51 protein-coding genes (2 of these 51 running past the window's edge) are annotated in these 57,671 nt (G+C 46.9%); 29 read left to right on the forward strand and 22 right to left on the reverse strand.

Annotated features, from left to right (window positions below):
• Positions 1-1,689: the 3' portion of a carboxy terminal-processing peptidase gene (locus AB6805_RS26070; RefSeq protein WP_370912390.1), read on the forward strand. Its footprint begins 432 nt before the window's first position; the window shows 1,689 of its 2,121 coding nt (coding positions 433-2,121); its start codon lies beyond the left edge, outside the window; it ends in the stop codon at positions 1,687-1,689.
• A gap of 334 nt (positions 1,690-2,023) precedes the next feature.
• Here AB6805_RS26070 and AB6805_RS26075 read toward each other — a convergent pair whose 3' ends face one another.
• The gene (locus tag AB6805_RS26075; RefSeq protein WP_370912391.1) at positions 2,024-3,643 is read right to left on the reverse strand and encodes a S41 family peptidase; all 1,620 of its coding nucleotides are present in this window, start codon (positions 3,641-3,643) and stop codon (positions 2,024-2,026) included.
• Between the two features lie 216 nt (positions 3,644-3,859).
• Between AB6805_RS26075 and AB6805_RS26080 the strand changes: the two genes are divergently transcribed.
• The 8 genes from AB6805_RS26080 to AB6805_RS26115 all read left to right on the forward strand — a co-directional run bounded on the left by AB6805_RS26080 (position 3,860) and on the right by AB6805_RS26115 (position 13,821).
• Positions 3,860-4,708: a BadF/BadG/BcrA/BcrD ATPase family protein gene (locus AB6805_RS26080; RefSeq protein ID WP_370912392.1), complete on the forward strand. Its 849-nt coding sequence runs from the start codon at positions 3,860-3,862 to the stop codon at positions 4,706-4,708.
• A gap of 19 nt (positions 4,709-4,727) precedes the next feature.
• Positions 4,728-5,546, forward strand: coding sequence for an N-acetylmuramic acid 6-phosphate etherase (gene murQ / locus AB6805_RS26085; protein ID WP_370912393.1), 819 nt, complete (start codon positions 4,728-4,730; stop codon positions 5,544-5,546).
• A gap of 31 nt (positions 5,547-5,577) precedes the next feature.
• A complete protein-coding gene (locus AB6805_RS26090; protein ID WP_370912394.1) occupies positions 5,578-6,141 on the forward strand; it encodes a hypothetical protein in 564 nt (187 codons plus the stop codon).
• Between the two features lie 187 nt (positions 6,142-6,328).
• Positions 6,329-7,012, forward strand: a complete 684-nt coding sequence (locus AB6805_RS26095; RefSeq protein ID WP_370912395.1) for a succinate dehydrogenase cytochrome b subunit — start codon at positions 6,329-6,331, stop codon at positions 7,010-7,012.
• A 19-nt stretch (positions 7,013-7,031) separates the two neighbouring features.
• Entirely contained in the window at positions 7,032-9,005 is a 1,974-nt protein-coding gene (locus AB6805_RS26100; RefSeq protein ID WP_370912396.1) for a fumarate reductase/succinate dehydrogenase flavoprotein subunit, read from the forward strand.
• Positions 9,006-9,068: 63 nt separating this feature from the next.
• Positions 9,069-9,833, forward strand: a complete 765-nt coding sequence (locus tag AB6805_RS26105) for a succinate dehydrogenase/fumarate reductase iron-sulfur subunit (RefSeq protein ID WP_370912397.1) — start codon at positions 9,069-9,071, stop codon at positions 9,831-9,833.
• A gap of 415 nt (positions 9,834-10,248) precedes the next feature.
• On the forward strand, positions 10,249-11,634 hold the full coding sequence (locus AB6805_RS26110) for a Gfo/Idh/MocA family protein (RefSeq protein ID WP_370912398.1): 1,386 nt from the start codon (positions 10,249-10,251) through the stop codon (positions 11,632-11,634).
• Between the two features lie 138 nt (positions 11,635-11,772).
• Positions 11,773-13,821, forward strand: a complete 2,049-nt coding sequence (locus tag AB6805_RS26115) for a S9 family peptidase (protein ID WP_370912399.1) — start codon at positions 11,773-11,775, stop codon at positions 13,819-13,821.
• 55 nt (positions 13,822-13,876) lie between these two features.
• Here AB6805_RS26115 and murI read toward each other — a convergent pair whose 3' ends face one another.
• Together murI and AB6805_RS26125 are read right to left on the reverse strand one after the other, a co-directional pair.
• Positions 13,877-14,695, reverse strand: coding sequence for a glutamate racemase (murI, locus tag AB6805_RS26120; RefSeq protein WP_370912400.1), 819 nt, complete (start codon positions 14,693-14,695; stop codon positions 13,877-13,879).
• Between the two features lie 2 nt (positions 14,696-14,697).
• Positions 14,698-15,360 (reverse strand): carbonic anhydrase, encoded by a 663-nt coding sequence (locus tag AB6805_RS26125; protein WP_370912401.1) that lies wholly within the window; start codon positions 15,358-15,360, stop codon positions 14,698-14,700.
• A 171-nt stretch (positions 15,361-15,531) separates the two neighbouring features.
• On the opposite strand from AB6805_RS26125, the gene AB6805_RS26130 reads away from it, so the two are divergent.
• Positions 15,532-17,175, forward strand: a complete 1,644-nt coding sequence (locus tag AB6805_RS26130; protein WP_370912402.1) for an ABC-F family ATP-binding cassette domain-containing protein — start codon at positions 15,532-15,534, stop codon at positions 17,173-17,175.
• Positions 17,176-17,250: 75 nt separating this feature from the next.
• On the opposite strand, the gene AB6805_RS26135 is transcribed toward AB6805_RS26130, so the two are convergent.
• Positions 17,251-17,646 carry a response regulator gene (locus tag AB6805_RS26135; protein WP_370912403.1) on the reverse strand — a complete coding sequence of 132 codons (396 nt, stop codon included), beginning with the start codon at positions 17,644-17,646 and terminating at the stop codon, positions 17,251-17,253.
• 355 nt (positions 17,647-18,001) lie between these two features.
• Complete coding sequence (locus AB6805_RS26140) at positions 18,002-18,964, reverse strand: hypothetical protein (protein WP_370912404.1); 963 nt, start codon at positions 18,962-18,964, stop codon at positions 18,002-18,004.
• A 138-nt stretch (positions 18,965-19,102) separates the two neighbouring features.
• Between AB6805_RS26140 and AB6805_RS26145 the strand changes: the two genes are divergently transcribed.
• The 3 genes from AB6805_RS26145 to AB6805_RS26155 are packed head-to-tail and all read left to right on the forward strand — an operon-like array spanning position 19,103 to position 21,097.
• Entirely contained in the window at positions 19,103-19,795 is a 693-nt protein-coding gene (locus AB6805_RS26145; protein WP_370912405.1) for a ribonuclease H-like domain-containing protein, read from the forward strand.
• A 17-nt stretch (positions 19,796-19,812) separates the two neighbouring features.
• Positions 19,813-20,808 carry a DNA polymerase III subunit delta gene (holA, locus tag AB6805_RS26150; protein WP_370912406.1) on the forward strand — a complete coding sequence of 332 codons (996 nt, stop codon included), beginning with the start codon at positions 19,813-19,815 and terminating at the stop codon, positions 20,806-20,808.
• Between the two features lie 19 nt (positions 20,809-20,827).
• Positions 20,828-21,097, forward strand: a complete 270-nt coding sequence (locus AB6805_RS26155) for a hypothetical protein (protein ID WP_370912407.1) — start codon at positions 20,828-20,830, stop codon at positions 21,095-21,097.
• Here the strand turns inward: AB6805_RS26155 and AB6805_RS26160 are convergent.
• The gene (locus tag AB6805_RS26160) at positions 21,094-22,032 is read right to left on the reverse strand and encodes a bifunctional riboflavin kinase/FAD synthetase (RefSeq protein WP_370912408.1); all 939 of its coding nucleotides are present in this window, start codon (positions 22,030-22,032) and stop codon (positions 21,094-21,096) included. The two genes, AB6805_RS26155 and AB6805_RS26160, sit on opposite strands and share 4 nt — an antisense overlap.
• A 137-nt stretch (positions 22,033-22,169) precedes the next feature.
• Between AB6805_RS26160 and AB6805_RS26165 the strand changes: the two genes are divergently transcribed.
• Positions 22,170-23,345: an AIR synthase related protein gene (locus AB6805_RS26165; RefSeq protein ID WP_370912409.1), complete on the forward strand. Its 1,176-nt coding sequence runs from the start codon at positions 22,170-22,172 to the stop codon at positions 23,343-23,345.
• 217 nt (positions 23,346-23,562) lie between these two features.
• Here the strand turns inward: AB6805_RS26165 and AB6805_RS26170 are convergent, their stop codons facing one another.
• Positions 23,563-25,230: a TonB family protein gene (locus AB6805_RS26170; protein ID WP_370912410.1), complete on the reverse strand. Its 1,668-nt coding sequence runs from the start codon at positions 25,228-25,230 to the stop codon at positions 23,563-23,565.
• A 2-nt stretch (positions 25,231-25,232) separates the two neighbouring features.
• A complete protein-coding gene (locus AB6805_RS26175) occupies positions 25,233-25,598 on the reverse strand; it encodes a BlaI/MecI/CopY family transcriptional regulator (RefSeq protein WP_079470433.1) in 366 nt (121 codons plus the stop codon).
• Between the two features lie 153 nt (positions 25,599-25,751).
• On the opposite strand from AB6805_RS26175, the gene AB6805_RS26180 reads away from it, so the two are divergent.
• From AB6805_RS26180 to AB6805_RS26190, 3 genes are all read left to right on the forward strand, one after another.
• Positions 25,752-26,447, forward strand: a complete 696-nt coding sequence (locus AB6805_RS26180; protein ID WP_370912411.1) for a cell division ATP-binding protein FtsE — start codon at positions 25,752-25,754, stop codon at positions 26,445-26,447.
• A 149-nt stretch (positions 26,448-26,596) separates the two neighbouring features.
• Positions 26,597-26,869 carry a 30S ribosomal protein S15 gene (rpsO, locus tag AB6805_RS26185; RefSeq protein ID WP_079470431.1) on the forward strand — a complete coding sequence of 91 codons (273 nt, stop codon included), beginning with the start codon at positions 26,597-26,599 and terminating at the stop codon, positions 26,867-26,869.
• Between the two features lie 124 nt (positions 26,870-26,993).
• Positions 26,994-29,354, forward strand: coding sequence for a polyribonucleotide nucleotidyltransferase (locus AB6805_RS26190; RefSeq protein WP_370912412.1), 2,361 nt, complete (start codon positions 26,994-26,996; stop codon positions 29,352-29,354).
• Positions 29,355-29,444: 90 nt separating this feature from the next.
• Here AB6805_RS26190 and AB6805_RS26195 read toward each other — a convergent pair whose 3' ends face one another.
• Positions 29,445-30,014, reverse strand: coding sequence for a hypothetical protein (locus AB6805_RS26195; RefSeq protein ID WP_370912413.1), 570 nt, complete (start codon positions 30,012-30,014; stop codon positions 29,445-29,447).
• Between the two features lie 121 nt (positions 30,015-30,135).
• On the opposite strand from AB6805_RS26195, the gene prmA reads away from it, so the two are divergent.
• The 3 genes from prmA to AB6805_RS26210 all read left to right on the forward strand — a co-directional run bounded on the left by prmA (position 30,136) and on the right by AB6805_RS26210 (position 32,630).
• Positions 30,136-30,963: a 50S ribosomal protein L11 methyltransferase gene (prmA, locus tag AB6805_RS26200; protein WP_370912414.1), complete on the forward strand. Its 828-nt coding sequence runs from the start codon at positions 30,136-30,138 to the stop codon at positions 30,961-30,963.
• A 115-nt stretch (positions 30,964-31,078) separates the two neighbouring features.
• A complete protein-coding gene (gene plsY / locus AB6805_RS26205; RefSeq protein ID WP_370912415.1) occupies positions 31,079-31,720 on the forward strand; it encodes a glycerol-3-phosphate 1-O-acyltransferase PlsY in 642 nt (213 codons plus the stop codon).
• Positions 31,721-31,826: 106 nt separating this feature from the next.
• Positions 31,827-32,630 (forward strand): M48 family metallopeptidase, encoded by an 804-nt coding sequence (locus AB6805_RS26210; RefSeq protein WP_370912416.1) that lies wholly within the window; start codon positions 31,827-31,829, stop codon positions 32,628-32,630.
• A 63-nt stretch (positions 32,631-32,693) separates the two neighbouring features.
• Here AB6805_RS26210 and AB6805_RS26215 read toward each other — a convergent pair whose 3' ends face one another.
• The gene (locus AB6805_RS26215; RefSeq protein WP_370912417.1) at positions 32,694-33,638 is read right to left on the reverse strand and encodes a LysR substrate-binding domain-containing protein; all 945 of its coding nucleotides are present in this window, start codon (positions 33,636-33,638) and stop codon (positions 32,694-32,696) included.
• Positions 33,639-33,763: 125 nt separating this feature from the next.
• Positions 33,764-35,092, reverse strand: a complete 1,329-nt coding sequence (locus AB6805_RS26220; protein WP_370912418.1) for a hypothetical protein — start codon at positions 35,090-35,092, stop codon at positions 33,764-33,766.
• A 187-nt stretch (positions 35,093-35,279) separates the two neighbouring features.
• On the opposite strand from AB6805_RS26220, the gene AB6805_RS26225 reads away from it, so the two are divergent.
• The 3 genes from AB6805_RS26225 to AB6805_RS26235 are packed head-to-tail and all read left to right on the forward strand — an operon-like array spanning position 35,280 to position 37,664.
• Positions 35,280-36,017 carry a glycosyltransferase family 2 protein gene (locus AB6805_RS26225; protein ID WP_370912419.1) on the forward strand — a complete coding sequence of 246 codons (738 nt, stop codon included), beginning with the start codon at positions 35,280-35,282 and terminating at the stop codon, positions 36,015-36,017.
• Positions 36,018-36,031: 14 nt separating this feature from the next.
• Entirely contained in the window at positions 36,032-36,829 is a 798-nt protein-coding gene (locus tag AB6805_RS26230) for an O-methyltransferase (protein WP_370912420.1), read from the forward strand.
• A 37-nt stretch (positions 36,830-36,866) separates the two neighbouring features.
• Complete coding sequence (locus AB6805_RS26235) at positions 36,867-37,664, forward strand: alpha/beta hydrolase-fold protein (RefSeq protein ID WP_370912421.1); 798 nt, start codon at positions 36,867-36,869, stop codon at positions 37,662-37,664.
• 51 nt (positions 37,665-37,715) lie between these two features.
• Here the strand turns inward: AB6805_RS26235 and AB6805_RS26240 are convergent, their stop codons facing one another.
• From AB6805_RS26240 to hemA, 11 genes are all read right to left on the reverse strand, one after another.
• On the reverse strand, positions 37,716-39,146 hold the full coding sequence (locus AB6805_RS26240) for a TolC family protein (protein WP_370912422.1): 1,431 nt from the start codon (positions 39,144-39,146) through the stop codon (positions 37,716-37,718).
• Positions 39,139-42,279, reverse strand: coding sequence for an efflux RND transporter permease subunit (locus tag AB6805_RS26245; RefSeq protein ID WP_370912423.1), 3,141 nt, complete (start codon positions 42,277-42,279; stop codon positions 39,139-39,141). Before AB6805_RS26245 ends, AB6805_RS26240 begins: the two co-directional genes overlap by 8 nt.
• A 32-nt stretch (positions 42,280-42,311) precedes the next feature.
• Positions 42,312-43,430, reverse strand: a complete 1,119-nt coding sequence (locus tag AB6805_RS26250; RefSeq protein WP_370912424.1) for an efflux RND transporter periplasmic adaptor subunit — start codon at positions 43,428-43,430, stop codon at positions 42,312-42,314.
• A 138-nt stretch (positions 43,431-43,568) separates the two neighbouring features.
• A complete protein-coding gene (locus AB6805_RS26255; protein ID WP_370912425.1) occupies positions 43,569-43,991 on the reverse strand; it encodes a hypothetical protein in 423 nt (140 codons plus the stop codon).
• 154 nt (positions 43,992-44,145) lie between these two features.
• Complete coding sequence (gene hemL / locus AB6805_RS26260) at positions 44,146-45,432, reverse strand: glutamate-1-semialdehyde 2,1-aminomutase (protein WP_370912426.1); 1,287 nt, start codon at positions 45,430-45,432, stop codon at positions 44,146-44,148.
• 37 nt (positions 45,433-45,469) lie between these two features.
• Complete coding sequence (hemB, locus tag AB6805_RS26265; protein WP_370912427.1) at positions 45,470-46,441, reverse strand: porphobilinogen synthase; 972 nt, start codon at positions 46,439-46,441, stop codon at positions 45,470-45,472.
• A gap of 45 nt (positions 46,442-46,486) precedes the next feature.
• A complete protein-coding gene (hemF, locus tag AB6805_RS26270; RefSeq protein WP_370912428.1) occupies positions 46,487-47,398 on the reverse strand; it encodes an oxygen-dependent coproporphyrinogen oxidase in 912 nt (303 codons plus the stop codon).
• A gap of 6 nt (positions 47,399-47,404) precedes the next feature.
• Complete coding sequence (hemE, locus tag AB6805_RS26275) at positions 47,405-48,433, reverse strand: uroporphyrinogen decarboxylase (RefSeq protein WP_079470414.1); 1,029 nt, start codon at positions 48,431-48,433, stop codon at positions 47,405-47,407.
• Positions 48,430-49,209 (reverse strand): uroporphyrinogen-III synthase, encoded by a 780-nt coding sequence (locus tag AB6805_RS26280; protein WP_370912429.1) that lies wholly within the window; start codon positions 49,207-49,209, stop codon positions 48,430-48,432. Before AB6805_RS26280 ends, hemE begins: the two co-directional genes overlap by 4 nt.
• Entirely contained in the window at positions 49,199-50,119 is a 921-nt protein-coding gene (gene hemC, locus AB6805_RS26285; RefSeq protein WP_370912430.1) for a hydroxymethylbilane synthase, read from the reverse strand. The genes AB6805_RS26280 and hemC overlap by 11 nt, the downstream gene beginning before the upstream one ends.
• A 4-nt stretch (positions 50,120-50,123) precedes the next feature.
• On the reverse strand, positions 50,124-51,377 hold the full coding sequence (hemA, locus tag AB6805_RS26290) for a glutamyl-tRNA reductase (protein ID WP_370912431.1): 1,254 nt from the start codon (positions 51,375-51,377) through the stop codon (positions 50,124-50,126).
• A 228-nt stretch (positions 51,378-51,605) separates the two neighbouring features.
• Here hemA and hemH point away from each other — a divergent pair, with 228 nt between their 5' ends.
• The 6 genes from hemH to AB6805_RS26320 all read left to right on the forward strand — a co-directional run.
• Positions 51,606-52,649: a ferrochelatase gene (gene hemH, locus AB6805_RS26295; protein ID WP_370912432.1), complete on the forward strand. Its 1,044-nt coding sequence runs from the start codon at positions 51,606-51,608 to the stop codon at positions 52,647-52,649.
• Positions 52,650-52,658: 9 nt separating this feature from the next.
• Positions 52,659-54,005, forward strand: coding sequence for a protoporphyrinogen oxidase (gene hemG, locus AB6805_RS26300; RefSeq protein WP_370912433.1), 1,347 nt, complete (start codon positions 52,659-52,661; stop codon positions 54,003-54,005).
• Between the two features lie 60 nt (positions 54,006-54,065).
• On the forward strand, positions 54,066-55,196 hold the full coding sequence (locus AB6805_RS26305) for a Re/Si-specific NAD(P)(+) transhydrogenase subunit alpha (RefSeq protein WP_370912434.1): 1,131 nt from the start codon (positions 54,066-54,068) through the stop codon (positions 55,194-55,196).
• Between the two features lie 30 nt (positions 55,197-55,226).
• Entirely contained in the window at positions 55,227-55,538 is a 312-nt protein-coding gene (locus AB6805_RS26310; protein ID WP_079470407.1) for an NAD(P) transhydrogenase subunit alpha, read from the forward strand.
• Positions 55,539-55,562: 24 nt separating this feature from the next.
• Positions 55,563-57,029, forward strand: coding sequence for an NAD(P)(+) transhydrogenase (Re/Si-specific) subunit beta (locus AB6805_RS26315; protein WP_370912435.1), 1,467 nt, complete (start codon positions 55,563-55,565; stop codon positions 57,027-57,029).
• Positions 57,030-57,367: 338 nt separating this feature from the next.
• Positions 57,368-57,671, forward strand: partial view of an RNA methyltransferase gene (locus AB6805_RS26320; RefSeq protein WP_370912436.1) — the beginning only. It continues 1,100 nt past the right edge of the window; the window shows 304 of its 1,404 coding nt (coding positions 1-304); its start codon is at positions 57,368-57,370; its stop codon lies off the right edge, out of view.

The following is a 57,671-nucleotide window of genomic DNA, read 5'->3' on the forward strand; positions in this document are numbered from 1 at the left end:
AAAGTGGATTTTCCCGCAGACGAAAATGCCCGTAAAGAAGCCTGGCGCAAAGTATTGAAATACCGTACGCTGGAAAAACTGACGGACCTCCAGGAAATGAGGGAGAAAGATAAAGGAAAGGACAGTATTAAAACCAAAACCGATGTGGAACTGGAAGCAGAAGCCCGCATAAAGGTAAAACAACTGTACGACCGCTATTTTGAACGTCTGAAAAACAGGCAGAACGATAATGATCGCTTTAATCTCTACGTAAATGCGATTACCACTACCATGGATCCGCATACCGACTACTTCCCGCCGGATGAAAAACGCGCGTTCGAAGAACAGATGGCCGGTAAATTCTTTGGTATCGGCGCACAGCTGAAAGAAGAAGGCGACAAAATCCGCGTAATCAGCATCGTTACCGGAAGCCCAAGCTGGAAACAGGGACAACTGAAAGCCAACGATGTAATCCAGAAAGTAGCACAGGGAAATACCGAACCAGTGGATATTACCGGTTACCCCGTAGAAGATGCGGTGAAACTGATCCGTGGTAAAAAAGGTACCCCCGTTAAACTGACCGTAAGAAGCGTAGATGGCACCACTAAAGAAATAACCATCATCCGTGATGAAATTGTTACCGAAGAAACATTCGCGAAATCAGCAATCATCAACGGACAACATAAAATAGGCTATATCTACCTGCCGGAATTCTACGCCGACTTTAACGACCGTAACGGCGCCCGCAGCGCGGAAGACGTTGCCAAAGAAGTCGCTAAACTGAAAGCAGAAAATGTAGAAGGTATCATCCTCGATCTCCGCTTCAACGGCGGCGGTTCTCTCCAGGATGTGGTGCAAATGGCCGGCCTGTTTATTCCGGAAGGCCCCGTGGTACAGGTACGTTCCCGTGGTGGCGACGCTGTAGTGCTGCGCGACCGCGATAAGAATGTACAATACGAAGGACCACTGGCCATCATGGTGAATGAATACAGCGCCTCCGCCTCCGAAATTATGGCCGCAGCCATGCAGGATTACAAACGCGCCGTTATCATCGGCAGCACCCAAACATTCGGTAAAGGTACCGTACAGCGCCTCTTCAACCTGGATGATTTCTACCCTGTTAAAGACGGTGGCAGCCTCGGCGCCCTGAAACTTACCCAGCAGAAATTCTACCGTGCCGATGGCGGCTCTACCCAGCTGAAAGGTGTGGCTTCCGATATTGTACTGCCGGATCCATACTACGAAATAGCTGAACGCAAAGATTCTGATGCACTGGCATGGGACGAAATCCCCCGCGCAAGCTTCACCGCATGGTATAACCCGGTAAATGCAGAATCACTGAAAAAGAACAGCGAAAAAAGAATGGCCACCAGCCCAGCCTTTAAACTGCTCAATGAAAACCTGAACACTTTAAAGAAGCTGGAAAAACAGGAAACCTATTCCCTGAACCTGCAGACTTACAAAACAGAACAAAAAACAAACACCGCTGCACTCAAGAAATATGACGCAGTAAACGATAAAGTAAAAGAACTCAATATCGTCAACATCAAATCCGACATGGAGAAATTTGGCAGCGACTCTTCCAAGATAGCCCGTAACAAGGACTGGATCAGGATCAGAACCAAAGACATCTATCTCGATGAAGCGGTGAATGTAATGAACGACCTGATCGTTCAGTCATTGCCTAAGATGCAGCGTAAGAACCAGTAGATCCCTTCATCGCCTTCGGCGATTTTAAATTGTCTTGGGCACTGATTACGCTGATTATACTGATTGGCTTGATTTTTATTCTTTTGATTTTAGTAAGATTTTTTTATAAATAACTAACTAAGGGAGATAGAGGTGAATACTCACTTTTATCTCCCTTAATCTTTAGAATCAAATTTGATTTTCAGATTTTTTATAAATAACTAAGGGAGATAAAAGTGAGTATTCACTTCTATCTCCCTTAATCTTTAAAAATCAAATATGATCAAATCCGAATAATCAGTATAATCAGCGTAATCAGTGCCCAAGACAATTTAAAATCGCCGAAGGCGATCCGTCACTCCGCCGACGCGCCTTTTTCCTTGCCCACTACTTCGAGGGCTTTCTTTACCATAGGGTCTTCGGCGTTAATGGCTTCGTAGAAACCTTCTGTTCTGTACAGCTGGCGGGCCAGCATGGCTTTGAGCCTTGTACGGATTTCTGTTTCGTCACGGGCAGTAAGATGATCCAGGCCAGGTACGCTGTCTTTTTGGGCGTACGCTTTAAAGTCGCTGATCAGTTCCGGTGTGGTCTGGAAGTTTTTGGTGAAAGCTTCTGCATTCTTATAGGACTTGAAGGTTTCCCGGTGCGTGGTATAATATTGATACGCAAAATTGCTAAACGTATTGCGGGTATAAATGGCTGTTAAAGTAGGCGTAAAGCGGGAGGTATCAAACGGAATGAAAATATCCGGCGTAATACCGCCACCGCCGTAAACCGGGCGGCCCGCTGCTGTTTTATAAAGTACAGTATCTATAATTTTGATACTGTCTTTGTTTACCATTTCGCCATGGTGGTAACGTTCAATGATGTCGTCATCATAATCATCATGTCCTTTTCCGTAGGGTTTCTGAATACTTCTGCCAGAAGGGATGTAGTAGCGGGCTACGGTAAGACGCAAAGCGCCTCCGTTGTCCAGGTCATATTGTTCCTGTACCAGGCCTTTACCAAAGGTGCGGCGGCCAATAACGGTGCCACGGTCCCAGTCCTGTATGGCGCCGGCAAGAATTTCGCTGGCGGATGCAGAGCCTTCATCAGTAAGTACCGCGAGGGCGCCTCTTTCAAAAAGACCCGGTCGTTTCGTTTTATAATCCGTACGCGGGAAATCTTTTCCCTTCGTATATACAATCAGTTTCTGGTCGTCGATGAGTTCATCGGCTATGCGGGTAGCTGCATCCAGGTAGCCGCCGGGGTTCTGCCTGAGGTCAATGACCAGTTTCTCCATGCCTTGTTTTTCCAGCTGACGGATAGCTTTCATAAACTCATCGTAGGTGGTAGCGGAGAATTTACTGATCTTGATATAACCTACACCGGGAGCTGCCATGTAGCTGGCGTCTACACTATACAAAGGAATAACGCCTCTTTTGATGGGAATGGTAATCTTTTTATCCTGTCTCAATACAATGGTATTCACAGTAGAACCTGCGGGGCCTCTCAGCAGTTTGCGGATCTTTTCAGGAGTAATGCTGTTGCCGGCTACGAGGCTGTCGTTCACTTTCAGGATCTTATCGCCGGTTTGCACACCCGCAGTTTCAGACGGTCCGCCGCTCAGCACACTCACCACGTTCACTGTATCTGCCGTGATATTGAATTCTACCCCGATCCCTTCAAAGTTACCTTCCATATCTTCATTCACCCGTTGCAGTTCGGAAGGAGGTATATATATGGAGTGAGGGTCCAGGTGGGTTAATAATCCTTCTATCGCTTCCTGCTGTAAATCGTCTGTATTGAGTGAATCTACATATTTCGCTTTGATCAGGTCCATTACTTCCTGCAACGGGCCCCTGTTGGGTTTGGTAAAAAATACAGTCGCCCCTCCGTTGTTCGATCCAGGCATTTTATGTCCGAGGAACATTCCCAGGGCTAATACAACTGCAAAGAGAAGAGGTAAAAAAACATTCAACTTCCTGTTAGACATAATCAGATTATTATCCCGCTAATTTATATGACCAATCTTTATATCCATGTAGCAAAAGCACCTGGCGGAAAGCAATCTGCTGCATACATGTATCATCATCACCTAAACTTAAAGGGGCCATTTGTTTTTATGAACCCCTTTTGTTTAAATTGTGACAAAAATAGCATAAATCGGGTGCAAACTTTTAGGATTCTTAAATTTCATAAATAACCGGATATGGGTGCTGGAATAAAGTTAATAGCAGACAGCGGATCTACGAAGACGGAATGGGGCTTGCTGGGCGCGGCGGAACCGCTGGTATTGAAAACGCAGGGTGTGAGCCCGTATTTTCAATCTGCGGAGCAGATCAAGGCCATCTTCGAAACGGAACTGGTTCCCCAGTTACCTGCCGGCCAACCGGTAACGGACGTATACTTTTATGGAACAGGCCTGTCGCAACCCAAGAACCTGCAACTGGTATCCGATGCAATAAAGGCAGTATGGCCGGCGGCTGCATTTGATGTGCAGCACGACCTCATGGGCGCAGCCCGCGCACTTTGCGGCACGCAGGGAGGGGTAGTAAGCATTTTGGGTACCGGCTCCAATTCCTGTTACTATGATGGTAAGGAAGTGGTGAAAAATAATCCGGGCCTGGGCTTTATCCTGGGTGATGAAGGCAGTGGCGCCTACCTCGGGCGTAAGGTGCTGCAGTATTACCTCTATCATAGTTTTGATGACGACCTGCACGCCCGCTTTGAATATAAGTACCATACCAATAAAGATGAGATCCTGGAAAGCGTATACCGGAAGCCGTTAGCCAACCGCTACCTGGCAGGGTTTACAGAGTTCCTGTCGGAAAACCGCGAGCATTATATGATCCAGAACATCCTGGAAGACGGGCTGAACGACTTCTTCTTTAATCATATTTATAAATACCGGGAAAGCTGGACCACGGCACTGCATTTTACCGGTGGTGTTGCCTGGCACTTCCGCGACATCATCAGCGAATTGTGTGAACTGTATGAATTGCCTATGGGCAAAGTGCTGCGCACGCCCATGGAAGGCTTGCTGGAATATCATCGTTAATCATTTTTAAGCATTCAATATGTCATTTGTAAAAGTAACGGAACAGGCCTCACACTATCGTCACCTTGAAAAGATGAGCGTGCAGGAACTGCTGACCAATATGAACAAAGAGGATCAGACCGTTCCGTTAGCCGTGGAAAAAGCCATCCCGCAAATAGAAAAACTGGTAACAGCCGTAGCCGATAAAATGCTGGCAGGTGGCCGCCTCTTTTATATGGGCGCCGGTACCAGCGGCCGTTTAGGTGTGGTAGACGCCTCCGAATGCCCGCCTACTTTTGGCGTGCCGCAAGGCCTGGTAGTAGGATTGATTGCCGGCGGCGATACGGCCATACGCAAAGCCGTGGAGTTTGCGGAAGACAGCCGCACGCAGGGCTGGGAAGATCTGCAGGCATACAATATCACCGGTAAAGATGTGGTAGTGGGCATCGCTGCCAGCGGTACCACGCCTTATGTAATAGGCGCGCTCAACGAATGCCGCAAGCACGGTATCGTTACGGGCAGCATCAGCTGTAACCCGGATACGCCGGTATCTGCGGCAGCCGATTTCCCCGTGGAGGTAGTGGTAGGACCGGAGTTTGTAACGGGCAGCACACGCCTGAAAAGCGGCACTGCGCAGAAACTGGTACTGAACATGCTGTCTACAGCCGTGATGATCCAGCTCGGCAGGGTGGAAGATAACAAAATGGTGAACATGCAGCTCAGTAACGAAAAACTGGTGGACCGGGGCGTGAAAATGCTGATGGAACAATTATCGCTTACCGATTATGAACAGGCGCAACAACTGCTGTTAAAGGCCGGCAGCGTGAAAAAAGCGGTGGACGACTTCACCGGAAAATGATTTAAAAAACCTTTGCACCCATAAACCAGGTATGCACAACATAGAGCCATATTACAACTGGCGGCATTTGTACACCGCCGAAGAAGATGAGTACTCTCCCTTTTATGGAAGGGAATACAGTGAGTTTGAATATTCCAATTCGGTGTATAACTATTATATACATCCACAATGGGATGAATTTGGCTCACGCAACCTGTACATGAAAATCCTCTTCATCGATTACCAGTTTAACTTCGCTATCATAGAATTACTGGGAGAATGGAATGATGCCATTGATAACGACATCATGACCATGAAGCGTAACATCATCGATACCCTCATCGCCCAAGGCATCACAAAATATATCCTCATCACGGAAAATGTGATGAACTTCCATTCTTCTGATGATTGTTATTATGAAGAATGGTGGGAAGATATCCGCGATGAAGGCGGCTGGATCGTAAGCCTGAACATGCCGGTACAAACCCGTGAAGAGTTTGAAAGAGCCCGTCTGCACTACTATGTTCACCTGCTCGACGACGATAAATGGCGTACATATCAACCATTACACCTGTTCAATATGGTGGATAATATCATGTTAAAACGGCTGGAATAATATTAATTTTCATTACAAAATGAAAGATATTATGCGTGTTTGTATGATTATGAATACATAGTGCATGTGAATAATAATATATGCGTATAAAAACCTGATAAATATCATTTGGTTTTTATTTTTCCTGCGTTAAATTTGCCCGACATTTCAAACATCTTTTTATACTAGGAAGCTTAGAATTTTACTTATGAAGTGGTCACAGTTTTTTAATACCTCTATCGGTAAGAAGTTATTGGTAGGTGCTACCGGCTTGTTTCTTTGCAGTTTTGTTATTGTACATCTGGCAGGTAATTTCCAGCTGTTGTACAACGACGAAGGCAAGGCCTTTAACGCATATGCTGCGTTTATGGGACACAACAGCCTGATTCAGTTTATTGCCTGGGGGCTGAAAATTGTGATACTGCTGCACGCCATCATTGCGCTCCAGCTCACATTCAGCAACAGAGCAGCCCGTCCGGTGAAATATACCATCAACCCGGGTAATCAGACATCTTCCTGGTTCAGTCGTCAGATGGCCATTATGGGAAGTATTCTCTTCATCTTCATTGTTATCCACCTGGTTAATTTCTGGGGACAATTCCACTATGCGGAAATGCCCACCCGTACTTATGAAGGCAGCATTGAACCGTTGAAAGACCTGTACGCTTTATCTTATGATACCTTTAAGAACGGCTGGTTGGTTGCATTATACGTGATCGGAATGATCGGTTTGTCTTTCCACCTGATCCACGGCTTTAAAAGCGCCTGTCAGACCTTTGGTTTAAATCATAAAAAATACAACGGCTTACTCAGCTTCATTGGCATATGGTTGTTTGGTATCGCAATTCCTGTCGGTTTTGCTATCATCCCCGTTGTAATCTATTTCAAATAATTCTGTAAAGTAAGGATATATGTTTGACGCAAAAATTCCTGCCGGACCATTAAATTCCAAATGGGAAGACTATAAAGGACACTGTAAACTGGTGAACCCTGCCAATAAGCGCAACCTGGAAGTGATCATTATTGGTACTGGTTTGGCCGGCGCTTCAGCAGCGGCTTCATTAGGAGAGTTGGGATATAAAGTAAAAGCATTCTGCTTTCAGGATAGTCCGCGCCGCGCACACAGTATTGCTGCCCAGGGTGGTATCAATGCGGCCAAAAATTATCAGAATGACGGTGACTCTGTTTTCCGCTTGTTCTACGACACAGTAAAAGGTGGTGACTACCGCGCCCGCGAAGCGAACGTACACCGTTTGGCAGAAGTGAGCGGTAATATTATAGATCAGTGCGTGGCACAGGGTGTTCCCTTTGCACGTGAATACGGTGGCCTGTTAAGTAACCGCTCTTTCGGTGGTACACAGGTACAGCGTACTTTTTATGCCGCCGGTCAAACCGGTCAGCAGCTGCTCCTCGGCGCCTACTCCGCACTGGAACGCCAGGTAGCACTCGGCAACGTGAAAATGTACAACCGCCACGAAATGCTCGACATCGTGAAAATCGATGGTAAAGCACGCGGTATCATTGCACGCGACCTGATCACCGGCGAACTGGAACGCCATTTCGGTCATGCCGTACTGATCTGCAGCGGTGGTTATGGCAACGTATTCTACCTGTCTACCAACGCCATGGGTTCTAACGTAACCGCCGCCTGGAAAGCAACTAAAAACGGCGCTTACTTCGCTAACCCCTGCTTTACACAGATCCACCCTACCTGTATCCCGGTTTCCGGCGATCACCAGTCGAAACTGACCCTCATGTCAGAATCACTGCGTAATGATGGTCGTATCTGGGTGCCTAAAAAACAAAACGATACCCGCAAAGCCAGCGACATTCCTGAAGACGAAAGGGATTACTACCTGGAAAGAAGATATCCTGCATTCGGTAACCTCGTTCCCCGCGACGTGGCCTCCCGTGCAGCAAAAGAAAGATGCGATGCCGGTTATGGCGTAGGTACTTCCAAACAGGCAGTATATCTCGACTTTGCCGCAGCCATCGAACGTTATGGTAATATTGAAGTGGGCAAACGCCAGCTCTCCAATGTTTCCAAAGAAGAAGTGATTAAACTGGGTAAAGAAGTAGTAGCCGAGAAATATGGTAACCTGTTCGACATGTACGCCAAAATCACCGGTGAAAATCCTTACGAACTGCCCATGCGTATCTATCCTGCAGTACACTACACAATGGGTGGCCTCTGGGTGGATTATGAACTGGGTACCACCGTTCCAGGATTATATTCCCTGGGAGAAGCAAACTTCTCCGATCACGGCGCTAACCGCCTGGGTGCATCTGCACTGATGCAGGGCCTGGCCGACGGCTACTTCGTGATTCCTTACACAGTAGGTAACTACCTCGCAGATGAAATCCGCACAAAGGCAATCCCTACCGACCATCCCGCTTTCGTGGAAGCAGAAAATAAAGTAAGGGAAACCGTTAATAAGCTCATCAACATCAAAGGCACCAAATCAGTCGATTTCTTCCACAAGAAACTTGGTAAAATCATGTGGGACAAATGTGGTATGGCGCGTAATGAACAGGGCCTGAAAGAAGCGATCGAAGAAATCAAAGCGCTGCGTGCGGAGTTCTGGAGAGATGTGCGTGTTCCCGGCGAAGCCAATGAGTTCAATCCCGAACTGGAAAAAGCCGGTCGTGTGGCCGACTTCCTGGAGCTGGGCGAATTAATGTGTATCGATGCACTGAACCGCCGCGAATCGTGTGGTGGCCACTTCCGCGAAGAATCACAAACAGAGGAAGGAGAAGCCAAACGTGACGACGAAAACTTCAGCTACGTATCTGCATGGGAATACAAAGGCGATGGCCAGTACGAACTGCACAAAGAACCGCTGGAATTCGTTGAATGTAAACCAACACAGCGTAGCTACAAATAATGGTTATTGGTAAACCGTTTAACGGTTAGCCAGGATTATAAATCAAATAATTGTCCAAGGTATATGGAACATTATAACATGAACCTCACATTAAAAGTGTGGAGGCAGAAAAACAAAAACGATCAGGGTAGATTTGAAACTTTACAGGCAAAAAACATTTCTTCTGAAATGTCTTTCCTGGAAATGTTTGATGTAGTGAATGAAGAGCTGATCAATGAAGGCAAAGAACCAATAGCATTTGACCACGATTGCCGCGAAGGTATCTGCGGTATGTGCTCCATGCATATCAACGGCCGCGCACACGGTCCGTGGGATGGTACTACTACCTGCCAGCTGCACATGCGCGCTTTCAAAGATGGCGATACCATTACGGTAGAACCCTGGAGAGCAGGCGCATTCCCGGTAATTAAAGATCTGACAGTAGACAGATCTGCTTTCGACCGCATCATTGAAGCAGGTGGTTATATTTCCGTAAACACAGGTAACGCACAGGATGCGAACTGTTTACCGGTAGACAAAAACAAAGCCGACCTGGCTTTCGCAGCTGCTGCCTGTATCGGTTGCGGCGCCTGCGTAGCCGCCTGTAAGAACTCTTCCGCCATGCTGTTCGTATCAGCCAAAGTATCCCAGCTGGCATTGCTGCCACAGGGTCAGCCTGAAAGAACAACCCGCGCCCTCAACATGGTAGCGCAAATGGATAAGGAAGGCTTCGGCAGCTGTACCAACACCGGCGCCTGCGAAGCAGAATGCCCGAAGGAAATTTCCCTCACCAATATCGCCCGCCTCAACCGGGAGTTCATTGGAGCAGGATTTTCTTCTGAGAAATAAACGCGCGCGGAGTTTGTCTTACTCAGGATTACGCTGATTAAGCTGATTACCTTGATTTTTTTCTTTTAATAAGCGAAGTTTGTCTTACTCAGGATTACACTGATTAAGCTGATTACCTTGATTTTTTTCTTTTAATATATTAAGGAGATAAGAATGGCTTGTTCATTCTTATCTCCTTTCTTTTTATCTCTCCTAAAAACTAAAAATCTTCCAAAAAAATCCAAAACCGCTATTATCTCCCCAAACTTTTTTAATCATTTACAAAATCCAAAAAAATAAAATCCCCCAAATCAGCATAATCAGCGTAATCCTGAGAAAGACAACCTCCGCTCCCCCCGCTCATCCATCCAACTTTATCTTTCTAAATTTTTTTACTATCATGTGTTTTTTCCACGAAATGTAAAACAGAGAACATATGTCAGAACAATCACGCAGAAAGTTTATCAAACACATCGGCAGCACCGCCGCACTGCTCGGAATTGGCCAGCTGGCGGCCCTCGCAAATGAAAAGGAACACGTAGAAATCCTGCAGCCCGAAAAAAGGATCGCTCCCAGCGACAAAATCCGTATCGCGTGCGTAGGAATGGGTATTATGGGATTCGGAGATGTGGAAACTGCTATCAAAGTGCCGGGAGTGGAATTTGTGGGCGCCGCCGACCTGTACACCGGTCACCTCGACAAAGTGAAGGAAGTGTTTGGTCCGCAGGTATACACCACCCGCGACTACCGCGAATTACTCAAACGAAAAGATATAGACGCCATTATTGTAGCTACGCCCGATCACTGGCACGATACGATTGCCATCGCTGCAATGGAAGCCGGTAAAGCGGTGTATTGCGAAAAGCCGATGGTACAGCAGATAGAAGAAGGCCATAAAGTAATTGCCGCACAACAACGCACCAAGGCCGTTTTCCAGGTGGGTAGCCAGCGCGTGAGCAGCGTAGCGCTTGCGGAGGCGCGTAAACGTTACCAGGCCGGTGAAATAGGACGGCTGAATGTAGTGGAAGCCCGGATGGACCGCCACAGCGCACTCGGCGCCTGGCAATATTCCATCCCGCCGGATGCATCCCCAGCTACCGTGGATTTCGATACCTTCCTGAAAGATACCTTCAAGGTGCCTTTCGACCCGGTGCGTTTTTTCCGCTGGCGTAATTACCGCGCGTATGGCACCGGTATACCAGGTGACCTCTTTGTACACCTGATCTCCGGCCTGCATTTTATTACCGGATCGCTTGGCCCCACGTCGATTTATGCCAGTGGCAACCTGGTACAATGGAAAGATGGCCGCGATGTGCCGGATGTGGTAGTAGCTATTTTTGACTATCCCGAAACAAAAGAACATCCCGCCTTCCAGATGACACTCCGCGTGAATTTCGCCGACGGCAGCGGCGGTGGGGAATATACCCGTTTTATTGGCACCGAAGGTGTACTGGAACTGGGTTGGAACGACTTTAAAATCAAAAAACACAAACTGCCCGAAGCGCCAGGTTATGGCGGCTGGGACACTTATAACACTTTCACCAAAGCACAACAAGCGCAATATGTGAAAGAGTATAATGCCAAATACCCGGCAGATAAACGCAATGCCATCGAAACATCCAACTCCTATGCTCCTCCCAAAGGATACGATGACCGGCTGGAACATTTCACCAATTTCTTTGAATCCATGCGCTCCGGTAAGCCCGTGGTGGAAGACGCCGTATTCGGTCTTCGCGCCGCAGGACCAGCCCTGGTTACAAATGAAAGTTACTTCAGCAAAAAACTGATCAACTGGGACCCGGTAAATATGAAAATAGTGTAGGGAGAATTCGTAATTTGTAATGCTTTTGAGTTAAAACCTTACTATTTAAATCTATCTCCTATGTTTAAAAACTTCCAGGGTAATTGTTGGTTGCTTTTGGGAACGGTGCTTTTGTCTTGTAATCAAAAGAAAAATACTATGAACGACCAGGCTGATATAAAACCTCCGGTAGCAGAAAAGATAGCTAAAGAACTCAGCATCCACGGCGACAAACGGATCGATAATTACTACTGGATGAATGACCGGGAAAATCCGAAAGTACTGGCCTGGCTGAACGCAGAAAACGCTTACCTCGACACGATCCTGTCGCCCGAAAAAAAGCTCCGCGAAAAACTCTTTACCGAGATGAAATCCCGGATCAAGGAAACAGACATGAGTGTGCCCTATCTTAAAAACGGTTATTACTACTATACCCGTTATGAAGAAGGAAAGGAATACCCGGTGCATTGCCGTAAAAAAGGCAGCCTGGAAGCACCTGAAGAGGTAATGCTGAACGTGAATGAACTGGCTGCAGGCCATGCCTATTGCCACGTGGCCGGCCTGAGTGTAAGCCCCGATGCAAAATTACTCGCCTACGGAATAGATACCGTCAGCCGCAGACGTTATACCATCCGGATCAAAAACCTGGAAACAAACGAACTGCTCACGGATGAAATTCATGAAACCACCGCCGGCAGCACCTGGGCCAGTGATAACAAAACCTTGTTCTACTCCCGCAAAGATACCGTTACCCTCCGGGCCGATCGTATCATGCGGCATTCACTGGGCGTTGCAGCCGACAAAGAAGTGTATCACGAAGCAGATGAAACGTTTGATGTGGATGTATCTAAAACAAAATCCGGCAAGTATATTATCATCAACAGCGAAAGCACTTTATCGTCCGAAAGCAGGATACTGGATGCGGCTAAACCCAACGAAGCATTCCGCATTTTCCAACCGCGTGAAAAAGATATGCTGTACCATGTGGATCACCGTGATGATAAATTCTACATCACCACCAACTGGAACGCGCTCAACTTCCGCCTGATGGAAACCGTGCTGGATAAAACTTCCCGTGAAAACTGGAAAGAACTGATCCCTAACCGCAGCGATGTATTGCTGGAAGGAGTGGAGCTGTTTAAAGAGTTTACGGTATTGGAAGAAAGAAAGGGCGGTTTAACCCATATCCGGATCATCAATGATAAAACCCACACGGAAAAGTACCTGCCATTTTCAGAAGCAGCGTATACTGCTTCCGTAAGCAGCAACCCGGAAATGGACAGCAAGGAACTGCGGTATAACTATACTTCCATGATCACACCCAACTCGGTGTATGATTACAATATGGAAACGGGCGCCAATGAACTGAAGCGTCAGCAGGAAGTACTTGGCGGCTATGATCCGAAAGATTATGCAACAGAGCGGTTGTTTGCCACCGCCACAGACGGTACTAAAATTCCGGTGTCTATTGTATATAAGAAAACGTTTGAGAAAAATGGCAAGGGGCCGTTATTGCTGTATGGTTATGGTTCTTACGGCAACAGCATGGATGCCACTTTCAGTTCTACCCGGTTAAGTTTACTGGATCGTGGTTTTGCTTTTGCGATCGCGCATATCCGCGGAGGCCAGGAAATGGGACGGCAATGGTATGAAGATGGCAAGATGTTTAAAAAGAAAAACACCTTTACCGATTTCATTGCCTGCGCCAATTTCCTGATACAGCAACATTACACGGATACCGCGCATCTTTATGCAATGGGAGGCAGTGCAGGCGGTCTGCTGATGGGGGCTGTAGCTAATATGGAGCCTACCTTGTTCAATGGCATCGTGGCACAGGTACCTTTTGTGGATGTGGTTACCACCATGCTCGATGAAAGTATTCCGCTTACCACTGGTGAGTTTGATGAGTGGGGCAATCCAAAAAACAAAGACTCGTACGATTATATGAAGTCCTATTCTCCTTACGATAACGTGGAGCATAAGGCGTATCCGAATATGCTGGTAACCACCGGGCTGCACGATTCACAGGTACAATACTGGGAGCCGGCAAAATGGGTGGCGAAATTAAGGGAAATGAAAACAGATCATCATTTACTGCTGTTGCATACCAATATGGAAGCCGGCCACGGTGGCGCCTCCGGAAGGTTTAAAGCGCTGGAGGAAGTGGCGTTGGAGTATTCATTCCTGCTGAAGCTTGAAGGGAAGTAAGGAAGGATATAAAAAAATTAAAAGCCTGCCGGTACATGATGCCGGCAGGCTTTTTTTATTTGGTGAGCATTTTTGCAGACGTTACTGTTTGCCCGTAAAAGATCTCCGCCATCTTATCAAAAATTCCGGGATCATCTGTTGTATAAAAGCTACGCTGCTGTTGCTTACTCAGCCTGCTTTCCATTTCAGGATGACGTTTCAGGTAGTCTTTCAGGCTGTGCGCCACAATTTTGCCCTGCGACAAAACAGTAATACCGCCTGGTAAAAACTGTTTGATCTTTTTCATCAGCAGGGGATAGTGAGTGCAACCGAGTACCAGGGTATCGATACCTGGTGAGCCCAATAATATCTTATCCAGGTATTCCTTTACAAAGTAGTCTGCTCCTTCGCTTTCATGTTCGTTATTTTCAATCAGCGGTACCCACATGGGGCAGGCCAGCTGATGTGTTTTTACATGCGGGAAAAACTTATGGATTTCCAGCGGGTAGGATTCAGATGATACCGTACCATTGGTGGCGAGTATACCTACTTCACCGGTTTGCGTGATGGTGCCCACCATTTCAGACGTAGGACGGATCACGCCCAGTACCCGGTTGTCAGGAGCTATATTGGGCAGATCTTTCTGCTGGATGGTGCGCAGCGCTTTGGCAGAAGCAGTGTTACAGGCCAGGATCACCAGCGGGCAACCCATTGCAAACAGTTTTTGTACACATTCCAGCGTATAGGCGTGAATGGTATCAAAGCCGCGGTTGCCATAGGGCGCACGGGCATTGTCGCCCAGGTAGATGTAATCGTACTGCGGGAGTTCCGCTACTATTTCCCTGAGTACGGTTAATCCGCCGTAGCCGGAGTCGAATATGCCGATCGGACCCATGATTATTCGGTATCTTTTTGCATCAGGCCGGAACCTGTTAAGTCATAGATCTTTTGAATTTCGTGCAGTACGCCTTCGAAATCAATTTCCAGGTCTTTCAGCATGCCGTTTTTCAGGTCATACACCCAGCCGTGTACGGTAGGGAATCCTTTTCCTACATATGACTTCTGTACCGCTGCGGTTTTGATTACGTTAATACATTGTTCCTGGGTATTGAGTTCAACCAGGCGGTTATACCGTGCATGTTCGTCGGTGATAGCGTTGAGTTCATCCATGTGCAGGCGGTAAACATCGCGGATGTTGCGCAGCCAGGGATTCAGGATGCCTAGATCTTTCGCCTGCATAGCTGCCTTTACGCCGCCGCAGTTGTAATGCCCGCATACAATGATATGTTTTACTTCCAGGTGTACTACCGCATAATTGATAACGCCCATTACGTTGAGGTCGGTATTGGGAACAAGGTTGGCAATATTGCGGTGTACAAAAACTTCACCTGCTTCGAGTCCCATGATTTCATTGGTGGGAACGCGGCTGTCGCTACAACCGATATACAGATAGTCCGGTTTCTGGGAGTCGGCCATTTTTTCGAAAAACTCCGTGTCTGTGGCCACTTTGGAAGCTACCCAACGTTTGTTGTTCTCAAATATCTCGTTATATGCTGTCATGCGGTTCCATTTTTATGCGCTAAAGATACGCATAGAAAGGATAAATGCAGACAACCCTTTCATGATGAATGGGTTAACGAGTACTTTTTATTGATATGCCTGGCAGGACGTCTTCTTGGAAACCCCGCATAAAATCTGTACCTTCGCAGCTTCAAAATTTACATAGCCAGCATGATCAGTGTTAAAAACGTAACGCTCTCTTTTGGTAAGAGAGTATTGTTTGACGAAGTAAACCTCAATTTCACAAAAGGGAACTGTTATGGTGTGATTGGGGCCAATGGAGCAGGTAAGTCTACTTTTCTGAAGATATTGTCCGGTGAAATAGAACCGAATAAAGGTACTGTGGAAATCACCCCCGGTGAGCGCATGAGCGTGCTCACGCAGAACCACTTTGGGTTTGATGAGGTTACCGTACTGAATGCCGTATTGATGGGTAATAAGAAGCTTTGGGAAATAGCGCACGAAAGGGACACTATTTACGCCAAGGAAGATTTTACCGAAGAAGACGGTATGCGCGCAGGCGAACTGGAGGCTGAGTATGGCGAAATGGGTGGTTATACCGCAGAAAGTGATGCAGGAGTACTGCTGAGCGATCTGGGTGTGAAGGAAGAAATGCATGGAGTGCTCATGAAAGATATTGCCGGTAGCCTTAAAGTGCGGGTACTGCTTGCACAGGCGCTGTTCGGTAATCCTGATATCCTGCTGCTGGATGAGCCTACGAATGACCTTGACGTGGAAACCATTGGCTGGCTGGAAAACTTCCTGGCCGACTACGAAAATATTGTGATCGTGGTATCCCACGACCGTCACTTCCTGGATGCCGTATGTACGCATGTGGCAGATGTGGACCGTGCAAAAATCCAGATCTTCAGTGGTAACTATACCTTCTGGTACGAATCATCCCAGTTGATGGCCCGCCAGATGGCAGACAAGAACAAGAAAATGGAAGATAAGCGTAAAGACCTCATGGACTTTATCGCCCGGTTTAGCGCCAACGCCTCCAAAAGTAAGCAGGCTACTTCCCGTAAGAAAGCCCTCGAAAAACTGGTGGTGGAAGATATCCAGCCTTCTAACCGTAAGTATCCGGGTATCATCTTCAAGCAACAGCGTGAAGTAGGTAACCAGATCCTGAACATAGAAAAACTGGAAAAACTGGTGGATGGCCGCAAACTCTTTACAGATGTTACGTTCTCCGTTAACAAGGGAGATAAGATCGCATTCCTGTCTAAAGATCACCTGGCCCTCACTACTTTCTTTGAAGTGATCAACAATGAAGCAAAAGCCGACGGTGGCAAGTTTGAATGGGGTACCACTGTTACCAGTGCCTACCTGCCAAACGACAACTCCGCGTTCTTTACCAATAAAGACCTGAACCTGATGGATTGGCTGCGTCAATACGTACCACCACACGTAACAGATGTGGATGAGCCTTTCCTGCGTGGATTCCTGGGTAAGATGTTATTCGGCGGAGATGAGATCATGAAGAAAACTTCGGTGCTGAGTGGTGGTGAAAAAGTACGTTGCATGATCAGCCGCATGATGCTGCAGGATCCCAATGTGCTGATACTTGATGAGCCTACCAACCACCTGGATCTGGAATCTATCCAGTCTTTCAACGAAAGTATGATCAACTACAAAGGCGTGGTGTTGTTCACTACCCATGACCATACCTTCATGCAATCAGTAGCGAACCGTATTATTGAGCTGACGCCTAAAGGCATTATCGACAGGCTGATGACCTTTGATGAGTACCTGGCAGATGAGCGTGTGAAAGCACTGCGTGAAGAAATGTACGGCAGCGCGGTTTTAGCGTAAAAGAAAGATAACTGAAATAATTGAAGCGAATGGTCTGCCGATCATTCGCTTCTTTTTTTAATGGTGTTTTATATCTTACAGATACTCCTCTATTACTTTTAATTTATTTTTATCGAGCGGCTTTGTAATGTACGCCATCAGCTCCGGCGTATGCTGCACTTTTTGCATGTCGCGTACATCCACAGAGGAAGAACACATTATAATCGGGATGGTATTTTTCAGAGAGGTTTTCAATCCTCTGTAGGCCTCAATAAAATCCCAGCCATTCATTCGCTGCATATTCATATCAAGAATGATAAGAGAGGGTAAGGTAGTTTGCGGGGTAGTGGAAAGCTGCTCCAGGGCCTCTTCTGCACAGAGAAAAGAGGTAACTATCAGGTGATTGCTTTGGTGCCCCAACATTTTTTTGATGATAAAATGAAATATTTCATCATCATCTACAACGTACACTATTTTATTCATGTCTTCCATGCTTCGGTTTTAATTGGGCTTCTGATCTTATCCAATAATAACAAAAGGCGCACATAAGACGATGTTAAGGAATGAATCACGGGCTAAACCGGCATCATATGCCTGTCAAATTCTTCTTCTTAAGCATTGGTCAGGGGAGTGCAGTGGCCTCCGGCTATCTTTAATTGTGCAGCAAAGAACGTTAATTTAATTTTATTTTTATATATATCTTTTTGTCAATAACTAATCATTAACAAATGAGATAAGCGAAAAAAATACCATGAATCCGCTATAAAACCGCCACAAAAGCGAATGGCCGGAGTAAAAGAATAATCTTTACTCCGGCCATCGACTTTATCCTGAATGCTGATTGTTACTAAAACAAGCCGCCTTTTTTCAGTGTTACTTTACCTTGTCCTATTTTGAAACCATTGTGATAGATTTCAACGGCATAATCGCCTACCTTGAAATCGGAGTTCTGTTTCCAGTCCATGCTTACGGTTTGTTTCTGACCAGTAGTATAAGCAACTGTTTTCTTGGCAGTATATAATTTTTCAGTACCATCTTCCAGTGTAAAACGGCCGGAACCAAGCGCTTCTACAGCCAGTGGCGCTCCATCCGGAGCAGTAATAGCCACAAAAATTTCTTTATCACCGGTTGGTGCAATACGGTTGTCGTCCAGGTCAAAAGTAACCCGCATCATATCAGCGCGTTTTGCTTTGCTGGTTTCTACTTCTTTACCGTTATTCTTTACACGGATCGGTAACAGTTTAATGTTGGAAGCATGGAGTACGGAACCCAGGTCCACTTTTTTATTCAGACTGTCCTTTACCACAGACACAGAGTCGCGCTCTTTACGTGCATAATCTCTTTCACCAGCCAATACTATTTTTTCACCTTCCAGGCGTTCAATAGTTTCTGAATAACCTTCAATATTGGATTTCAGCTGCTCAATCAAACGACGGGCTTCCGCCAGTTGCGCCTGTGTAGCATTTTTGTTGTTCAGGATAGTAGAGATCCTGGCTTTCATATCCTGTATTTCCTTATCTTTTGTTTTAACCAGGCTATCCATCCGGGTGTTCTGTGAAACCAGATCATCCAGGCGGGCATTGGCCGCATTATATTCCTGCTGCAGTGCGTCACGTGACGAAGAGATCGAATCTATCTGGGTGCTTTTTTGAACAATTTGCTCGTTGGATTTATTTTTATCGTACAACATATATATCCAGGTACCGGCTAATGCTGCAATTAAAATACCGTAAATTAGACCGTTGCGGCTACGTGGTTTTTCTGGTCCGGGTGATCCCGGTGCAGGTGAATTAAAAGTGTTCTCCGTCATAGTTGTGAGTTTTATGTTTATTGTTATATGGTTAAAAATTGTTATTCAAAAGTACTTATAATATTCCTATTTTATAAATAGCTATAAAACTGTTTTTCAATCGTGCTTCCAAATATTGCGTTAGATCAATTATTACTGTTGGACATAGAAACAACACCCGCGGCTCCTGCTATAGAGCACTTATCCGAAGACATGCAACAGCTCTGGCGTGACAAAATTGCAAAAACTGCGCCAGTTTCCGGAAATGAAGATTCAGCATACGCTGACAGGGCTGGCATCTACGCCGAATTTGGGAAAATTGTGTGCATTTCTGCAGGCTTCTTCAGCCTTGAAAATAACAGGTACCAGCTAAGGCTGAAATCATTTTGTAATGATGATGAAGCAGTTGTGCTGTCAGGATTTTTAGAATTAATCAATAAATTCTATGCGAAATACCCCCGGTTCCAGTTTGCCGGGCATAACATCAAAGAATTTGATATTCCTTTTATTTGCAGGAGGTCTGTTATCCATCAATTATCTTTGCCACAGCCTTTACAGCTGCACGGATTTAAGCCCTGGGAAATTCCCATGCTCGATACCCTGCATCTGTGGCGCTTCGGGGACTTTAAACATTATATTTCCCTGAAACTTCTAACAGCCGTTATGGGTATTGATACGCCCAAAGATGATATAGACGGCAGCATGGTAGGCAAGGTATACTGGGAAGAAAAAGACCTGGAACGTATTGCCGCCTATTGCCAGAAGGATGTACTGGCGGTAGCACAGCTGCTGCTGAAGTTCAAACGTTTACCGGCATTGACACAGGAAGATATTATTATCGTAAAAAAATAGACAAAAGCATTCTAGTAATGGAGTACCAGGATATCATCAGGGATTGGAAGCAGCAAAAATTCAAATCATTATACTGGCTGGAAGGAGATGAGGACTTTTTTATTGACCAGGTGACCAGCTATGCAGAGCATGAGCTGTTACCTGAATCAGAAAGAGGCTTTAACCTCACGGTCCTTTATGGAAAGGATACCGACTGGAGCCAGGTGATCAACGCCTGCCGCAGGTACCCGATGTTTGCAGAAAGACAGGTGGTACTGCTCAAAGAGGCGCAGGCCATGCGCGATCTGCTGAAACTGGAAACCTATATCGATAACCCGCTTACTTCCACGGTGTTTGTAGTGGCGCATAAGCAGGGCAAAATAGATGGCAGGAGTAAAATGGCCAAGCTCATAAAGGAAAAAGGCGTACTCCTGTCTACCAAAAAATTATATGATAACCAGCTGCCCGCGTGGGTTGAAACCTATGTGAGCAGCCGCGGACTGGCCATCTCACAAAAAGCGGCTATCCTCCTGGTAGATCATATCGGTAACGACCTTTCCCGTATCTCCAATGAAATAGATAAATTGCTGGTAAACCTTCCGGCCCAGAAAAAGATCGACGAAGCGGATATTGAAAAGTATGTGGGCATCAGTAAAGAATACAATGTATTTGAACTACAAAACGCCCTGGGACAGAAGAATACGGCTAAAGTATTCCGGATCATCGCTTACTTTGCCGCCAATCCCAAAGCAGCGCCCATCCAGATGACGTTGCCGGCGCTCTATAATTTTTTCGCAAAAGTAAACCTCATTTTCAGTGTAAAAGGCGGAGAAAAGGAGGTGGCCACCGCGCTGGGCGTTCATCCGTTTTTTGTAAAGGACTATATGAATGCTGCCCGTCAATACGGCCCCGAAGGAACTGAAAAAGCTATTTTGCTGCTACACCAGTATAACCTGCGGAGTATAGGAATTAACGATAGCGGTGTGGAAGACGGGGAACTGATGAAAGAGCTGATGTATAAGGTGATGAATTAATTAATTATTGCTGTTTTTTATGGCTATTGGGGTAAAGAAGATATTCAGATTGCTGTTTGGCCTGCTGTGTTTCGTTTTAAGTAGCTGCTGCGCTTTAATCGTGCTGATGAACATCATTACTGTTCATCGTGGAGCGATCGGGTTGGATCTTAGCATGAGCACCAATACGGCTATGATCATGTGTTTTTATGTAATCGCGTCGGCCTTTTTTCTGTGGCGTGGGGTTCGTTTAATGAAGCCCCCCAAAAAGGACGAGCAAAAGACGGAACTCCTGGGAGAAGAATTCTAAATCTTCGCCAGTATCTCCTTTGCCTGCGCAGAATCCTTATCCATTTGTACTATCAGCGCATCTATATTGTCAAATTTCAGGTTGGAGCGGATGTATGCTACAAAATGAACCGTTAATTCCTGTCCGTAAATATCTTCATGAAAATCAAAGATGTGTACTTCCAAACGCAGATCGGTGCCATTAAAAGTAGGGCGGAAGCCGATGCTCATCACGGCGGGTAATAATTCGCTGCGGCCGCTAAGCTGTGCGTTTACGGCGTAAATACCTTCAGCCGGAATCAGCTTTCTTTCGTCGGTGAGGTGCAGATTAGCGGTGGGATAACCCAGCTGCCGGCCCATTTTATCGCCATGCACTACGGTGCCGGTTAAAAAATAGGTGTAATCCAGCAATTCATTGGCCAGCCGGATATCGCCTTCCTGCAGGCTTTTGCGGATTTTGGTAGAACTTACCGTAAGATCATGTACTACCTGCTGCGGAATTTCGATCAGGGTAAAGCCATACTGCTGCTGCTCTGCTTCGAGCAGTTCCAGTCCGCCTTCCCGGTTATGGCCAAACCGGTGGTCGTAGCCTATAATAATGGTGTGCGGCCTGAAGCGCGCTACCAGGAAGTCTTCCAGGTAACTGCGGGCAGGCATCTCAGAAAATTCTTTGGTAAAAGGCACTACTACCAGGTGATGAATGCCGGCACGCTCCAGCAAAGCAATTTTTTCAGGCAGGGTAGTCAGCAGCCGGATATTATTCGGTTTGGGTTGTAATACCTCCCGCGGATGCGGATCAAAGGTAATGATCACGGTTTCTCCGCCGCAGGTGTTGGCAGCCTGCTCCAATTGCTCAATAATGAAGCGGTGGCCTGCATGTACTCCGTCGAAAGTGCCTATCGTGATAACAGCATTACGGAATTCCGGTAAATGGTCTAAGTCCCTGTGAACCTGCATATAAATCAATAACTATCAAAATCGCCGTGCAAATCTAACACATTCGGCGGGCATTCTGCATGGAATCTGTTACTTTTGCAGCCTGAAGAGCATCTTTATTTAGTTTACTTTTTATTTACATATTTATTTATTTCCCGGTGGATAATAATATTTACGCCAAACGCGGTGTTTCAGCAGGCAAGGAAGATGTGCATAATGCCATTAAAAACATTGACAAGGGCCTTTTCCCGAAGGCATTCTGCAAAATTGTACCTGATATTTTAGGAGGCGACGAAGCTTATTGCAATATTATGCATGCAGACGGCGCCGGCACCAAATCTTCCCTGGCTTATATTTATTGGAAAGAAACCGGTGATCTGGGTGTCTGGAAAGGCATCGCCCAGGACGCGATTATCATGAACATGGACGACCTGCTTTGTGTGGGCGCTACAGACAATATCCTTCTTTCTTCCACTATTGGCCGCAACAAACAATTGCTGCCGGGTGAAGTAATTGCCGCCATCATCAATGGCACGGAAGAAATCCTGGCAGAACTGCGGAACCACGGTATCAGCATTTACTCCACCGGTGGAGAAACCGCTGATGTGGGCGACCTCGTACGCACCATCATCGTGGATTCTACTGTCACCTGCCGCATGAAACGCGAAGATGTGATCTCCAACGACCGGATCCAGGCAGGCGATGTGGTGGTAGGACTGGCATCCTACGGACAAGCCACTTACGAAACGGAATACAATGGTGGTATGGGCAGCAATGGCCTCACCAGCGCGCGTCATGATGTATTCAGCAAAGCGATAGCGGAAAAATTCCCCGAAAGCTTTGATCCCAATATTCCTTATGAACTCGTGTTCAGCGGCAAAAAATCGCTGACAGATAAAATAGATATTCCTGGCTTTGGCGCGGTGGATGCAGGTAAACTGGTATTATCCCCCACCCGTACCTATGCCCCCGTGATCAAAAAAGTGCTGGAGCAATTCCGGCCGCAGATCCACGGAATGGTACATTGCAGCGGTGGCGCTCAAACCAAAGTGCTGCATTTCATTGAGAAACTGCATGTGATCAAAGACAACCTGTTCCCGGTACCTCCGTTGTTCAGTCTTATCCAGGAGCAGTCCGGTACTCCCTGGAAAGAAATGTACCAGGTGTTTAACATGGGGCACAGAATGGAACTGTATGTGCCGGAAGTAATAGCAGCTGATATTATCAGCATTTCCAAAAGTTTTAATATCGATGCACAGATTATAGGCAGGGTAGAAGCTGCAGAAGAGAAGAAAGTAACCGTGAAAGCGCCGGCTGGAACCTTTGAATATTAGGTCATAGTGTATAGGGAGTGCATGGAGAGTGCATGGATAGTGCATCAGGAGTCCATGAGAAGTGCATGAAGAGTCCATGGATGATCCATGGTATACCCAGGTATGAGGCATTGGCGAAGTACCCCTGAAGTAATTCCGAGCTGAGGATGATAAACGGTATAAGAAAAGGCCACGGTTTTACACCGTGGCCTTTTCTTATTGATTATTTATAGTTGTGTTAGTTTTGCAGGCTAAACCTGATAGGAAGATTAAACTGCACCGCCACCTGGCGTTCATTTTGCATACCCGGTTTCCATCTCGGCATGGCTTTCACTACCCTTACCGCTTCATCTTCCAGGCCGTAACCTTTCTTTGCCCCTATTGTTGTCACGTCACGGATGGTGCCATCTGCATTTACAATAAACTGCACAAAGGTGGTACCGCTTACATTCGCTTTCTGTGCCTGTTCGGGATAACGGATATTTTTACTAAGATACCGTCCGAGGGCATCTTCACCGCCAGGGAATTTCGGAGGTTGTTCTACAAAGGTGAATACTTCTTTATCATTAGGTGGCGGGAAGTTGACGGTATGATCGCCGGTTTTCGGTGTCTGTTTGCCAGCATCCAGCATAAAGCGGATAGGCAGGTTAAACTGTACGGAAACAGCCCTGCCCTGATGTCTGCCGGGTATCCATTGCGGCATTCCTTTTACTACGCGCATGGCTTCTTCAGCAAGACCAAAGCCTGGATTTTTTCCCACCGTACGAACATCTGTGATATTACCTTCCTCGTCTACCACATAATTTACGTACACCGTACCTGAAATGTTTTTTTCCTGTGCGGCTTTAGGATACCGGGTGTTTTTGGAAAGATATTTTGCAAGTGCTTCTTCTCCGCCCTGGAAAGTGGGAGGCTGGTCTACCGAAGTATAAACGTTGTCTTTCCTGGTAGTTACCTTTTTAACCGGTGTGGTATCCACTGCGATGGTGGCCGAAGGAATAGCAGCAACAGTGGTGGTAAGCGCCGGAATGGCGGACGGACGCTTATCGGCCACAAATGCAAGGGAGCAAAAAATGAAGGTAGCCAGCGGCAATACCATGATGCGTCGCAGGTAACTGAATCTGGGAGTGTGGAATTGTGTCAGCATAAGGATTCTTCTTTTTATTGGCGGATGAAAAAAGTCGTTTGTAATACTGAATTGTTTGCTTTGAAAGGCCATCTGGAGGATGGTTTGCGCGTAGCCGGCTATTTCTTCCCCGGCTGCTTTTTTGTCGGCCAGGAATTCATGTACCAGTGCCAGTTCCCTTTTTATCAGGTGAAAGAAGGGGTTGATCCAGCATACCGCGGTAACCAGTTCCATGAATAGTTTATCCGTACTGTGTTTCTCCTGCAGGTGTACCAGTTCATGTTTAAATATCTGTTGCCCTTCGGGCGAATTCAATGATGTTTGTTGATCCCAGAAAATATAGCGAAAGAAAGAAAAAGGGGCTTTGATGTCCTTGTTCTTTACAAACCGGTAAGGAGGAATTTCCTGCACCTGGCTGCGGCGGATGAGGTTTTTAATCCTGAAAAGACTGATCAGCGTTCGTGTCAGCAGCAAGGCTATCACCACGATGTACAGGATGTTGAGCACCATGCCGGAACTGATCCCCGGGTTGGCCGGTATTACGGTTTCGCGGATGTTCACAATGCGTGTTGTATAAGACAGCACCGTGGAAGTTTCGGCGGCCTGGCCTGGCAGTGGAATCTGCAGGAGGGGGGTGAGCAGGGAAACCAGGGTGATGAGTACCAGGTAGTACCGGTTCCATTGGTGGAAACGGTTATTACGCAGGGCAATATAGTAGTAGCCATATAAAACGGCTGAACAGATGATCACTTTGGAGAGATAGGTGAGCAGAACTGTCATGGTTAAGGTTTTTGGGCTGCTTTAATTTTTTGTACCAGTTTCTCCAGTTCAGCGATGCTCAGTTCTTTTTCTTTCACAAAAAAAGAAACCATGTTGCTGAAGGAGCCGTCGAAATAGCCTTTCACGATATTGTTAACTGTTTTGTGGCTGTAAGCATCTTTGGTTACAAGGGCAAAATACTGATGTGATTTACCGTAAGCTTTAAAGTCGACGAACCCTTTTTCAATCAGTATTTTCACAAGGGTGGACACCGTATTGTAATGCGGTTTGGGTTCGGGCATTACTTCTATGATATCTTTCACGAAGGCGGGGCCGGTTTCCCAGAGTGCCTGCATGATCTGTTCTTCTGCTTTGGTGAGTTGTTTCATATATCTCGTTTGTAAAACCAAGTTATAACTAATAGTTTAGTTTGACAACTATTTTTTTAGTTTCAGAGAGATGGATATTTGACATATTATCACAACGAGTTATTTTTTAATTAGTTATTTTTGTCCGCACAGACCGTAAAAAACAGAAAGGACATGACGCCTGAACAACCTATCATACAATTAACAAACGCCAGTATATACCAGGGCCATTCATTGATATTAGCTGATGTGAATATCACGGTGAACAAGGGTGAATTTGTGTATCTCATTGGTAAAACCGGTACCGGGAAATCCAGTTTGTTAAAGACATTGTATGGAGATTTACCTTTAAATGATGGCACGGGACAGGTAGTTGGTTTTGATCTAAAGAAGATGGATTGGAAAAAAGTGCCGTATCTTCGCCGGAATCTGGGTGTGGTATTCCAGGATTTTCAGTTATTAACCGACCGCAACGTGCATGATAACCTGAAATTTGCGCTCCGGGCTACCGGTTGGCAGGATCCTAAGGAAATGGAGAATAAGATCAACGATGTACTGGAAAAAGTGGGATTGGGTACCAAAGGTTTTAAGATGCCGTATGAGTTATCGGGAGGAGAGCAGCAGCGTGTGGATATTGCCCGTGCTATGCTGAATTCGCCAAAACTGATCCTGGCGGATGAGCCCACTGGTAACCTGGATCCGGAAACTTCCGATGGTATTATGCAGCTGTTGTTCCGTATTTGCCGTGAAGGAACCGCCATAGTGATGGCCACACACGATTACATAGTATTACAGAAATTCCCGTCGAGAGTATTGCGTACAGAAAACGGGCATGTAACGGATAATGCAGCTGTGAATTTTTCTTCTTAGGAGTTGTTGAGAAAGAAAATGTTACGGATATACATTATCCTTCATTTATTATTAAATTTCCCGTTAATTGGTAATTCCTATTTTTTAAATTACCTTTGCACCGGAAAAATAGCGACAAAAAACATTATTATTACTTATTATTTTTAAAGATGTCTTACTTAACTGTTGAAAAGAAAGCCAATATTTTTAAGGAATTTGGTGGAAGCGAAAAAAATACAGGCTCTGTGGAAGCACAAATCGCACTGCTGACTGAGCGTATCAACAGCATTTCCGGTCACCTGAAACAAAACAAAAAAGATTTTTCTACCCACCGTGGTTTGATGAAGATGGTTGGCCAGAGAAAGCGTTTGCTTTCCTATTTATCTAAAACCAACCTCACAGGCTACCGTGCCCTCATTGAGAAGTTAGGTATCAGGAAATAACCATGACTTAATTATAGCGCTATTCCCAACTTATATGGTTGGGAATAGTTTTTTTGTATGTATACCTTTTGTTATTCTTTAGCGATCAAAAAAGAATAATTTTATTTTTAATCCTCACTTTATTATGAATCTGACACCTATTTCAGTGAAATTCGATATAGGAGACGGTCGTATGGTGACCATCGAAACCGGCAAGTTGGCCCGTCAGGCTGACGGTGCCGTTACGGTGCGTTTAGGGAATTCAATATTGCTGGCCACCGTGGTAGCAAATAAAGAACCCAAACCAGGCCAGTCTTTCTTCCCCCTTACAGTTGATTACCAGGAAAAGTTTGCATCCGCCGGCCGTATCCCTGGTTCTTTTTTCAAGCGTGAAGGCCGGTTGTCTGATTCCGAGGTACTTATTTCCCGTTTGATTGACCGCGCTCTGCGTCCCCTGTTCCCCGATAATTATTTATGTGAAGTACAGGTACTGGTGTCCCTGATTTCATCTGATCCCGAAGTAATGCCTGATGCACTGGCCTGTCTGGCTGCATCTGCTGCACTGGCTGTATCCGACGTTCCCATCCAGGAAATTATTTCCGAATGCCGCGTAGCGCGCATAGATGGTAAATTCGTGATCAACCCTAACCGTACTGAACTGGCTAAAGCCGACATGGACTTCATCATCGGTGCTACCGATAAGAACATCATGATGGTGGAAGGTGAAAGTAAAGAGTGCCAGGAAGAAGACCTGATCCTCGCTATTGAAGCAGCACACGCTGCGATCAAGGTGCAGGTTAAAGCACAGGAAGAACTGCGTGACCTGAAAGGTGTAACCGGCAAACGTGAATACGCACAACCTCATCAGAACGAAGAACTGAAAGCGAAAATTGAAGCTTTTGCAAAAGATAAAATTTACCAGGTAGCCAAGTCAGCTTCTGCCAAGCACGATCGCAGCGATGCGTTTGCTGCCATCGGCACTGAACTGAAAGAACACCTGGGTGAATTACCGGAAGAAGACCAGCCGCTGGTAAAAGAATATCTGCATGACCTGGAAAAGGAAGTGATCCGCAACATGATCCTGGATGAATCCGTTCGTCTGGATGGCCGTGCACTGGATCAGGTTCGTCCGCTGGCAATGGAAGCAGATATCCTGCCTTCTCCTCACGGTTCCGCCCTGTTTACCCGTGGTGAAACACAGTCGCTGACTACCGTTACACTGGGTACTCCGGAAGATGAACTGCTGATCGAAAGTGCAGCCGTTTCCAATTATTCCAAATTTATCCTGCACTACAATTTCCCTCCATTCTCTACAGGTGAAGTGAAAATGATGCGCGGTCCCGGCCGTCGTGAAGTAGGACATGGTAACCTGGCCATGCGCTCCCTGAAGCAAATGATGCCAGGCAGCGACTACGCTTACACAGTAAGGGTGGTTTCTGATATCCTCGAATCAAATGGTTCTTCGTCCATGGCTACCGTATGTGCCGGTTCACTGGCACTGATGGACGCTGGTGTGCCCCTGCCTAAACACGTTTCCGGTGTGGCAATGGGTCTTATCTCCCGCGCTTCCGATGGTAAATGGGCAGTATTAACCGACATCCTCGGTGATGAAGATCACCTGGGTGACATGGACTTTAAAGTAACCGGTACCCGCGATGGTATTGTGGGTATCCAGATGGATATCAAAGTAGATGGTTTAAGCATGGATGTAATGCGCTCTGCACTGGCTCAGGCCAGGAAAGGCCGCCTGCATATCGTGGAAGCCATGTACGAAGTAATGCCGGCTGCACGTCCTGAACCAAAACCACATGCACCACGCATGGAGAAGATCATCATCGACCGTGAATTTATCGGCGCTGTTATCGGACCCGGTGGTAAAATTATACAGGAGATCCAACGCGAAACCGGTACTACCATCAACATCGAAGAAGTTGGTGAAACCGGCGAAGTAAGTATCTTCTCCGCTCAGAAAGAAAGTCTCGATAAAGCAGTTGCATGGGTGAAAGGAATCATTGCAATACCTGAAGTAGGTGAAGTATATGAATCCGTTGTAAAATCCATCATGCCTTACGGTGCTTTCGTTGAGTTTATGCCTGGTAAACAAGGCTTGCTCCATATCTCTGAAGTTTCCTGGAAACGCCTGGAAACAATGGAAGGTGTGCTGACAGAAGGCGAAAAAGTAAAAGTAAAACTGACTGGTACCGATCCTAAAACCGGTAAGTTTAAGCTGAGCCGCAAAGTGCTCATGCCTAAACCGGAAGGTTATGTGGAAAGACCAGAACGTGACGAGCGTGGCGACAGAGGCGACTTCCGTGATCGTGGAGATCGTGGAGACCGCGGCGGTGATCGTGGCGACAGACGTGGTCCCCGTGACGACAGACGTGGCGGTGATGACAGACGCGGTGGCGGCGAGAGACGTGATTTCAACCGCGACGGTAACCGTGGTGGCGGTAATTACAACGCCGGTCCTGATAAACCTCAGGAGCCTACCTTTGATGCCGAATAGGCGCTGTTATAGCTAGCAGATAACTGGAATTAAATACAAAAGAAAGCAGTCACCCCGGTGGCTGCTTTCTTATTTTAATGATCAGGTAGTTTATCTCCTGGTCAGTTGCTCGACGCGGAAAGTGCTTTCCCTGAAAATTTCACGGCCGCTGTTCAGGCGAAACACCCGGTAATTATTACCATCCACCGGTTCGGCAATCATCTTGTAAGCAGGTTGTAGTGCTTTGGTACTCCTGTCTATCACCCGTACTTCCCCGCCGGCCAGCAGGTCCGGCATAATTTCTTCCACGTAGGGGAGCATAATACCGCCATCCTCTGCCCACAACATATTCATTTTACCGGTACTGTAGCTGAAGTCCTTGTTGGCAGTGTCCTCCAGGTAGCAATAAGCCTTGCGGAAATGGTTGCCCATATCTATGGCATTCAGGTGTGCAAACTGCACGCTGTTAAATACCTTGTTACTGTATTTGCTGTTGCGCAGGGTGGAATCCATACCCGTCATGTATTCTGTGAGATGTTTCCGGTCAAAGATCAATGTTACATTTTCAGTCTGGTAAATGATGGAATCGGTAATAGGTTCAGGTGGCCGTACTTTAATTACCTGGGCCATTCCCGACAGGGACAACGCCACGCCGGTGAGCAGGAGGAACAGTGCTTTCATAGGATATATGATATGATTTATTAATCAAATATAACAATTTTTAATATTGAGTGATAATTTTAGCCTCGGCTGCTATGTCAAAACGCTGAAAGCTAGCAGCTAATGGCTATATTTGCGGCCTATGTCTTACATTGCTATTACCATGCGGGCCGGTGCCGCACAAACAGACCTGCTGATTGCCCAATTATCTGAGCTGAAATATGAAGGGTTTGAGGAGCAGCCGGATACGCTGATTGCTTATATTCCTGCCACCGACTTTGACGAGGCCGCATTGCAGCAGCAATTGGAAGCCTACGGGGTAACCTATACAAAAGAAACGATTTTACCGGTGAACTGGAATGCCCTGTGGGAAAGCAATTTCCAACCGGTGCAGGTAGATAATTTTTGTGGTATCCGGGCGGAGTTTCACCCGCCATTTGATCCGCAGCCCGCATATGAAATTATTATTACGCCTAAGATGGCCTTTGGTACGGGGCATCATGCTACCACGGCCTCTATGATAAAGCTCATGGAGCCGCTGGATTTTAAGGGAAAAAAGGTATTTGATTTTGGTACCGGAACCGGTATCCTCGCTATCCTGGCGGAGATGATGGGGGCTGATACGGCGGATGCGATTGACTACGACGAATGGTCTGTGAATAATACGCTGGAGAACATTGCTGCCAACGGCATGAGCAAGGTAAAAGTATGGCAGGCGGACAACCTTGAGGCAATTACCGGAAAATATGATATATTGCTGGCAAATATCAACTATAACATTTTACTGAAATTTATGGGAGATATGGGGCATTTGTTAGTGCCGGGGGGCAAATTACTATTGAGCGGCATCTTACCTACGGATGAAGAAAACATTGCAGCGGCCGCGGTTTCAGAAGGATTTATCCCCGAGGAGAGGATCGAAAAAGACAACTGGCTGGCGCTCCAATTTTCTGTACCGGACTCAAAATAGATTAAAACTTACATATAAATAGCGTTGATAATCCAACTTTTGTGTTATAATCTTTTCTAATATTCTCTCTATTTTAACACAGAATTTGTTATCTTAGCATTCCTAACTTGTAGTGATGATAGAAATTTTATTGCTTTTTTGTGCTTATCTGATAGGATCTGTTCCTACAGCTGTTTGGGTGAGTAAAGGCGTTTTTGGTATGGATATCCGGGAGTATGGCAGCGGCAATGCCGGCGCCACCAATACATTCCGGGTGCTGGGGCCTAAAGCGGGTACTTTTGTAATGGTAGTAGACATGCTGAAAGGTGTGTTAGCAGTACGTTTAGCTTATCTGGCTCCTTATTATCTTGATCCTGAACATCTTACTCAGCTAGTGAACCTCCAGATCGGTCTGGGGCTCGCTGCAGTGGTAGGACATATATTCCCTATCTGGGCAAACTTCAAGGGCGGTAAAGGAATTGCTACCCTGTTCGGACTGGTGCTTGCCATTCAGCCGTTGGTAGCTTTATGCTGTGTGGGTGTATTTTTAATGATCCTTTTCTTAACGAGATACGTTTCTCTCAGTTCTATTATTGCCAGTATCGCTTTCCCGATCCTGATCCTCTATATCTTCAATGAACCAGAAATCTTTTATCGCATATTTGCTATTGCTGTAGCTTTAATGGTGGTGTTAACCCACCAGAAGAATATCACGCGGTTGTTGAAAGGTGTGGAAAGTAAAGTTCCGCTATTCAAGAACAGAAAAGAGAAGAACTAGTTATAGTTATATATTAAAGCAGGAAGCAAAAAGCGACAGCCATAAAAATGTGCATGCTTTTTGCTTTTTGCTTTTTGCGTTTTCGCATATTTAAATTGATGCTCCCATGAAAAAGTATGTTTTATTCTTTACTGCAAGCCTCGCATTGGCGGCCTGTTCGCGTGTACCCATCACCGGGCGTAGTCAGCTGAACCTCGTTCCTGAAAGCACCATGCAATCAATGGCTGTGCAACAATACCAATCATTTTTGTCTGAAAACAAAGTAGTGGCGCAAACTACCAGCAAAGACGCTGAGATGGTGAAAAGAGTGGGGCAGCGCATTGCGTCGGCTGTTACCAGGTACATGAACCAGAATAATATGGGGGGTGAAATATCCAGCTATAAATGGGAATTTAACCTGGTAGATAACAAAGAAGTAAATGCCTGGTGTATGCCCGGCGGTAAAGTAGTGGTGTATACAGGTTTGCTGCCCGTAACCCAGAATGAAACTGCCCTGGCCTGTGTAATGGGACATGAAATAGCACATGCCATTGCACGCCATGGTAACGAACGTATGAGCCAGGGACTGGTAATGCAGGGTATCCAGGTTGCCGGCGCTGTAGCGCTGAACAAGAACCCTACTGCGGTAAACCTCTTTAACCAGGCATTTGGCGTAGGCGGCAACTTAGGTACACTCGCCTTCTCCCGTGGTAATGAGCTGGAAGCCGATCACCTGGGAGTAATATTCATGGCGATGGCCGGTTACAATCCGCAGGAATCCATTCCTTTCTGGCAACGCATGGCCAGTATGAGTAAAGGTCAGAAACCACCTGAGCTCCTGAGCACACACCCCAGCGACGCTACCCGCGTACAAAAATTACAACAGCTGATGCCGGAAGCAATGAAGTATTATACACCGGCGAAAGCATAAGGTCTTTAAAAAGCAACGGGCTGGTAATGTATCATTACCAGCCCGTTTTCTTTATATCTTCCCTTATTCTGTTATAATCTCAATTACCTTCTTATTTTTCTGCACCTTCATCTTCTCCGGCACATGTGCCAGGATCTCTTTCTTAAAGGCTTCTATCAGCGCCTGTTTAATAAAGTGACGGTGTGTTACCAGGCTGATTTCCCTGACCGGTTCCGGCGCCTTGAAATAGCGTACCATGTTCAGCTGCCGGGAGGAGAGGTCCTGTAACGACAGCTCCGGCAAAATTGTATAACCTTCATTGAGGTCTACCATTCTTTTCAGCGTTTCCACACTGCCGGTATTGTATTCCAGGTTCTTATTATCGCCCATGGTAAATTTATCTTTGCAGATATTCAACACCTGGTTACGCATGCAATGCCCTTCATTGAGCAGCCACACATCTTTGATATCCAGCTCGTCTGTTTTCACGATTTTTTTCTCGTATAAAGGATTGCTTTTAGCGGTGTACACCACAAAGGACTCATAAAATAAAGGATGTTCTTCCAGGTGCGGGTTATGCAGGGGAGTGGCCAGCAAACCACAATCCAGCAGCTCCTGTTTCAGTTGCTGCATAATTTGCTCGGTAGGATATTCCCATATTTCCAGGCGCACCTTCGGATATTTTTTCATGAACCCGGTGAGGATACGGGGAAGCAGGTAAGGCGCGAGTGTAGGAATGATGCCTACTTTCAGATTGCCTTGTACTTCCTTTTTCTGGTCTGCTATAATTTCACGGATGCGTGCATTTTCCTTAATGATGATCCTGGCCTGGGCAACCACGGATATACCTATTTCAGTAGGGACTACCGGTAATTTGCTGCGATCAAACAGTTTAATGCCTAACTCATCTTCCAGCTTCTGAATCTGCATGCTCAGCGTTGGCTGGGTTACAAAGCACTTCTCTGCTGCCAGTACAAAACTTCTGTAGGTATCTACCGCAACAATGTACTCCAATTGAACTGTCGTCATTTCCTCTAAGATTGTGCAGCAAAGGTATAAATAAAATCTATAGGAAGACGTTAAAACCTATAAAAGCAACAGGTGGTAGTGAAATCCTTCACTACCACCTGTTGCTTTTATAGTAATATGTTTAACTAGAATATCCTGTAACGGTACTTGATTTTTTCTGTATTGCTATACAGTTCCCTGATATTGATAGACGCCTGGATTTCTCCTACTGCTTCTGTTTTCAGGTTCCTGAATTCCGCCTGTTTGGCATCGATGATGCTTTTATCTGCCAATCCATTATCCTGGGCTATTTTCAGCGAGTTGTTTACTTTGGTATAGTAAGAATCCAGCAGCGTGAAATATTCGTTGTAAAGATTTTCGAATCGCTTGGTTTGCAAAACCAGGTCTTCCAGCTGGTTGTTTACTTCTTTCAGGGAAGAGTTTTCGCGCAGCAGGGATTCATAATCGATCCGTTTGCCTTTGGTATATTTCTCTTCCAGTTTAGCGAAGTAATCAACTACCTTTTCTTTCTTAAAATCAAAAAAGTATTCATTCATCGTTTGGCTCAAACCCTGATTCCCTTTCTGCGGAGCAGGAAATTTAAGGGAAGTGGCGGTAAACGAAAGATGATCAAACAGGTTATCCTGTAAAAGGCTTAGCTGGTCTTTATTGAAGTTCAGGCCATATTCAAATTTCTGGTTGGCATCATTCAATGCGGTGTAATACACTACATATTTGTTCAGCTCTTTTTCGAAATCCTGTAATGACTTCTGGTTAATCTGTTTGTTATTCACACTCACACTGTGCAGAAAGTTCATTACTGAGTTGGCAATCGCCAGCGGAGGAGTGAGGGAGGTAAAGCTCTGGAAAATAGGACTGTTGATGATGGATTTGGTAGACTCTACAATTTTAGAATTCTTCTCTCCTTTATCTCCTTTATTTTTCAGGATGATCTTTTCCACCAGCTCTACAATGCGGTCGCTCAAAGAAAAGCCCAGCGCTTTACTTTCCGGGTTATTCAGGGAGGTGATGAAAACATCGAGGTTATTGGTCGTAGTACGCGACTTCAGATCGATAATTTTTTTATTCAGCAGATAATACGTTTCACTGGCGTTGATGATATTATTTTTTATCAGCTCGTACTTCGTGATATTATCTATTTCCTTTCCCTGTAATAGGGCCTGTATAGCGGTAGAGTTTTGTTTGTCATTGTCGGTGATCCGTTGTACATCTTCCAGCAGTTTGCGGATAGTGGTATCCTGGGTTTTGATGACAGGAGACGTGGTGCTTTTCAGTTCCGGGTCCTGTGCGTAAGCTGTCTGGAAAGTAAAAAGTAAAACAAGAGGGGCTGGTAGCACTTTAATCCATCTGGTCGTCAGGAATTTTTGAGCCAGGTGTACTAACGGTAATGACTCATCGGGCTTGCTGGTCAAGCGTTTATCGTGCCTCATTTCCGTTGGTAGGTGTTTTAACATATTGTTTTTGCTTTTTGTTAACAAAAATTTAAGAAAATATGATGCCAAAAACATCATCAGGCAAAGATAAATAATTAATAACAGTTAAAATTAAATCATGATAGGTGGTGTCCGGAATGCATTTTCCGGATATATTTTGAATTATCAGCAGGTGAGTTACCTTTGCTGCCAAATTTGATCCACTTTCATGCTTAATAACAAAAAGATAGTGGTTGTATTACCGGCCTACAACGCAGCACTTACGCTGGAAAAAACATTCCGGGAAATCCCTTTTGACATAGTTGATGATGTAGTGCTGGTAGATGATGCCAGCAGAGACGATACCCTTGAAGTCGGCAAGCGGCTGGGGATTCAGCACCTGATACGCCACGACAACAACAAGGGTTATGGCGGTAATCAGAAGTCATGCTACAACAAAGCACTGGACCTGGGAGCTGATATTGTGGTGATGCTGCATCCCGATTATCAGTATACGCCAAAGCTCATTACTGCGATGTGCAGTATTATTGCCAATGAGGTGTACCCGGTGGTTTTCGGGTCCAGGATTCTGGGAAAAGGCGCCCTGAAAGGGGGCATGCCGATGTACAAATACATATTTAATCGTTTCTTAACATTGACACAAAACATCCTGATTGGTCAGAAGCTGAGTGAATATCACACCGGCTACCGGACTTTTTCATCGGAAGTATTGCGTAACATCAACTACATGGCTGATAACGACGATTTTGTATTTGATAATGAAATGGTTTCGCAGATATTTATGAAAGGATACGATATTGCAGAAATTACCTGTCCTACCAAATACTTCGACGAGGCCTCCAGTATCAATTTCAAACGCAGCGCCATTTACGGGTTGGGTGTTTTGAGAGTATCGCTGCAGCATCGTTTGCATATGTGGGGCATCGTAAAAGGAAAGATCTATTAAAAAATAATTTAGCAGTGGGTTTAGCGCAACAGTATAATTTAGCCGGAAAATACCTGAAGTATTATTTTACTTCAGGCAATCGTCACGACGTACATTCTCCCTTTGTATTTTCACTGATTGAGGATGTGTTGCTGGATAAAAAGCAGCAGCCGGCTTTCCGGGAAATAGAACAGTTGCGCAAACAGTTGCTGCAAAGTAATGAAACGCTCCAGGTAACCGACCTGGGCGCCGGGTCGCTGATATCGGCCGGTAATGAACGCCGTGTAAGGGATATTACCCGCTACGCGGCAAAACAGCCTAAATTCGGGCAATTCTTCTACCGGTTGATACAATACCTCCAGCCAGCCCGCATCCTTGAACTGGGCACTTCTATGGGGCTTTCTACAGCGTATATGGCAAAGGCCGCACCGCATGCCCGCATTTATACCATTGAGGGATGCCCGAATATAGCAGCCAGGGCCGCCAAAAATTTCGAAGCGCTTCATATCAAAAACATCACGCAGGTAACCGGAAATTTTGATACCGTGTTACCGGATGTGTTAAAACAAATGCAGTTGCCTGATTGGGTGTATATCGATGGCAACCACCGCAAGGAACCCACGCTGGCTTATTTTGAGCAGTGCCTGCAGTTTGCGGATGAATACTCTGTTTTTATCTTCGACGATATCCACTGGACGCCTGATATGGAAGCCGCCTGGCATACGATACAGGAACATCCGCAGGTAACCATGACCATCGACCTCTTTTTTATCGGGCTGGTATTTTTCCGGAAAGATTTTAAAGTCAAGCAGCATTTCACCCTGAAATACTGACTTTGCCGTAGTATATTGGGAATAAAAATACCCCGTTATGCGTTACCTTAAATTATTCTTCCTGGCCTGCGCGCTCACCGGTAGCCTGGTAGCCGCTGCACAGGATAGTCTTTCCCAGTACAGCAGGGAATCGTTTATCCGTAAGGGTGATACCCTCCGCTACCGCCTGCTGCTGCCAGCCAACTATAACCGTCATAAGAAATATCCGCTGATCGTTTTCCTGCATGGGGCCGGTGAGAGGGGCAGTGATAATAACGCGCAGCTGCTGCATGGCGGCGCCATGTTCCTGCGTGATACCATCCGCGCCAATTACCCGGCATTCGTTGTTTTCCCGCAATGCCCTGCCAATCAAACCTGGGCGCCCATGAAATTTGTGCGCGACAGCACCGGTAAGGTAATCCAGGCAGATTTTCCGCTGGATGGCGATCCTACACCGCCCACCGCTTTACTCAACCAGTTGGTGGATAGTTTGCTCGCCGGCGGAAAAGTGGATACCAAACGGGTGTACATCGGAGGTTTATCGCTGGGTGGAATGGGCACCTTCTATGAAATCACCAAACGTCCCGATATCTTTGCAGCTGCATTCCCTATCTGTGGCGCCGGCAACGTAGCGGCGGCAGACAGGTTTGCAAAAAAAGTACCGGTGTGGATCTTTCATGGCGGCGATGATAAAGTAGTGCCGGTAGAAGCCTCCAGGGCGTACGATGCCAAACTGAAAGCGCTTGGTGCAGAAGAAAAGTATACGGAATACCCCGGCGTGGGGCACAATAGCTGGGATAATATGTTCGTGGAACCAGGTGTAATGCCGTGGTTGTTTCAGCACCGTAAAAAATAAAAATATACAGCGGATCGCCTCGTAAAGCGATCCGCTGTGTTTAAAAAAAAATTAATTGCCTCCCAGCGCACGATACAACGATACCATTCCCTGGTACACATTCCGGCGCGTAGTAACCAGCGCCAGCTCCGCTTCCAGTACACTCTTCTGTGCAGTAATCACTTCCAGGTAATTGGCATACCCGGTTGTAAAAAGAATGTTAGCTGTAGACACGGCCTCCTGCAATACCAGTACTTCCTTGCTTTTCAGTGCATAGGCTTCCTGCTGGTTTTCCACTTTATTTAAGGCGGAAGCTACTTCCTGGTAGCCATTTACAATCGCCTGCTGGTATTCGTAGAATGCCGTCCAGGCATTGGCGGTACTGATATTGTATTGTGCCTGTATCTGTTTTTTATTGAAGATGGGGGCGGTTAAATTGCCCACAGCGCCCCATGCGATAGACGAGGGCGACTGGAACAACAGTCCTGCTTTGAAAGCATTAAAGCCCGCATACGGTGTGATGGTAAGTCCGGGTAAGAAGGCCGCACGCGCAGCTTTTACATCTGCTTTTGTAGCAGCCAGTTCCAGTTCTGCACGCTGTATATCCGGGCGTTGCAATAACAGGCTGGCGGGTATCCCTTTTTTAATCGCCTCAGGCAATGCCTGCGCATCTTTTACCGTGCTGCGTACAATTGGCTGTGGCAGCCTTCCCAGCAGTGCGTTGAGCTGGTTTTCCAGGGAGGCGATTTCCTGTTTTACGCCATATTCCAGCGCCTGTGTGCTCAGCAACTGGGCGGTGAATTGTTGTACTGCCAGCTCGGTGGCACGTCCACCGGCTTTCTGAATATGCACGGTGGCTACTGCCGTTTCCTGCAATTTAATATTGCGTTGTATAATAGCCAGCTCGTTGTCCATCGCAGTGAGCTCGTAATACAGCCCGGTAACGCCTGCCACTATTTGCGTGGTGAGCAGGCGACGTCCCTGTTCACTGCTGAGAAAGCGTGCATAAGTGGCCTGGCGCTGACTTTTCAGTTTTCCCCAGAGATCTATCTCCCAGCTGCTTCTCAGGCCGGCAAAATATTCAGGCGTCGGGCTGGGAATGCGTTGGTCTTTGCTGATATTGGGCGACAGGTTGGTATCGAAATTACCAACGCCATTGAGCGTGTAATCCGCATACTTATCCACACCGGCCGACAAGGCCAGGTTCAGCGATGGCAGCCAGGCATTTTTAGCCATCATCAGGTTGGCCTGCGCCGTAGCTACACGCTGTGCGGCGGAGAGCAGGTCGTAGTTGTTACGCAATGCGGTATCAATAAGGCTTCGCAAGTTCGGATCATTGAACACCTGCGCAAAATTGTGCAGTGAAATGGTATCGCTGCTATTGCCTGATACAACGGGAACGCTTATACGTTCCGGCAGTGCCAGTTCTTTTTGTGTGCTGCAGGCCACTGTTGCAGTGGCCATCGCAGCATATAGCGCGTATTGATATATTCGTTTATTCATTGGTGTAATCTTTTAATTCAACGGTTTTTTTCCTGATCATGGATGCAAACAGCACATATAATCCGGGTATGATCAGTACACCGAAAATGGTTCCGATGAGCATGCCGCCGGCGGCGGCGGTACCAATGGAACGGTTACCCATAGCGCCTGCGCCGGAGGCAATACACAAGGGTATTAACCCGGCAATGAAAGCGAAAGACGTCATGAGAATAGGGCGCAGCCTGGATACGGCGCCTTCTTTAGCAGCGGCCAGGATGGTAGCCCCGTGTTTGTTTTTCAGGATCGCAAATTCCACGATGAGAATCGCGTTTTTACCAAGTAAACCTATCAGCATTACCAATGCTACCTGTGCGTAGATATTGTTTTCCAGGCCCAGTAACTTCAGGGAAAGGAATGCGCCGAAAATACCGGCCGGTAATGACAGCAATACCGGCAGCGGCAGCAGGAAACTTTCGTATTGGGCGGCGAGCAACAGGTATACAAACACCAGCACGATGATGAAAATGTAGAAGGCCTGGTTACCGGAAAGGATCTGCTCTCTCGTCATACCACTCCATTCGTAGCTATACCCCCTGGGCAGCTCTTTGGCGGCTACTTCCTGTACGGCGGCAATGGCCTGGCTGCTGCTGAATCCTGGTTTGGCGTCGCCATTGATCATGGCGGCGGTGTACATGTTATAGCGTGTCAGTTGTTCCGGTCCGTATACACGTTCCAGTTTTACGAAGTCGGAATAGGACACCATTTCGCCGCGGTCGTTTTTTACATAGAGGCGCAGCAGGTCTTCGGGTTTGGTGCGGTAGGAAGGATCTGCCTGCACCATTACCTTATACATTTGCCCGAAGCGGATGAAGTTGGACGCATAGAAGCTGCCCATCAGTGTTTGAAGGTTGCTCATGGCATTTTCAATACTCACGCCTTTTTTCGCCGCCATCGCCTGGTCTACGTGGATCAGGTACTGGGGGAATTCCGCATCAAAACTGGTGAAGGCGCTGCCTATTTCCGGGCGTTTTTTCAGTGCGTCGATGAACTGGTTGGTGACCTGCGCCGTTTGCCGGAGATCGCCGGTGCCGCTGCGATCGAGCAGCCGCAGTTCAAACCCGCTGGAGTTACCGAATCCGGGAACGGTAGGCGGCGGGAAAAATTCTATGCTGGCATCTGCAATACCGGCTGTTTTCTTTTGTAATATTTCAATGATATCCTGCACAGATGCTTTGCGGTCGTCCCAGGGTTTCAGGTTCACCATGCCCATACCATAAGAGGCGCCGGCTACTTCGTTTACCAGGCTGTATCCCGCAAGGGTAGATACAGATTCCACTTCTCCCAGTTCAGCGGCAATGGCCTGCACCTGGTCCAGTATGGCTTCGGTACGTTCCACTGTTGCGCCCGGGGGAGTGGTCACGTTTACATAGATCATGCCCTGATCTTCCGTAGGAATAAACCCGGAAGGCAGGATGGCGCTAACACCCCAGGTAGCGGCGAAGAAAAATACCAGGCAGGCCAGCGTGATCAATCTCCTGCCGGCGATGAAGCTGACAAGCTTCGCATATTTATTTTCGGTAGCATTATAGCCTTTGTTGAAACCGTTAAAGAAGCGCTGCAGCAGGCTCTTTTTGCGGGGTTTGCCATGTGTATCTCTGAGCATGATGGCACAGAGTGCAGGCGTTAACGTTACTGCGTTGATACCTGAAATCACAATAGAAATGGCCAGTGTGAGGGAGAACTGCCGGTAGAATACGCCCACCGGGCCGGACAAAAATGCTACCGGTATAAACACAGCGGACATAACGAGGGTAATCGCCACCAGCGCTCCGCTGATCTCTTTCATAGCGGCCAGCGTGGCTTCCATCGGAGGCAGGTGTTTCTCGCTCATTTTCACGTGAACGGCTTCCACCACCACAATGGCATTGTCTACCACGATACCGATAGCCAGCACCAATGCAAACAGCGTGAGCAGGTTAATGGAGAAGCCCATCATCTGCATAAACGCCAGCGTACCAATCAGCGCTACCGGTACTGCAAGCGCCGGGATGAGGGTGGAGCGGAAGTCCTGCAGGAAAATAAATACCACGATAAATACCAGCAGGAATGCTTCAAACAAAGTTCTCACCACCTCATGGATAGAGGCGTCGAGGAAGCGGGATACATCGTAGTTGAAGTTGAAGGTCATGCCCGGAGGAAACGAGGAATTCTTCATTTCTTCCATTTTTGCCTTCACATTGTTAATTACTTCACGTGCATTGGAACCGGGGCGCTGTTTGAGCATGATGGAAGCAGAAGGCTTGCCATCCGTTTTGGAAACCATGCTGTAGGTAAGCGAACCAAATTCCACATCGGCCACATCTTTGAGATGCAGCACGGAGCCATCCTGGCCTGCCCGCAGCACAATTTGCTGATATTGTTCCGGCTCAAAAAATTTACCGGTATAGCGCAATACATATTGCAGCATCATCGCATTTTTATCGGAGCTTTCGCCGGTTTTACCGGGCGCTGCTTCAATATTCTGTTTGCGGATTGCCTGGATCACTTCATCAGCAGATACGTTGTAAGCCAGCATGCGATCAGGTTTCAGCCATACGCGCATGGCGTATTCCTTGGCGCCCATGATTTCCGCACGGCCCACACCATCGATACGTTTTAATTCCTGTAGTACGTTGATGTCGGCAAAGTTGTAGATAAACTGTTCGTCCAGGGTAGTGTCCTCACTCATTACGTTGAGGTATAACAGCATGCTGTTCACTTCTTTTTCCGTGGTGACGCCGGCCTTGATTACTTCTTCCGGTAGTTCATCAATAATAGTGGCCACGCGGTTTTGCACGTTAACAGCGGCCTGGTCGGGGTCGGTACCTACCTGGAAGAATACCTGTATCACGGTGATCCCGTCGTTACTGGATACAGACGACATATACGTCATACCCGGTACCCCGTTGATGGCCCTTTCCAGCGGTGTAGACACTGCCTTTGCGGATACTTCAGCGTTGGCGCCGGTATATTTAGCCGTTACCGTTACCGAAGGCGGCACAATATCGGGGAACTGGGTGACCGGCAAGGTGAATAGCGCAAGCAGGCCTACCAGTGTGATAATAAGCGATATGACCAGTGATAGCACTGGTCTTTTTATAAAAGTTTCAAACATTGTTCCGTGATTTCAGCTCAAAAGCTGTGTGATTATAAACTGAGTAAACTATCCATGGCAACGCCGCGTGGTGAAATCCGGATACCATCGCGGATGTTGCGTACACCTTCGCACACAATACGTTCTCCGGGCTGAAGTCCGGACTGAACAATATAAAAATGTGCAAAACGGGCCTGCGGAATGAAGTTTCTCATTTTCACTTTGTTGCTGCCATCTACCACGAACACATAGTTTTTGTCCTGCATTTCGAATACTGCTTTTTGCGGGATGATCACTGCGCTGTCTATTTCAGTGGTAAGACGAACTTTACCGCTGGCGCCGTGTTTCAGCAGCTTGGAAGGATTGGGGAACCGGGCACGGAAGGCAATGGAGCCGGTGTTTTCTTCAAATTCACCTTCTATGGTTTCTATTTTACCGGGATGATGATAATCGGTGCCATCAGCCAGTACCAGCGCTACCTGGCGGTAACTGTTGTCGCCTTTGGCCAGCGCTTTATTATACTGAAGATATTCTGTTTCCGATACGTTGAAGTAAGCATAAATTTCGCGTGTATCCGATACCGTAGTAAGCAGTGTGCCTTCACTGATGAGGCTTCCTTTCTTTAAAGGGATACGGTCGATAATACCATCAAAAGGGGCGCGGATGCTGGTGTAAGACAGCCGCATTTCCGCATTGGCGGCGGCAGAGCGGGCTTCTTCTATTTTTGCCTGGGCTGCGGCGAGCTTGGCACTGGCTACTTCCAGTTCGGAAGGCGCTACTACTTTTTTATCTACCAGTAGTTTTACGCGGTCCAGTTCCAGTGCGGCTGCCTTGCTTTCTGCTACCACGCTGCTGAGAACGGCTTTTGCCTTAGCCAGTTCAGCCCGGTATTCCGCATCGTTGATCCCGAAAAGTAGTTGTCCTTTTTTTACTTCCTGTCCTTCGTCAATAAATATTTTATCAAGAAAGCCGTTGACACGGGCGCGTATTTCCACATTTTGTACTGCCTGGATATCTGTTACATAGGAACGGTGCAGTACTGTATCTTTTGTTACCAGTGTGGTAACTGGTAAAACTTTCAGATCCTCTTTGTTGGTGCTTTCTCCTTTGGTGGCGCAACCAGCCATGAAAAGAGCGATCAGCGATGTTAAAATCCCTGTATATTGACGCATAGCAATAAGATATTGATCCCGGCATAACCGGAATAGGTGAATACAACACATCAGGAGGCTGTCCGCTATGGTAGCAGAAAAGGCAGGCATCTCCCAAATAAAAATTAAAAATGATTACAATGAAAAGTGTGTTGATATTCAAAAGGGCGTGAACCGGAAGAGAAAGGAATAGTAGGCGGGCCGGAAGGATTTCTGGCTGCCATACTCGCCGGTTTTATTTTCAGGAATAAGACTGTATGCAGTATTGTCTGCATCAAGATATACAATGCGGGTAGCAGTACTTACCTGCGGTGCTGCAGCTGAAAGGTACCACCGCGTTTTACGGCGATGCTTGGTGATGTGCCATATTTCACCACTATCATCATCTGCTTCGAGGTGTACCGGGATTTTATTAACAAGACTTAATAGCCTGTCCTGCTCTACCTGTTGTTTGTGAAGATCAGGTAACAGGAAATAATGACGATGTGCCGCAAACGAGGGCACGACGGCTGTTGCCAGCTGTAAGCACAGCAGGAAGCAGACGAGGGTCCAACGTGTTAATATGTGCGTACGATCATTCATTAAACCGCAAAATTAATAGTTTTTAGTTTATTTGAAGATTAGTTTATTGTAAAGGGATTATTTTTTGATAGATGGTAAAGCTGTTTTAAAAATAAAGGGCCGTCTCGTTTTATAGAGACAGCCCTTTCCACTCTGCACAGGATTGAATTGTTAACTATTTTATTGCCTGCATGGCAGATTTAGCAGCAGCAATGGTTTCATCCAGGTCTTCGGTAGTGAGTGCATTACTCATAAACCAGCTTTCGAAAGCGGAAGGCGGCAAATAAATACCACGCTCCAGCATGGCATGGAAGAAACGTTTGAATAATTCGTTGTTGGCGGCAGAGGCGGCGGTGAAATCCACAATTGGATACTCCGTGAAATGCGCACTCAGCATTGATCCCATCTGGTTGATGCTATGCACAATGCCGGCAGCGCCAAATGCTTCTTTTAATCCATTCACCAGGTAGCTGGCTTTATCTTCCAGTTGCTGGTATATAACAGGGTTATCATTCAGCGTTTGCAATAGTGTATAACCGGCAATCATTGCAATCGGATTACCGCTTAATGTGCCTGCCTGGTATACTTTTCCGGCGGGGGCAAGATGTTCCATGATTTCTTTCGGACCGGCCACTGCACCTACCGGCATACCGGCGCCAATGATTTTACCAAAAGTTACGAGGTCGGCCCTGATGCCCAGTAATTCCTGTGCGCCGCCACGGGCCAAACGGAATCCTGTCATTACTTCATCAAAGATGAGCAGGATGTTGTTGGCATCGCAAAGCTGGCGGAGCCCTTCCAGGAAGCCCGGTTGTGGAAGGATACAGCCCATGTTGCCGGCTACCGGTTCAATGATAACAGCGGCAATCTGGTTGATGTTATCGGCAATCAATTGTTCTACTGCAGGTAAATTATTATACGGGGCAGTAAGCGTGTCTTCTGCTACTGCAGTAGTAACGCCCGGCACAGATTGAATGCCCAGGGTAGCTACGCCACTGCCGGCGCTTACCAGGAACGCATCTGCGTGACCGTGGTAGCAACCTTCAAACTTGATAAACTTATTACGGCCGGTATAACCCCTTGCCAGCCTGATGGCTGTCATGCAGGCTTCCGTACCGGAGTTTACCATGCGTATCATATCGATATTAGGCACCATGCCTGTAATCAGTTCTGCGATCTTTGTTTCCAGTTCTGTAGGCGCGCCGAAAGATGTGGAGTAGGTGGCGTATTCCTGTATCGCCTTTACTACCGGCTCATATGCGTGGCCGAGGATCATCGGGCCCCAGGAATTGATGTAGTCGATATAACGGTTGCCATCTACATCGTACATATAGGCGCCCTTGGCGCGTTCCATAAATACGGGCGTGCCGCCTACACTTTTAAATGCACGTACGGGAGAGTTAACACCGCCGGGAATTACCTGCTTTGCTTTCCCGAATAACATTTCACTTTTACTGTACATCTGTTTCGTGGTTTATTATTTTACGCAAGATAGGGAATTATGCATTCAGCAGTTTTACCGCATCCTTTGCAAAGTAGGTAGCGATCAGATCCGCGCCTGCGCGTTTCATACTGGTCATAGATTCCATGATGGCCTTGTTTTCATCCAGCCAGCCTCTTTCTGCAGCTGCTTTGATCATGGCGTATTCGCCGCTTACATGATAAGCGCTAACTGGTACGGTTACACGATCTTTAATAATGCGCATAATATCGAGGTAAGCCATAGCAGGTTTTACCATTACGATGTCGGCGCCTTCTTCAATATCCATCAGTGTTTCCCGGATGGCTTCGCGGGAATTGGCGTAATCCATCTGGTAGGTTTTCTTATCGCCGAAGCCCGGAGCAGAGTCGAGTGCATCACGGAAAGGACCGTAGAAGCAGGAAGCGTATTTAGCGCTGTAAGCCATAATGCCCGTTTTATCGAAGCCATTTTCTTCGAGGATATTGCGGATGGCCAAGATGCGGCCGTCCATCATATCGCTGGGCGCTACAAAGTCGGCGCCTGCCTGTGCATGGCTCAGGCTCATGCGTGCCAGTACTTCTACAGTAGGATCATTTACAATTTCTGTTCCTTCCACAATACCATCGTGGCCGTAGGAAGAATAAGGATCCAGGGCAACGTCTGTCATCACCACCATTTCGGGGATGGCGTTTTTAATGCCGCGGATAGCGCGCTGCATCAACCCGTTGGGGTTTACTGCTTCGGTGCCTTTATTATCTTTTACGCTGTCGGGTGCTTTTACAAACAGCAATACACTTTTAATACCCAGGCTCCAGAGTTCCCTGGCTTCTTTAATAGTAAGGTCCAGGGAGTACCTGAAATAACCCGGCATAGAGCTGATCGCGTCCTTCACATTTTCTCCTTCGGTAACAAATAACGGCGCTATAAAATCGCTGGGTGTTAAAATTGTTTCCGCCACCATTGCACGAATAGCGGGAGATACTCTTAAAATTCTGTTTCTTCTGATCATCTTTATAAAAATTTTATTGTTTTTATATCGTCGTCTGCCTGCTTGTTATTTTACCCATTCCCTGGGCTTCAGGTATTCTTCCAGCTGCGCTTCCGGGCTGCCGGGTGCAGGATGAAAGTCGTACTCCCAGCGGGCTACCGGTGGTAAGCTCATCAGGATGGATTCTGTACGGCCGTTTGTTTTCAACCCAAACAAAGTTCCCCTGTCGTGAACAAGATTAAATTCTACATAACGTCCGCGCCTATACGCCTGCCAGTTTTTATGTGCATCGGTATAAGGCAGATTTTTTGTTTTCTCTACCAGCGGAAGATATGCTTCGAGGAAGGCATGTCCATTTGCTTTTGAGAAGTTAAGGAGTTCTTCTGCGGTTCTTTCCGCGTTGGGGCGGAGGTAATCATAAAAGATACCGCCTATTCCACGCGCTTCGTTGTTACGGTGCTTATTGATAAAATATTCGTCGCAGTGTTTTTTATATGCCGGATACAATTCCTTTCCAAAAGGATCACAGGCATCTTTAAAGGTACGGTGGAAATGAATACCGTCTTCTTCCTTGAGGTAATAGGGCGTAAGATCCGCACCACCACCAAACCAGCTGTCTTTCAGTGTTCCATCCTGGTCATACAATTCAAAATAGCGGAAGTTCGCATGCACGGTGGGTACAAAAGGGTTCACCGGGTGCAGCACCAGCGAAATACCACATGCCATAAACTGGCTGTTGGTAACGCCGAATTGCTGTGCCATTGCTTCCGGCAGTTCGCCATGCACGACCGAAGTATTTACGCCGCCTTTTTCAAATACATTCCCGTTGGCAATCACCCGTGTTTTACCACCGCCGCCGCCGGGACGCTCCCAGCGGTCTTCCAGGAAAGTAGCTTTGCCGTCTGTTTTTTCCAGCGCAGCACAGATTTCATCCTGCAGGCCATGTATGAATGATATGAAGTTATTTTTGATGCTCATGGTTAATTATCCGTGTGCTTTAACTGTTTCCACAAATGCTTTGGCGTGATCAACCGGAACATTTGGTAAGATACCATGTCCCAGGTTGGCAATGTAACGCTGTCTGCCAAAGCCTTTCAGCATTTCCTTTACGGCCTTTTCTATTTCAGGGATGGGCGCCAGCAATTTAGCCGGGTCAAAATTTCCCTGCAGGGTGATGTTGCTGCCGGCAAACTGGCGGGCCAGTTCCGGTTTAATACACCAGTCGATGCCCAGTCCGTGCGCGCCGGTAGCGGCCATGTCTTCCAGGGCAAACCAGGCGCCTTTTGCAAATACGATAGTCGGACAAACATCCTTCATCGCGGCTACTATCTGGCGGATATATTGTAAAGAGAATACTTCGAAGTCCTGCGGGCTGAGTAATCCCCCCCAGGAGTCAAATACCTGAACGGTATCAGCGCCTGCGGCTACCTGTGCTTTCAGGTAAGCGATGGTGGTATCGGTGATCATCTGCAACAGCTGGTGTGCTACGGCTGGTTGCTGATAACAGAATGCTTTTGCTTCATCAAACGTTTTGGATCCTTTGCCTTGCACCATGTAGCAGAGTAAGGTCCAGGGAGCGCCACCAAAGCCGATCAGCGGTACCCTGCCATCCAGTGTTTTTTTGGTGAGCTTCAGGGCATCAAATACATAGTGCAATCTTTCCTGTACATCGGGAACGCATAAACGCTGCAGGTCCTGCGCGGTTTTAATGGGAGCGGGGAGAAGTGGTCCTACTTTTTCCACCAGCTGTACTTCCATACCCATTGCCTGGGGAACTACCAGGATATCGGAGAAGATAATAGCAGCATCAACGCCTACCTGGTCTACCGGCATCACCGTTATTTCTGTTGCCAGCTCCGGGTTTTCGCAGCGTTCAAAGAACGTATATTTATCACGCAGTTTGATATAATCCGGTAAATAGCGACCAGCCTGACGCATCATCCATACCGGTGTGCGGGAAACAGTTTCGCCTTTAAGGGCCTTCAGCAATAAGTCGTTCTTCAATGCGCTCATTCGTAGCAGTTAATGTTGTTAAAATAAAATATAGCAGTTTGCACCATGCTTTCTTCGCTGATATCGGTGCTGATAATAATTTTGTTATCGGTGTGTTCCCGCAGTTCGGTGGCAGTTGTCCTGCCGATAGCGAAGCAAACGGTTTTACTGTTTAGGCGGTTGGCCGACAGGTAACTTTTTACCGCACTGGGACTGAAAAATAATATGCCGTCGTAATGGTCCGCTATTACAGCCGGTGCAGGAATATTCTCGTAGATCACATATTCATGGACGGTAATACCTGCCTGCTTTAATGCGTCCGGTAGTTCGTTTCTTCTCTGGGTGCCGCAATAGAAATTTACCTCACTGATATTTCCTAATGCGATGATGGCTGCCGCCAGCTCGCTACCATAAGGAGAGGACGCCAGTATTTCAGCGCCTGGGAAAATTTCAAGGGCCTTTTCCAGCGTTTTACCGGAGATACAGCCAATACGGGCATTGTCAGTAAGAAAAGTAGTTCCGAGACCATTGCGCAGGCCATTCACGCCAAAGTAATGTTGTTTCAGCACTTTCAGTGCGTTGGCACTTGTAAAAACCGATACATTGGGCGCCTGAAAAATATCAGATATACTGGTATCGTTCCAACCGGGTTTATTGCCTTTTAATGAAGGAAGTGTTACCGGCTTTATCTGTATAAAATCCTGTACATCTATGTGAATACCACTTTCACCAGCAACAACCACAGAGCTGTCTGTTAAATGCCTGGTGCTTAATATGCGGTATTTATCATTTTGCATTTCTGATCTGTGCTACAATTTCAGCGCCGCCCTGGGCCATAATATCTTCCGCAGCTTCCTGTCCGAGGTGTTTGGCTTGTTCCAGTGGCACTTCGCGTGAAACAGAGAAGAACCGGGCGCCATCGAGGCTACACAGTTCGCCGTTGAAATGTATGTGATTGTTTTGTATATATGCGTAAGCGCTGATAGGGGTGGTGCATCCGCCCATCAGCGTGCGTAAAAATTCGCGTTCAATATGTGTAGTGAGTGCGGTTTCTGCGTGGTTAAAAGCTGCGCAGGCATCCAGGCAAAACTGATCATCTTCCCTGCAAACTGTCACCACTGCACCTTGTGCAGGCGCCGGTAACATCCAGTCGAGATCAATGGAATTGGCAGGACGGACGTTGATCCTTTCCAGTCCGGCTACCGCGAAAATGGCGCCGTCCCAGTTTTCCTCCGCCAGTTTCTTCAGGCGGGTATTTACATTACCCCGCAGGTTATGCAGCTGGTGTTGTGGATATTTCCGCAGCCACTGGGCTTTACGGCGCACACTGCTGGTAGCGATGTTCGCTATATAACCGGGTTGTGAAAGGAAATTTGTATCGTTTTTATATACCAGCAAATCTTTTACCGGCCCGCGTTGCAGGATAGCGGCATGTACAATTTGCTTCGGCAGTTGTGTGGGAACGTCTTTGAAGGAGTGAACGGCAATGTCTATACGGTTATTGAGCAATGCCAGATCGAGGCTTTTAGTGAAGATGCCCTGTACGCCTATTTCATACAGGGGTGTTACCAGGTCTATATCTCCTTCGCTTTTGATAGGTACCAGTTCTGTACGGTAACCTTGTGCGGTGAGCAGATCATTTACCTGGTTTGCCTGCCACAAGGCCAGCTGACTTTCTCTTGTGCCTATCCTGATAACTTTATCCATTTGTTTATTCCTGGTTAACTCCGGTCTCAAAAATATCGTTGATCATGGCGATGTACTGGTCGCTTTTGTCTGTTTCCTTGCGTACTTTACCAGCCATGAGATTAATCATTTTTTGTATGATACGGGAAGATACGAGTTCGATATCCTCCATGTTGTAGTGTCCTCCGTTTTTCTGTTGCTGTATTTCGCGGGTATGAATTTCCTGCAGCTTATCTTTCACGGCTTTCAAAACTACCGCGTGTTTGCGCATTTTATACCAGTAAAGGAATTCCTCCATATGCTCATCGATGATGGAGATCGCCTTTGGTACTTCTACCAGCCTGTTTTGCAGGGTTTCGTCCTGTACTTTGGAGAGTTCATCCACATTCACCAGGGTGATATGCGGGAGTTCACCTACTGCAGCTTCTACGTTGAAAGGAATGGATAAGTCGACGATGAGTTTGGGAGAAGTGTTGCCAAGGTGTTTGGCCAATACCGTCGGATGCGGGGCATTGGAAGCAACAAGGATCACATCTGCCTGCTGCATTTCGCTGACCATATCTTCGATAGGAGCGTATTTCAGCCCGTGCTGACCGGCGAATTCGGCGGCCACCTGCAGGGTGCGGTTAATAAGGGTTACTTCTTTTACGCCGAGGTATTCAATCATGTTCTTGCAGGTATTGCGGCCAATTTTGCCTACACCCAGCAATACAATCTTTTTATCTTTTATATCAGGACAAATGCGTTCCAGCATTCTCACGGTGGCAAAAGCCACTGATACCGTGCCTTTGCTGAGTCCTGTTTCAGTTTTGATGAGTTTGGAAACCTGTAAAACGCTGTTAACAAGCCTTTCCAGGAAGCTGCCGAGGCTATGATGCGCTTTGGCAAATTTAGTGGCGTTACGTATCTGACCTATGATTTCGTAGTCGCCGAGGATCTGGGAGTCGAGGCCGGTACCTACCTGGTACAAATGCCTGATAGCTTCTTCTCCCGATTTGGTATAAGCTAATTCTTCCAACTGGCTTCTGTCGCCGTTTGATTCCCTGCAAAGCAAATCCAACAACTGCCCGGGGTTCGCTGCAAATCCGTATACTTCCGTTCTGTTGCATGTAGAGAGCACAAAAAGATCGTCTAATTGCACTACCCTGGCATGCTCCAGGAGTTGTTGATACTGAGCCGGATTGATGGCGTATAATCCCCTGATAGCAGCGTCTGTTTTCTTATAGTTGATGCCAACGATATGAAAATTTGCTATTTCTTTTGAATGACTGACCTGCATGATTTTGTATAAGCTTCCGGTTGCAAAAGTACTTTCATACGTCCCAAACAAAAGGGGTTAGCTGTCATTAGTGTGTCATTTCTACTACTGGTAATCATTACGACGAAAAAATGATTTTTATCAGGTTTTGCCTTTACAAAAGAATGACACTAATCATGCAGGCTACGTGGCGACTATAATGCTTTTCGCTTTCGGCTTTTTGCTTACTTTTGCACCAATTTAAAAGAAATGGTATCTAAATCTGATGTTGGAATAGTATTAATGAACCTCGGATCGCCTGATTCTACCGCTGTGCCGGATGTTAGGCGTTATCTGAATGAGTTCCTGATGGACAAGCGTGTAATTGATTATCCGTGGTTGTTCCGCAAGATCTTAATTGAAGGTATCATTGTGCCTAAGCGTGCGGAGCAATCTGCCCGGGCTTATGAATCTATCTGGTGGGAAGAAGGATCACCATTGGTGGCTTTAACAAAGCAGCTGCAGATGGCGGTGCAGAACGATATGGAGATTCCGGTAGAAATAGCCATGCGCTATGGTAATCCGCATCCGCAGGTAGCTTACGACAACCTGCTCAAACAAAATCCTGATCTGAAAGAAGTAGTGCTGTTGCCGCTGTATCCGCATTATGCCATGTCTTCTTATGAAACAGCAGTGGAATACGCACAGGAAATCTATAAAAAGAAAAAATACAAATTCAAGCTGTCGGTAGTGCCGCCGTTTTATGATGAACCGGACTATATCCATGCACTTACAGAAAGCATGCGCCCATATCTTCAGCAGGACTATGATTACGTATTATTCAGTTATCATGGGTTACCGGAAAGGCATATGCGCAAAGCTGATCCTACCGGCGCTCATTGTATGAAGATAAACGACTGCTGTCATGTAAAATCGCCCGCACACGACTACTGCTACCGTCACCAGATTACAGTGACCACTGAGCTGGTAGCGGAAAAGCTGGGATTGCCGCGGGAAAAATGGGGCATCTCTTTCCAGTCGAGGCTGGGCCGTGAAGAGTGGCTGAAGCCCTACACCGCAGGTTTGCTGGAAACATTGCCCGCCGAAGGGAAAAAAAGACTGTTGATCGTGTGTCCTGCTTTTGTGTCAGATTGCCTGGAAACACTGGAGGAGATTGCAGTGGAAGGGAAGCATTCTTTTCTGAACAGTGGCGGTGAATCCTTCACCATGATTCCGTGTTTGAATATTCACCCGTTGTGGGTAAAAGCAGTGGTTAAATATTGCACGCAGATAATCGCAACCGAAGCCGTTTAAATTTAACATATGTCCGATCAACTCGTATTGATTGTCGGCGCCGGCCTGTCCGGGCTGAGTATTGCATATGAATTGCAGAAACTGCAGGTACCTTACCAGGTACTGGAGGTTTCTGATCATAGCGGGGGCGTAATGAAATCTATACGGGAAAATGGTTTTGAGCTGGATGCAGGCGCCAATACCATTGCTGCCTCTCCTGAACTGCTGCAATACTTTACAGAACTGGGCCTGGACAAGGAAATCCTGACCGCTGCCGCCGCCAGCAAGAACCGCTTCCTGGTAAGAAGAAAACAACTGCATGCCGTTTCTCCTCATCCTTTTAAGATCATGGCTTCCCCGTACCTCAGCCGGAGCAGCAAGTGGCGGCTGTTTACAGAGCGCTTCCGTAAACCGGCAACCATATCTGGAGAAGAAACGGTCAGTGATTTTGTAACAAGAAGATTTAATAAAGAGATTGCAGAATATGTTTTTGATCCGGTATTATCAGGCATTTATGCCGGTAATCCCGACCTGATGAGCGTAGCGGAAGTATTACCTGCACTCCCGCGGTGGGAGCGGGAATACGGCAGCGTAACGAAAGGACTGATGAAAGACAAAGGCGCTATGGGCGGCCGGAAAATTATCAGCTTTAAAGGCGGCAACCAGCTGCTCACAAACCGTTTACAACAGTTGCTCACTACCCCTGTACGCCTTAATTGCAACGTAACCGGTATCACAGCCGCCAATGGCGGGTATATTGTGAGTGCGGTGGAAAACGGTGTTTCGGAAAGTTATGCTGCTTCAAAAGTTGTACTGACCACTCCCGCATACAGCACCGCAGAAACCATCACCCAACTTGATGCGGCCACCGCAGCCTTATTAAACAACATTCATTATCCCCGCATGGGCGTGCTGCACCTGGGCTTCGACGCTGCTGCGCTGCCACAGCCGCTGGAAGGCTTTGGTTTCCTGGTACCGAATGCGGAAAATATGCATTTCCTCGGTGCTATCTGCAACTCTGCTATCTTCCCGGATAAGGCGCCTGCAGGAAAAATCCTGTTTACGGTATTCCTGGGAGGAGCGAGGCAGGAGCGCCTGTTTGACCAGATGGATCCGGAAGCCTTGCAACAGCAGGTGGTTTCGGAAGTACAGACTTTACTGCACCTGTCGGCTCCGCCGGTGATGCAGCGGTTCAGCACCTGGAATAAGGCTATTCCACAGTTGAATGTTGGTCATGTTAAGTTGCGGAATGCCGTAACAGACTTTGAAAAAAAATATCCAGGTATTCATATTGCAGGAAACTACCTGCAAGGCGTAGCCATCCCGGCTTTACTGCAACATGCGGCTGCTTTGGCCGCTTCGCTGAAGAAAAATTAAACAGAAAAATAGTTCGTTGTTGCCGTTTTTTCTTTAAATTCCATTATAAATTTCCACCAGATGATTGCAGGAATTTTAAAAGAAAAAAACGGCGAAACCAGGGTGTCTCTTGTCCCTGAAGTAGTAAAGCAACTGCAGCAAATGTCGGTAACCGTGTGGGTGGAGCAGGGAGCCGGCGACAATGCTTTTTATAACGACGACGCCTATATGCAGGCGGGTGCGGAAATAAAAACAGCTGCGGACATCCTCACGGGGGCAGATATCATCTTTACGCTGCAGCCTCCGTCAAAAGAAATAACAGACCAGATCCCTTCCGGGAAAATTATCGCGGGTATTCTGCAACCGCTGTACCGTGTAAACGAGGTGGAGCACTGGGCGTCCCGTAATATCACCGCATTCAGCCTGGATACCATCCCGCGCACCACCCGTGCGCAGGTAATGGATGTGCTTAGTTCCCAGGCCAATATAGCCGGTTATAAGGCGGTATTGCTGGCTGCGTATAGCTATTCCCGTTACTTTCCTATGTTTATGACTGCAGCAGGCAGTATTGCTCCCGCCAAAGTATTGATATTAGGCGCCGGAGTAGCTGGTTTGCAGGCTATTGCCACTGCCCGCCGTTTGGGTGCTGTGGTGGAAGTATTTGACACCAGGCCTGCGGTAAAAGAAGAAGTGATGAGCCTGGGTGCCAAGTTTGTGGAAGTGGAAGGAGCGGCAGATGCTTCCTCCGCCGGCGGCTATGCGGTAGAACAAAGCGAAACCTATAAGCAGCAGCAGCAACAACGTATTGCGGAGAGCATTGCGAAAGCAGATATTGTGATCACTACTGCGCAGATCCCGGGTAAAGCCGCACCTGTACTTGTAAGCAGCGACATGCTGGATCGCATGCGTGCAGGTTCTGTGATCGTAGATCTTGCCGCCGCAACGGGGGGTAACACCAGCGTTACCAAGAACAATGAAACCGTGCAGTACAAAGGAGTTACCATCATCGGGAATTCCAACCTGCCTGCCACTATGCCGGCGGATGCCAGCAAGTTATATGCAAAGAATCTATTCAATTTCCTGAAACTGATATTAACAAAAGAGGGAGCGTTGCACCTGAACTTTGAAGATGATATTGTGAAAGGCGCCTGTATTACGCACAACGGTGAAATTGTGAATGACCGTGTGAAAAACCTGATGCAGCCAGCTTAGTAGTCGAGATCGTAAAAATACCCGTCTGATATGGAATATATTTTAACTTTTCTTCACCAGCATATCGATCTTATCTACATCGTTATCCTGTCTGTTTTTTTAGGAATAGAAGTGATTTCGAGGGTACCGTCTGTATTGCATACACCGTTGATGAGCGGCGCCAACGCTATTCACGGCGTTGTAATTATCGGGGCCATTATTGTGATGGGGAAGGCCGAAGCGGATAATTATCCCGCGCTGATCATCGGCTTCCTGGCGGTGATCCTGGGTACGATCAATGTGGTAGGTGGTTTTGTAGTCACCGACCGTATGCTGGAAATGTTCAAAGGCAAAAAGAAATAGCTAACGGCTAAAAGTATAATACTTATGGGATCCAGCATTTTATCAATTATTTACCTGATCGGCTCTGTTACTTTTATCCTCGGACTGAAAATGTTAAGTAAACCGGACACTGCCCGAAAAGGCAATCTGGTGGCTGCCGCAGGAATGTCGCTGGCTATCCTCGGCACTATCTTTCTCTACCGGGTAAATGATGCCCCCCTGCATAATTATGGCTGGATATTCACCGGGCTCGTCGTTGGTGGTGTAATAGGCGTGTTGTCTGCAAAGAAAGTGAAGATGACGGCCATGCCGGAAATGGTAAGCATGTTCAACGGGATGGGCGGTGCATGTGCGGCGCTTATTTCTATCGTGGAATTTGACCACCTGATCAAGCTGATAAAAAATTTATATGCACCTGTTTCTGACGATCATCTGGCACTTCAGTTACTGGAGTCGTCTGCATCCAAAGGAATGGTGATCATCATTTTGCTGAGCCTGATCATTGGCGCGGTATCCTGTGCGGGCAGCATTGTTGCCTGGGGAAAGCTCACCGGAAAGGTGAAGGATTTTTCCTTCAATGGACAGCACTTCCTCAACATGGGCGTATTGGTGCTGATAGTAGGGCTGTCTGTTTGGCTGGTGTGTATCTTTGGTTTGTCGCCAGGAACAGGCATCGTTGTATTTTATGTTATTTTCCTGCTGGCATTGTTCTATGGGGTATTATTCGTGCTGCCGATTGGCGGGGCAGATATGCCGGTGGTGATTTCCCTGTTGAATTCATTTACAGGCGTAGCCGCGGCCTGTGGCGGGTTCCTGTACAGTAATCCCGTCATGCTCACAGGTGGTATCCTGGTAGGTTCAGCAGGAACGATTCTCACCATCCTCATGTGTAAGGCCATGAACCGTTCCCTGAAAAACGTGCTGATAGGCTCTTTCGGCGGTGGTGCGACCGGCGCTGCTGCCTCCGGAAAGGAGCAGGGCAACTATAAAGAAATTAGTTTGAATGATGCCGCCGTAGTACTGGCATATGCCAATAAAGTGATCATTGTACCGGGTTATGGTTTGGCGGTGGCACAGGCCCAGCATGCCTGTCACGAGTTGGAGAAGCAGCTGGAAGAGAAAGGAGTGGAAGTAAAATATGCGATCCACCCGGTAGCAGGCCGTATGCCCGGACATATGAATGTGCTGCTGGCCGAAGCAGATGTGCCCTATGAAAAGTTGTTGGAAATGGAAGATGCCAACGCCGAATTTCCCACAACAGATGCGGTATTAATCTTAGGCGCCAATGATGTGGTAAACCCGGCAGCGAAGAGCGATCCCGCCAGCCCTATTTACGGCATGCCTATCCTGGAAGTTGAAAACGCCAAAGTGGTAATAGTCAATAAACGCAGCATGAAACCTGGCTATGCCGGTATCGAAAATGACCTCTTCTTCCAACCCAAAACCTCCATGCTTTTCGGCGACGCCAAGAAGGTGTTGCAGGAGCTGCTTTCCGCTATCAAGGAGGTCTAACGCGAATTTTGTCTTTCTCAGGATTACGCTGATTTTACTGATTTGTTTGATTTTATTTTTTTGGATTTTATAAAGGATTTAAGAAGATTTTGGTAGATAAAAGCGAATATATCCGCTTATATCTACCCAAATCCTTTAAAATCCAAAGTGATCAAATCCCTAAATCAGTATAATCAGCGTAATCAGCGAGAAAGACAAAATCCGCTTCTATCTCCCAAAATCCTTTAAAATCCAAAGTGATCAAATCCAGTTAATCAGTAAAATCAGCGTAATCCTGAGAAAGACAACCTACGCTCATATCTCCGCATTTTTGCTAAATTTGCGAAAAAAAATTTCCTTTGTCCAGTCAATTACCAGCAGCGCTATTAGATTCGTTAGCGGGACTTCCGGGTTATAACCGGGAAACATTTGAGCAGGTGCATGCCGCCGCCGAAAAGATTACTTCACTGCGATTGAATCCCAATAAAATAAAAATGCCGGAACGGGCGGCAGCCGTGCTGCAATCCTTGTCTGTCACCGGCGCCACCCCGGTTCCCTGGAGCAGGGAAGGGTATTATTTGCCGGAACGGCCTTCCTTTACTTTTGATCCTTATTTTCATGCGGGTGCTTATTATGTGCAGGAGGCATCTTCTATGTTCCTGG

Origin of the sequence: Chitinophaga sp. RCC_12 (assembly GCF_041360695.1) — a bacterium.
Classification (GTDB): Bacteria; Bacteroidota; Bacteroidia; order Chitinophagales; family Chitinophagaceae; genus Chitinophaga.

Bases quoted from the DNA above. Each gene is read 5' to 3' on its own strand.
- plsY (WP_370912415.1), top strand. From the start codon at position 31,079: ATGATAGAAATTTTATTGCTTTTTTGTGCTTATCTGATAGGATCTGTT.
- AB6805_RS26235 (WP_370912421.1), top strand. From the start codon at position 36,867: ATGCGTTACCTTAAATTATTCTTCCTGGCCTGCGCGCTCACCGGTAGC.
- AB6805_RS26220 (WP_370912418.1), bottom strand. From the start codon at position 35,092: ATGTTAAAACACCTACCAACGGAAATGAGGCACGATAAACGCTTGACC.
- AB6805_RS26125 (WP_370912401.1), bottom strand. From the start codon at position 15,360: ATGACAGCATATAACGAGATATTTGAGAACAACAAACGTTGGGTAGCT.
- AB6805_RS26175 (WP_079470433.1), bottom strand. From the start codon at position 25,598: ATGAAACAACTCACCAAAGCAGAAGAACAGATCATGCAGGCACTCTGG.
- murQ (WP_370912393.1), top strand. From the start codon at position 4,728: ATGTCATTTGTAAAAGTAACGGAACAGGCCTCACACTATCGTCACCTT.
- AB6805_RS26240 (WP_370912422.1), bottom strand. From the start codon at position 39,146: ATGAATAAACGAATATATCAATACGCGCTATATGCTGCGATGGCCACT.
- rpsO (WP_079470431.1), top strand. From the start codon at position 26,597: ATGTCTTACTTAACTGTTGAAAAGAAAGCCAATATTTTTAAGGAATTT.
- AB6805_RS26095 (WP_370912395.1), top strand. From the start codon at position 6,329: ATGAAGTGGTCACAGTTTTTTAATACCTCTATCGGTAAGAAGTTATTG.
- AB6805_RS26280 (WP_370912429.1), bottom strand. From the start codon at position 49,209: ATGCAAAATGATAAATACCGCATATTAAGCACCAGGCATTTAACAGAC.
- AB6805_RS26210 (WP_370912416.1), top strand. From the start codon at position 31,827: ATGAAAAAGTATGTTTTATTCTTTACTGCAAGCCTCGCATTGGCGGCC.
- hemH (WP_370912432.1), top strand. From the start codon at position 51,606: ATGGTATCTAAATCTGATGTTGGAATAGTATTAATGAACCTCGGATCG.
- hemC (WP_370912430.1), bottom strand. From the start codon at position 50,119: ATGGATAAAGTTATCAGGATAGGCACAAGAGAAAGTCAGCTGGCCTTG.
- hemB (WP_370912427.1), bottom strand. From the start codon at position 46,441: ATGATCAGAAGAAACAGAATTTTAAGAGTATCTCCCGCTATTCGTGCA.
- AB6805_RS26100 (WP_370912396.1), top strand. From the start codon at position 7,032: ATGTTTGACGCAAAAATTCCTGCCGGACCATTAAATTCCAAATGGGAA.
- AB6805_RS26225 (WP_370912419.1), top strand. From the start codon at position 35,280: ATGCTTAATAACAAAAAGATAGTGGTTGTATTACCGGCCTACAACGCA.
- AB6805_RS26180 (WP_370912411.1), top strand. From the start codon at position 25,752: ATGACGCCTGAACAACCTATCATACAATTAACAAACGCCAGTATATAC.
- prmA (WP_370912414.1), top strand. From the start codon at position 30,136: ATGTCTTACATTGCTATTACCATGCGGGCCGGTGCCGCACAAACAGAC.
- AB6805_RS26195 (WP_370912413.1), bottom strand. From the start codon at position 30,014: ATGAAAGCACTGTTCCTCCTGCTCACCGGCGTGGCGTTGTCCCTGTCG.
- AB6805_RS26110 (WP_370912398.1), top strand. From the start codon at position 10,249: ATGTCAGAACAATCACGCAGAAAGTTTATCAAACACATCGGCAGCACC.
- AB6805_RS26305 (WP_370912434.1), top strand. From the start codon at position 54,066: ATGATTGCAGGAATTTTAAAAGAAAAAAACGGCGAAACCAGGGTGTCT.
- AB6805_RS26105 (WP_370912397.1), top strand. From the start codon at position 9,069: ATGGAACATTATAACATGAACCTCACATTAAAAGTGTGGAGGCAGAAA.
- AB6805_RS26255 (WP_370912425.1), bottom strand. From the start codon at position 43,991: ATGAATGATCGTACGCACATATTAACACGTTGGACCCTCGTCTGCTTC.
- AB6805_RS26140 (WP_370912404.1), bottom strand. From the start codon at position 18,964: ATGACGGAGAACACTTTTAATTCACCTGCACCGGGATCACCCGGACCA.
- AB6805_RS26170 (WP_370912410.1), bottom strand. From the start codon at position 25,230: ATGACAGTTCTGCTCACCTATCTCTCCAAAGTGATCATCTGTTCAGCC.
- AB6805_RS26080 (WP_370912392.1), top strand. From the start codon at position 3,860: ATGGGTGCTGGAATAAAGTTAATAGCAGACAGCGGATCTACGAAGACG.
- AB6805_RS26310 (WP_079470407.1), top strand. From the start codon at position 55,227: ATGGAATATATTTTAACTTTTCTTCACCAGCATATCGATCTTATCTAC.
- AB6805_RS26075 (WP_370912391.1), bottom strand. From the start codon at position 3,643: ATGTCTAACAGGAAGTTGAATGTTTTTTTACCTCTTCTCTTTGCAGTT.
- AB6805_RS26130 (WP_370912402.1), top strand. From the start codon at position 15,532: ATGATCAGTGTTAAAAACGTAACGCTCTCTTTTGGTAAGAGAGTATTG.
- AB6805_RS26155 (WP_370912407.1), top strand. From the start codon at position 20,828: ATGGCTATTGGGGTAAAGAAGATATTCAGATTGCTGTTTGGCCTGCTG.
- AB6805_RS26190 (WP_370912412.1), top strand. From the start codon at position 26,994: ATGAATCTGACACCTATTTCAGTGAAATTCGATATAGGAGACGGTCGT.
- hemG (WP_370912433.1), top strand. From the start codon at position 52,659: ATGTCCGATCAACTCGTATTGATTGTCGGCGCCGGCCTGTCCGGGCTG.
- AB6805_RS26250 (WP_370912424.1), bottom strand. From the start codon at position 43,430: ATGCGTCAATATACAGGGATTTTAACATCGCTGATCGCTCTTTTCATG.
- AB6805_RS26115 (WP_370912399.1), top strand. From the start codon at position 11,773: ATGAACGACCAGGCTGATATAAAACCTCCGGTAGCAGAAAAGATAGCT.
- AB6805_RS26315 (WP_370912435.1), top strand. From the start codon at position 55,563: ATGGGATCCAGCATTTTATCAATTATTTACCTGATCGGCTCTGTTACT.
- AB6805_RS26245 (WP_370912423.1), bottom strand. From the start codon at position 42,279: ATGTTTGAAACTTTTATAAAAAGACCAGTGCTATCACTGGTCATATCG.
- hemF (WP_370912428.1), bottom strand. From the start codon at position 47,398: ATGAGCATCAAAAATAACTTCATATCATTCATACATGGCCTGCAGGAT.
- hemE (WP_079470414.1), bottom strand. From the start codon at position 48,433: ATGAGCGCATTGAAGAACGACTTATTGCTGAAGGCCCTTAAAGGCGAA.
- AB6805_RS26215 (WP_370912417.1), bottom strand. From the start codon at position 33,638: ATGACGACAGTTCAATTGGAGTACATTGTTGCGGTAGATACCTACAGA.
- murI (WP_370912400.1), bottom strand. From the start codon at position 14,695: ATGGGTCCGATCGGCATATTCGACTCCGGCTACGGCGGATTAACCGTA.
- hemL (WP_370912426.1), bottom strand. From the start codon at position 45,432: ATGTACAGTAAAAGTGAAATGTTATTCGGGAAAGCAAAGCAGGTAATT.
- AB6805_RS26160 (WP_370912408.1), bottom strand. From the start codon at position 22,032: ATGCAGGTTCACAGGGACTTAGACCATTTACCGGAATTCCGTAATGCT.
- hemA (WP_370912431.1), bottom strand. From the start codon at position 51,377: ATGCAGGTCAGTCATTCAAAAGAAATAGCAAATTTTCATATCGTTGGC.
- AB6805_RS26090 (WP_370912394.1), top strand. From the start codon at position 5,578: ATGCACAACATAGAGCCATATTACAACTGGCGGCATTTGTACACCGCC.
- holA (WP_370912406.1), top strand. From the start codon at position 19,813: ATGGAGTACCAGGATATCATCAGGGATTGGAAGCAGCAAAAATTCAAA.
- AB6805_RS26135 (WP_370912403.1), bottom strand. From the start codon at position 17,646: ATGGAAGACATGAATAAAATAGTGTACGTTGTAGATGATGATGAAATA.